Origin of the sequence: Shewanella electrodiphila (assembly GCF_023283985.1) — a bacterium.
Classification (GTDB): Bacteria; Pseudomonadota; Gammaproteobacteria; order Enterobacterales; family Shewanellaceae; genus Shewanella; species Shewanella electrodiphila.
Genome location: NZ_JAKIKU010000014.1, coordinates 57,672 through 110,788, shown reverse-complemented (window position 1 = coordinate 110,788; position 53,117 = coordinate 57,672). Strand labels below are relative to the sequence as shown.

Annotated in this window: 46 protein-coding genes (1 of these 46 only partly in view); 12 read left to right on the top strand and 34 right to left on the bottom strand. The window is 42.3% G+C overall.

What is annotated here, in order from left to right:
* Positions 1-283: 283 nt before the first annotated feature.
* Positions 284-3,004, bottom strand: coding sequence for a preprotein translocase subunit SecA (gene secA, locus L2737_RS19500; protein ID WP_229370505.1), 2,721 nt, complete (start codon positions 3,002-3,004; stop codon positions 284-286).
* Positions 3,005-3,062: 58 nt separating this feature from the next.
* The gene (locus L2737_RS19495) at positions 3,063-3,962 is read right to left on the bottom strand and encodes a M23 family metallopeptidase (RefSeq protein WP_102526858.1); all 900 of its coding nucleotides are present in this window, start codon (positions 3,960-3,962) and stop codon (positions 3,063-3,065) included.
* Positions 3,963-3,989: 27 nt separating this feature from the next.
* Between L2737_RS19495 and L2737_RS19490 the strand changes: the two genes are divergently transcribed.
* Positions 3,990-4,442 (top strand): DUF721 domain-containing protein, encoded by a 453-nt coding sequence (locus tag L2737_RS19490; RefSeq protein WP_229370494.1) that lies wholly within the window; start codon positions 3,990-3,992, stop codon positions 4,440-4,442.
* 3 nt (positions 4,443-4,445) lie between these two features.
* Here the strand turns inward: L2737_RS19490 and lpxC are convergent, their stop codons facing one another.
* The 15 genes from lpxC to mraZ form a co-directional block, all read right to left on the bottom strand.
* Positions 4,446-5,366 (bottom strand): UDP-3-O-acyl-N-acetylglucosamine deacetylase, encoded by a 921-nt coding sequence (gene lpxC / locus L2737_RS19485; RefSeq protein ID WP_102526857.1) that lies wholly within the window; start codon positions 5,364-5,366, stop codon positions 4,446-4,448.
* A 206-nt stretch (positions 5,367-5,572) separates the two neighbouring features.
* Positions 5,573-6,754 (bottom strand): cell division protein FtsZ, encoded by a 1,182-nt coding sequence (gene ftsZ / locus L2737_RS19480; protein ID WP_248956827.1) that lies wholly within the window; start codon positions 6,752-6,754, stop codon positions 5,573-5,575.
* Positions 6,755-6,780: 26 nt separating this feature from the next.
* Entirely contained in the window at positions 6,781-8,016 is a 1,236-nt protein-coding gene (ftsA, locus tag L2737_RS19475) for a cell division protein FtsA (protein WP_102526855.1), read from the bottom strand.
* Positions 8,017-8,829 (bottom strand): cell division protein FtsQ/DivIB, encoded by an 813-nt coding sequence (locus tag L2737_RS19470; protein ID WP_428848411.1) that lies wholly within the window; start codon positions 8,827-8,829, stop codon positions 8,017-8,019.
* 132 nt (positions 8,830-8,961) lie between these two features.
* Complete coding sequence (murC, locus tag L2737_RS19465) at positions 8,962-10,404, bottom strand: UDP-N-acetylmuramate--L-alanine ligase (RefSeq protein WP_229370492.1); 1,443 nt, start codon at positions 10,402-10,404, stop codon at positions 8,962-8,964.
* Between the two features lies 1 nt (position 10,405).
* Positions 10,406-11,494, bottom strand: coding sequence for an undecaprenyldiphospho-muramoylpentapeptide beta-N-acetylglucosaminyltransferase (gene murG, locus L2737_RS19460; RefSeq protein WP_229370503.1), 1,089 nt, complete (start codon positions 11,492-11,494; stop codon positions 10,406-10,408).
* Between the two features lie 8 nt (positions 11,495-11,502).
* A complete protein-coding gene (gene ftsW, locus L2737_RS19455; RefSeq protein WP_102526852.1) occupies positions 11,503-12,717 on the bottom strand; it encodes a cell division protein FtsW in 1,215 nt (404 codons plus the stop codon).
* Positions 12,704-14,029 (bottom strand): UDP-N-acetylmuramoyl-L-alanine--D-glutamate ligase, encoded by a 1,326-nt coding sequence (gene murD / locus L2737_RS19450; protein ID WP_248956826.1) that lies wholly within the window; start codon positions 14,027-14,029, stop codon positions 12,704-12,706. Before murD ends, ftsW begins: the two co-directional genes overlap by 14 nt.
* Before the next feature lie 6 nt (positions 14,030-14,035).
* Positions 14,036-15,118, bottom strand: coding sequence for a phospho-N-acetylmuramoyl-pentapeptide-transferase (gene mraY / locus L2737_RS19445; RefSeq protein WP_248956825.1), 1,083 nt, complete (start codon positions 15,116-15,118; stop codon positions 14,036-14,038).
* A complete protein-coding gene (locus tag L2737_RS19440; protein WP_102526849.1) occupies positions 15,119-16,492 on the bottom strand; it encodes a UDP-N-acetylmuramoyl-tripeptide--D-alanyl-D-alanine ligase in 1,374 nt (457 codons plus the stop codon).
* Positions 16,492-18,057, bottom strand: a complete 1,566-nt coding sequence (murE, locus tag L2737_RS19435; protein WP_248956830.1) for a UDP-N-acetylmuramoyl-L-alanyl-D-glutamate--2,6-diaminopimelate ligase — start codon at positions 18,055-18,057, stop codon at positions 16,492-16,494. Before murE ends, L2737_RS19440 begins: the two co-directional genes overlap by 1 nt.
* A complete protein-coding gene (locus L2737_RS19430) occupies positions 18,054-19,790 on the bottom strand; it encodes a peptidoglycan D,D-transpeptidase FtsI family protein (RefSeq protein WP_102526847.1) in 1,737 nt (578 codons plus the stop codon). Before L2737_RS19430 ends, murE begins: the two co-directional genes overlap by 4 nt.
* Before the next feature lie 57 nt (positions 19,791-19,847).
* On the bottom strand, positions 19,848-20,162 hold the full coding sequence (gene ftsL / locus L2737_RS19425; protein ID WP_102526846.1) for a cell division protein FtsL: 315 nt from the start codon (positions 20,160-20,162) through the stop codon (positions 19,848-19,850).
* Between the two features lie 72 nt (positions 20,163-20,234).
* A complete protein-coding gene (gene rsmH / locus L2737_RS19420; RefSeq protein WP_248956824.1) occupies positions 20,235-21,176 on the bottom strand; it encodes a 16S rRNA (cytosine(1402)-N(4))-methyltransferase RsmH in 942 nt (313 codons plus the stop codon).
* Positions 21,177-21,198: 22 nt separating this feature from the next.
* Positions 21,199-21,657, bottom strand: coding sequence for a division/cell wall cluster transcriptional repressor MraZ (gene mraZ / locus L2737_RS19415; RefSeq protein ID WP_102526873.1), 459 nt, complete (start codon positions 21,655-21,657; stop codon positions 21,199-21,201).
* Between the two features lie 542 nt (positions 21,658-22,199).
* On the opposite strand from mraZ, the gene L2737_RS19410 reads away from it, so the two are divergent.
* Positions 22,200-22,478 (top strand): hypothetical protein, encoded by a 279-nt coding sequence (locus L2737_RS19410; RefSeq protein ID WP_248956823.1) that lies wholly within the window; start codon positions 22,200-22,202, stop codon positions 22,476-22,478.
* Positions 22,479-22,507: 29 nt separating this feature from the next.
* On the opposite strand, the gene glpK is transcribed toward L2737_RS19410, so the two are convergent.
* From glpK to recQ, 7 genes are all read right to left on the bottom strand, one after another.
* Positions 22,508-23,992 (bottom strand): glycerol kinase GlpK, encoded by a 1,485-nt coding sequence (gene glpK / locus L2737_RS19405; RefSeq protein WP_248956822.1) that lies wholly within the window; start codon positions 23,990-23,992, stop codon positions 22,508-22,510.
* Positions 23,993-24,391: 399 nt separating this feature from the next.
* Positions 24,392-25,735 carry an outer membrane protein transport protein gene (locus L2737_RS19400; RefSeq protein WP_248956821.1) on the bottom strand — a complete coding sequence of 448 codons (1,344 nt, stop codon included), beginning with the start codon at positions 25,733-25,735 and terminating at the stop codon, positions 24,392-24,394.
* A 537-nt stretch (positions 25,736-26,272) separates the two neighbouring features.
* On the bottom strand, positions 26,273-26,878 hold the full coding sequence (gene leuD, locus L2737_RS19395) for a 3-isopropylmalate dehydratase small subunit (RefSeq protein ID WP_248956820.1): 606 nt from the start codon (positions 26,876-26,878) through the stop codon (positions 26,273-26,275).
* Positions 26,879-26,901: 23 nt separating this feature from the next.
* Positions 26,902-28,317, bottom strand: coding sequence for a 3-isopropylmalate dehydratase large subunit (gene leuC, locus L2737_RS19390; RefSeq protein WP_102526840.1), 1,416 nt, complete (start codon positions 28,315-28,317; stop codon positions 26,902-26,904).
* Complete coding sequence (gene leuB / locus L2737_RS19385) at positions 28,317-29,411, bottom strand: 3-isopropylmalate dehydrogenase (RefSeq protein WP_248956819.1); 1,095 nt, start codon at positions 29,409-29,411, stop codon at positions 28,317-28,319. Before leuB ends, leuC begins: the two co-directional genes overlap by 1 nt.
* Entirely contained in the window at positions 29,408-30,976 is a 1,569-nt protein-coding gene (gene leuA / locus L2737_RS19380) for a 2-isopropylmalate synthase (protein WP_102526838.1), read from the bottom strand. The genes leuB and leuA overlap by 4 nt, the downstream gene beginning before the upstream one ends.
* A 784-nt stretch (positions 30,977-31,760) precedes the next feature.
* Positions 31,761-33,641, bottom strand: coding sequence for a DNA helicase RecQ (gene recQ / locus L2737_RS19375; RefSeq protein ID WP_248956818.1), 1,881 nt, complete (start codon positions 33,639-33,641; stop codon positions 31,761-31,763).
* Between the two features lie 468 nt (positions 33,642-34,109).
* Here recQ and L2737_RS19365 point away from each other — a divergent pair, with 468 nt between their 5' ends.
* Together L2737_RS19365 and rarD are read left to right on the top strand one after the other, a co-directional pair.
* On the top strand, positions 34,110-34,574 hold the full coding sequence (locus tag L2737_RS19365) for a thioesterase family protein (RefSeq protein WP_102526836.1): 465 nt from the start codon (positions 34,110-34,112) through the stop codon (positions 34,572-34,574).
* 174 nt (positions 34,575-34,748) lie between these two features.
* The gene (gene rarD, locus L2737_RS19360; RefSeq protein WP_248956817.1) at positions 34,749-35,645 is read left to right on the top strand and encodes an EamA family transporter RarD; all 897 of its coding nucleotides are present in this window, start codon (positions 34,749-34,751) and stop codon (positions 35,643-35,645) included.
* A 2-nt stretch (positions 35,646-35,647) separates the two neighbouring features.
* Here the strand turns inward: rarD and L2737_RS19355 are convergent, their stop codons facing one another.
* The 5 genes from L2737_RS19355 to radC form a co-directional block, all read right to left on the bottom strand.
* Entirely contained in the window at positions 35,648-36,169 is a 522-nt protein-coding gene (locus L2737_RS19355; RefSeq protein WP_248956816.1) for a PH domain-containing protein, read from the bottom strand.
* 116 nt (positions 36,170-36,285) lie between these two features.
* Positions 36,286-37,605 (bottom strand): amino-acid N-acetyltransferase, encoded by a 1,320-nt coding sequence (gene argA / locus L2737_RS19350; RefSeq protein ID WP_102526872.1) that lies wholly within the window; start codon positions 37,603-37,605, stop codon positions 36,286-36,288.
* Between the two features lie 624 nt (positions 37,606-38,229).
* A complete protein-coding gene (gene rpmG / locus L2737_RS19345; protein WP_011494790.1) occupies positions 38,230-38,403 on the bottom strand; it encodes a 50S ribosomal protein L33 in 174 nt (57 codons plus the stop codon).
* A 6-nt stretch (positions 38,404-38,409) separates the two neighbouring features.
* Positions 38,410-38,646: a 50S ribosomal protein L28 gene (gene rpmB, locus L2737_RS19340; protein WP_055025225.1), complete on the bottom strand. Its 237-nt coding sequence runs from the start codon at positions 38,644-38,646 to the stop codon at positions 38,410-38,412.
* Positions 38,647-38,768: 122 nt separating this feature from the next.
* A complete protein-coding gene (gene radC / locus L2737_RS19335) occupies positions 38,769-39,446 on the bottom strand; it encodes a RadC family protein (RefSeq protein WP_248956815.1) in 678 nt (225 codons plus the stop codon).
* A 182-nt stretch (positions 39,447-39,628) separates the two neighbouring features.
* On the opposite strand from radC, the gene coaBC reads away from it, so the two are divergent.
* From coaBC to folE, 5 genes are all read left to right on the top strand, one after another.
* The gene (gene coaBC, locus L2737_RS19330; protein ID WP_229370480.1) at positions 39,629-40,822 is read left to right on the top strand and encodes a bifunctional phosphopantothenoylcysteine decarboxylase/phosphopantothenate--cysteine ligase CoaBC; all 1,194 of its coding nucleotides are present in this window, start codon (positions 39,629-39,631) and stop codon (positions 40,820-40,822) included.
* Positions 40,819-41,277 carry a dUTP diphosphatase gene (gene dut / locus L2737_RS19325; RefSeq protein WP_102526831.1) on the top strand — a complete coding sequence of 153 codons (459 nt, stop codon included), beginning with the start codon at positions 40,819-40,821 and terminating at the stop codon, positions 41,275-41,277. Before coaBC ends, dut begins: the two co-directional genes overlap by 4 nt.
* A gap of 34 nt (positions 41,278-41,311) precedes the next feature.
* The gene (gene slmA / locus L2737_RS19320) at positions 41,312-41,905 is read left to right on the top strand and encodes a nucleoid occlusion factor SlmA (protein WP_102526830.1); all 594 of its coding nucleotides are present in this window, start codon (positions 41,312-41,314) and stop codon (positions 41,903-41,905) included.
* A gap of 164 nt (positions 41,906-42,069) precedes the next feature.
* Positions 42,070-44,034, top strand: coding sequence for an alpha/beta hydrolase family protein (locus tag L2737_RS19315; protein WP_248956814.1), 1,965 nt, complete (start codon positions 42,070-42,072; stop codon positions 44,032-44,034).
* A 194-nt stretch (positions 44,035-44,228) separates the two neighbouring features.
* The gene (gene folE, locus L2737_RS19310; protein ID WP_102526827.1) at positions 44,229-44,882 is read left to right on the top strand and encodes a GTP cyclohydrolase I FolE; all 654 of its coding nucleotides are present in this window, start codon (positions 44,229-44,231) and stop codon (positions 44,880-44,882) included.
* 124 nt (positions 44,883-45,006) lie between these two features.
* Here the strand turns inward: folE and pyrE are convergent, their stop codons facing one another.
* Together pyrE and rph are read right to left on the bottom strand one after the other, a co-directional pair.
* The gene (gene pyrE, locus L2737_RS19305) at positions 45,007-45,648 is read right to left on the bottom strand and encodes an orotate phosphoribosyltransferase (RefSeq protein ID WP_102526826.1); all 642 of its coding nucleotides are present in this window, start codon (positions 45,646-45,648) and stop codon (positions 45,007-45,009) included.
* 107 nt (positions 45,649-45,755) lie between these two features.
* Positions 45,756-46,469, bottom strand: a complete 714-nt coding sequence (gene rph, locus L2737_RS19300; protein WP_055025233.1) for a ribonuclease PH — start codon at positions 46,467-46,469, stop codon at positions 45,756-45,758.
* 238 nt (positions 46,470-46,707) lie between these two features.
* Between rph and L2737_RS19295 the strand changes: the two genes are divergently transcribed.
* The gene (locus L2737_RS19295) at positions 46,708-47,703 is read left to right on the top strand and encodes a 2-dehydropantoate 2-reductase (RefSeq protein WP_248956813.1); all 996 of its coding nucleotides are present in this window, start codon (positions 46,708-46,710) and stop codon (positions 47,701-47,703) included.
* 178 nt (positions 47,704-47,881) lie between these two features.
* Here L2737_RS19295 and lgt read toward each other — a convergent pair whose 3' ends face one another.
* Complete coding sequence (gene lgt / locus L2737_RS19290) at positions 47,882-48,664, bottom strand: prolipoprotein diacylglyceryl transferase (RefSeq protein WP_102526823.1); 783 nt, start codon at positions 48,662-48,664, stop codon at positions 47,882-47,884.
* A 489-nt stretch (positions 48,665-49,153) separates the two neighbouring features.
* Between lgt and L2737_RS19285 the strand changes: the two genes are divergently transcribed.
* Both L2737_RS19285 and L2737_RS19280 read left to right on the top strand, forming a co-directional pair.
* Positions 49,154-50,017, top strand: coding sequence for a YicC/YloC family endoribonuclease (locus L2737_RS19285; protein WP_229370465.1), 864 nt, complete (start codon positions 49,154-49,156; stop codon positions 50,015-50,017).
* 200 nt (positions 50,018-50,217) lie between these two features.
* Positions 50,218-51,432: a tyrosine-type recombinase/integrase gene (locus tag L2737_RS19280; protein WP_248956812.1), complete on the top strand. Its 1,215-nt coding sequence runs from the start codon at positions 50,218-50,220 to the stop codon at positions 51,430-51,432.
* A gap of 64 nt (positions 51,433-51,496) precedes the next feature.
* On the opposite strand, the gene L2737_RS19275 is transcribed toward L2737_RS19280, so the two are convergent.
* Positions 51,497-52,663: a helix-turn-helix domain-containing protein gene (locus L2737_RS19275; RefSeq protein ID WP_248956811.1), complete on the bottom strand. Its 1,167-nt coding sequence runs from the start codon at positions 52,661-52,663 to the stop codon at positions 51,497-51,499.
* 175 nt (positions 52,664-52,838) lie between these two features.
* Positions 52,839-53,117, bottom strand: the end of a protein-coding gene (darG, locus tag L2737_RS19270) for a type II toxin-antitoxin system antitoxin DNA ADP-ribosyl glycohydrolase DarG (protein ID WP_248956810.1). It continues 786 nt past the right edge of the window; the window shows 279 of its 1,065 coding nt (coding positions 787-1,065); its start codon lies off the right edge, out of view — the gene reads right to left on this strand; the stop codon is at positions 52,839-52,841.

Genomic DNA, 53,117 nt, shown 5'->3' with positions numbered 1-53,117 from the left:
GCGTCACTTTACAGTGAACTGATTTGGCGTGTAACCCATGCTAGTGCGTGGTTTGCCGTGTCAGTGGATGCGCATTATAGGCAGATTCTGAAACACCGCAAGGGCTTTTTTGAATTAATTTCAATTATTTTAAATCTTTTGATTTAGCCACAAGCTAACCACTTATAATCCACAACGTTATCCACAAAACCAAAGATAATGATTATTTAATAGACTGATTTATAGGTATAAAAAAAGCAGCTGTTAATAGCTGCTTTTTAAAATACTGTTAAGAAAACCTTATTTAGGTCAACTTACCGTGGCATTGCTTGTACTTTTTACCTGAACCACATGGGCAAGGGTCGTTTCGACCGACTTTTTCCCCATCACGAATAACCGTTCTTGGGATTGCCGCTTCTGCTTCTGTGTTATCCGTTAAAGCTTCTGATGCTGCATGTTGATAGTCACGTTGGATCTTAGCTTCTTCATCACGACGACGCTGTTCCATTTCATCAACATCTGATTGAGCTTGTACTTGTACTTTAGACAGTACGCTAATGACATCAAGCTTCAGTGATTCCAACATTTGCTGGAATAACTCGAATGATTCACGCTTATACTCTTGCTTAGGATTCTTTTGCGCATATCCACGTAAATGAATACCCTGACGTAAATGATCCATTGCTGCGAGATGCTCTTTCCACAAACCATCTAAGGTTTGAAGCATAACCGCTTTTTCAAACTGACGTAGTACTTGTGCACCGACCATTTCTTCTTTAGCTTTGTATGCATCACTCCAACTCGTTACGATTCTTTCACGTAATGTTTCTTCGTGTAAGTCATCTTCTGTATCCAACCACTGTTGAATAGTCAGTTTCAAACCATACTCTTGCTCAAGACGTTGCTCTAAACCTGGTACATCCCATAACTCTTCAACTGATTGTTGTGGGATATATTGGTCAATGACAGTACTAACTACATCTTGTTCGATGTTTGAGATTGTGTCTTCAATACTTTCCGCATCCATCAACTCATTACGTTGTGAGTAAACAACCTGGCGTTGGTCATTAGCTACATCATCATATTCAAGTAATTGCTTACGGATATCGAAGTTACGTGCTTCAACTTTACGTTGTGCATTTTCAATAGCACGAGATACCCAAGGATGTTCGATGGCTTCGCCCTCTTCCATACCCAGTTTTTTCATCATGCCAGTGACTTTATCAGATGCGAAGATGCGCATTAAGCTATCTTCCATTGATAAGTAGAAACGTGAAGAACCTGCGTCACCTTGTCGACCAGAGCGACCACGTAATTGGTTATCAATACGGCGCGACTCATGGCGCTCTGTACCCAGAATATGTAAACCGCCAGCTGCAATTACTGCGTCATGACGTACTTGCCATTCAGCTTTAATTTTAGCGACTTGATCTTCTGTTGGGTTTTTAAGTGCTTCTACTTCAACTTTCCAGTTACCACCTAACACGATATCGGTACCACGACCGGCCATGTTAGTTGCGATGGTCACTGTGCCTGAGCTACCTGCATCAGCAACAATTTGTGCTTCTTTTTCGTGAAATTTCGCGTTCAATACTGAATGTGGGATCTTAGCTTGCTTTAATAATGTCGCTAATAATTCAGATTGTTCAATCGATACCGTACCAACAAGTACTGGTTGGCCACGTTCACGACAACCTTTAATATCGGTAATAATCGCGTTGTATTTTTCAGTTGCAGTCAAATACACCAAATCAGCCATATCATTACGAACCATTGGCTTATTCGTCGGTACTACGACTGTATCAAGTCCATAGATATGCTGAAATTCAAATGCTTCAGTATCTGCTGTACCTGTCATACCTGCTAACTTCTCGTATTGACGGAAGTAGTTCTGGAATGTGATAGACGCTAATGTTTGGTTTTCATTTTGAATATTTACACCTTCTTTAGCTTCTACAGCTTGATGTAAACCTTCAGACCAACGACGACCTGGCATTGTACGGCCAGTATGTTCATCAACAATGACGACTTCGCCATCTTGAACAATATAATCTACATCGCGTTCAAATAATGTATGCGCACGCAGTGCTGCATTCACATGGTGCAATAAAGAGATGTTTGCTGCAGAATAAAGTGAGTCGCCTTCATTTAGCACGCCAAGCTCAATAAGCAGTTGTTCTACTTTTTCTTGACCACGTTCAGTGAAGTGAACTTGTTTCGCTTTCTCATCAATACTAAAGTCACCTTCGCCAATCTCATCTTCAGTATCTTCTTTCTCTTGAACGATAAGGTTAGGGATCAGTGTGTTTACTTTAATATATAGTTCTGAACTGTTTTCAGCTGCACCAGAAATAATCAATGGTGTACGTGCTTCATCAATCAAGATTGAATCGACTTCATCGATCAATGCGTAATGAAGAGGACGTTGAACACGTTCTTGAGGAGAAAACGCCATGTTGTCACGAAGGTAATCAAAACCAAACTCGTTGTTAGTACCGTAGGTAATATCAGAGTTATACGCTTCTTTCTTCTCAACTTGGCCTAAACCCGCAACGTTAATGCCGACTGTTAAGCCTAGGAATTCAAAAAGAGGACGGTTATTCTCAGCATCACGACCTGCAAGGTAATCATTCACGGTAATAACGTGAACACCTTTGCCAGTTAAACCGTTTAAGTATGCTGGGAGTGTTGCGGTAAGTGTTTTACCTTCACCCGTTCTCATTTCAGCGATACGATTACTATCTAGTACCATACCACCCAATAATTGGACATCGAAATGGCGCATTTCAAAAACACGCTTTGATGCTTCGCGAACTGTAGCAAATGCTTCAGCCATAATCGCTTCTAATGTTTCACCATTTTCAATACGCTGACGAAACTCTTCTGTTTTTGCTTTTAGTTCTTCATCAGTCAGCTTTTCATATTCAGCTTCTAACGCATTTATCTTAGTTACAACTTTACCAAGGCCTTTCAAGGTGCGGTCGTTACGACTGCCGAATACTTTTGTCAGTAATTTGCCTAACATCTTAATCACTTATCTCTTGTAGGTTGAGCTCAATTGAGCGACTTAACCGAAAATGTTATTAACTAGCCTTGCGATAGACGAACTTTCGTGGATCGATTTGTTGTCCATTTCGCAATACTTCGTAGTGCACGTGGGGACCGGTGGACCGGCCTGTGCTACCCATACTGGCAATTTTATCGCCTTTGGCAACGACGTCACCTAGGTTTACTGACATAGATTTATTGTGTCCATAACGAGTGCGGTAACCATTTCCATGATCAATTTCCACAAGCCCGCCATAACCAAGCATATTTCCGGACCATGTAACCACTCCTGCAGCAGTTGCAATTACATCGCCGCCTTCCTTACCCGCAAAATCAATGCCTTTGTGCAATGTTCTACGACCATTAAAAGGGTCATTTCGTAAACCGTAGGGCGAAGATAACCAACCTTTAACGATTGGTCGCCCTGATATATAACGTTCTTTATCTATATGGAGATTAGTTGCCACGGTTTCAAGTAGTGACAGCTGAACATTATTATTATCAATTCTGGAGGCCAACTGCGACATGTCATCTAACAGTTGGTTGAGTTCTACACCTGCACCGATTTCACTTAGACCACCGACACCCACTTCGGTAGAAAAATCAAATTGATCTTCAAGTAAATTATTTTCGGCAACTTGCTGGCCTAACGCCTCTAAACGAGTAACGTTAGCTTGCATTCTCGCGACGTGGGCAACTAAGGTGCTTAATTGTGTTTCTGTCGCTTTTTTGAGATTCATGACTTGTTGTTTTTGCTGTTCACGCAACTTTTGATTTTCATCAACTTTTGTTTGCTGCGCAGCAAAACGATCGGCGCTCTGCTGGTAAAGACCAGTTCCTGCCGCCACTAAAAGGATAGGTAGAAGTAACCATCGTTTGCTAGGATGCCAACGTGTTACTCCATTTCGACCTTGAATAAAAACTGTTACACTCATAGCCTAACTCAGCCATCTTATTATCATATGAAAAAGCCCCCTCAAGATCTCAGTAGATTGCTACATCAATCGGGAACATTACCGGAACTCGCTGAGAAAGCAGAATTATTAAATCAACTGAATACTTACGTAAAACAGTGCTTAAATGGTCCTGTTAGTGAACAGCTAAAAGTCGCTAATCTTCGTCAGGGTGTTCTTGTTATTGAAACTACTTCGGCTGCATGGGCTGCTAGAATAAATTTCCAAAAGACCAAACTACTGCAACAACTTCAGGAAGAAACGCTTCCAATGCTTACCGCTATAGAGGTTAAAGTCAACCCAGGGATAGCAATTACGCCAAGTAAAGCACCAAGTAACTATGCAAAAATCAGCCCTGTAGCTGCAGAACACCTGCAGTCATTGGCTGATCACGTAGAAGGTTCACTTGGTGAAAAACTAAAACGGCTGGCTGCATTAGCCAGCCGTAATAGGCAATCTTAATTTTTACGCTAAAGATGTAGCGCCTGGCACCATAAAGCTCAGTGGTACATCAACTTCGTTTTCAAAGCTGACTAACTCCCAAGCTTCTTGCTGTGCAAGTAATGCCCTAACCAATTGGTTATTTAAAGCATGACCTGTTTTATATGCACAGAATTCACCAACAATCGCGTGACCTGCTACATATAAATCACCAAACGCATCAAGAATCTTATGCTTTACAAATTCGTCCTCATATCGCAGACCGTCAGGGTTAAGGACACGATATTCATCAAGCACAACAGCATTTTCCATGCTGCCACCTAGTGCTAAATTATTAGCACGTAAGTATTCGATATCTTGCATGAAGCCGAAAGTTCTAGCTCGGCTAATATCTTTAACAAAAGCAGATGTTGAAAAATCCATCACCATATGTTGTTGGCTGCGAGAAATCTCTGGATGATTAAAGTCAATTTTGAAATCAACTCTAAAACCTTTATAAGGCTTTAATTCAGCCCACTTATCACCGTCTTCAACACGAATGGTTTGATTGATTTTGATATATTTTTTCGCTACCGATTGTTCTTTAATACCTGCGCTTTGCAGTAAGAAAACAAACGGACTTGCACTGCCATCCATAATCGGGATTTCAGGAGCATCAACTTCGATAACAGCGTTATCTATGCCAAGGCCTGCAAGTGCTGCAAATAAATGTTCGATAGTTGAAATGCGAACACCTTCATCATTTACTAATGCCGTACACATAGTTGTTTCACGAACTAGATTCGCTTTTGCAGGAATTTCCACTGCAGGCGTTAAATCTGTACGTCTAAGTACGATACCAGAATTGACAGGTGCGGGCATAATGCACAGAGTTACCTTGTTGCCGGAATGCAATCCGACACCAGTACTCTTCACCATTTTTTGAACAGTTCTTTGAAAAATCATTCAGTTACCCGTTTTAATCACTTTAAAATAAACATTCTTGAGCTATATATACTGAGTTAACCCAGTAAGCTGAGGCGGTATACTAACATAAAATTGTCTTTTCACAAAAAAGTACCCTTTAGAGTCTTTTTATACGCCTCTACTTACATAAGTAACATTCTATCAACATCTTAGCTTTTACAGATTTTCATTTTTACTTTCAGCGACTAATCAGCTTGCTTACGTAAAAATGCTGGGATATCTAAGTAATCACCATCAACACGTGCAGCAGGTTGAGCTGCTGGCTGAGGAGCTGGAACAGCATTTCCTGTCGGTGCTACATAGTTAGTCGTGATAGCTGGTTCTTCAGCTGGCTCAACTTTTGGTTCAATAACTGCAGCAGATTCAGGGCGTGAAACAGGCTTAGTCACTAATTGGATATCAGGCTTCTTCTCTGCGCCAATACCAGTAGCAACAACCGTTACACGTAGCTCTTCACTCATTTCTGGGTCAATAACTGCGCCAACAACCACGGTAGCATTATCAGATGCGTATGCTTTAACGTGGTTACCCACTGTTTCTAGCTCTTCAATACTGATATCCATACCTGCTGTAATGTTAACTAATACGCCGCGCGCACCAGCTAGATCAATATCTTCAAGTAATGGACTTGCCACTGCAGCTTCTGCAGCTTCTTCTGCGCGATCATCACCCGTTGCAACACCTGTGCCCATCATGGCATTACCCATTTCTGACATAACTGTTTTAACATCAGCGAAATCCACGTTAATTAAACCTGGACGGGTAATTAACTCAGCAATACCCTGCACTGCGCCTAATAACACATTATTAGCAGCAGCAAATGCATCCAACAATGATGTACCACGACCCAATACTTTTAATAGCTTTTCATTTGGGATAGTAATCAATGAGTCAACATGCTTTGCAAGCTCAGCAATACCTTGATCAGCAAAAGTCATACGCTTTTTGCCTTCGAAAGGAAACGGCTTAGTGACGACAGCAACAGTCAAAATACCTTCTTCGCGAGCAATTTCAGCTACAACTGGTGCGGCGCCAGTACCTGTACCGCCACCCATTCCAGCAGCAATAAAGATCATGTCAGACCCCTTGATTGCAGCGCGAATGTTTTCTTTATCTTCTTCAGCAGCTTGGCGACCCACATCAGGGTTTGCTCCAGCACCTAGACCTTTAGTGACATCACGTCCTAATTGAATAGTTGAGCCTGCACCTGATTTGCGTAATGCCTGAGCATCCGTATTCGTTACGATAAACTCAACACCTTCGATGCTGTGTTTAACCATATGTTCGACAGCGTTACCGCCACCACCACCGACGCCGATGACCTTGATCACCGCTTCGTCATTATGTGTGTCCATGATCTCAAACATTGTCTGATCTCCGTTAGTCTGCGTTATTAAAATTCACCCTTAAACCAGCTTTTGACCCGATTCAAAAGACTGGTAACCCCTTGACGTTCAGGGCGTTCGAACTGACGTTCGATTACGCGTCTGGCGCCATAATGAAGCAACCCTATTCCAGTAGAATAAACAGGTTGATCCACGTATTCATTTAACCCTTTTACTGGTAGCGGCGACGCTACCCTAACTGGCATACCGAAAGTCGCTTCAGCAATATCAACAGCACCAGTAATTGACGCTGTTCCACCGGTTAATACTATGCCTGCGGCTATTTGATCTTCTAAGCCACAGTCAGTTAATTCTTTTAATACCAGTTCAAATAACTCCTGATATCTTGGTTCCACTACTTCCGCCAATGTATGACGTGACATGCTGCGTGACGGGCGGCCACCGACTGATGGTACTTCGATGCTGTCTTCGCGGCTGACCATTGAACTTCTTGCACTGGCAAATTGCACTTTGATTTGCTCAGCATGTGTCAATGGTGTTCTAAAAATTTTAGCGATATCACTGGTTACCTGATTACCTGCTACTGATATCACAGCACAATGCCTCAGTGCACCATTGGTATAAACAGCAATATCTGTTGTGCCGCCACCAATATCAACAATACAAACACCTAAATCTTTTTCATCATTCGTTAACACAGAATCTGCTGACGCAATACCTGAAAAAACTAAGTCATCAACTGTTAAGCCGCAACGCTCGACGCTTTTGGTGATATTTTTTGCCATGTCGTTGGCGCAGGTCACGATATGTGCTTTCGCTTCCATTCGCATACCCGACATACCGATAGGACTCTTAATACCATCTTGAACGTCAATTGAATATTCTTGCGGTAACACATGAAGGATCCGTCTTTCAGTTGGGATCTTCACTGAGCGCGCTGTATGAATAACGTTATCAACGTCTTCTTGCGTCACTTCTTCATCGTTAATTGACACCATGCCATTTTCGTTCTGACATGCGATGTGCTTACCTGAAATACTTAAATACACAGAAGATACTTGGCAATCAGCCATTAACTCTGCTTGATCAAGTGCGCGCTGCACACTTTTTACAATAGAATCCAAATCATTCACGCCACCTTTATCCATTCCGCGCGAAGGATGATTGCCTAAACCGACCACGCTTATCTCACCGTCAGGTAGCACTTCACCAATGATCACTGCGACCTTGGACGTGCCAATATCTAGGCCTACGATAAGATTTCTTTCCTGATTTTTGGTCATTTAGTGTCGACTCTCTGTTTTAGTATCGTCCCAGCCAACGGCGACTCCGGTGTCATAGCGTAAATCGATCGTTGCTATTGGCTTTTGATTTCGTGTTATTTCAGGGTAAACATTAATAAATCTTTGTATTCTCGACATCTTATCTTCTCGTCCTAATTCGAGAAGAATGCCGTTATCTAATCTTGCATGCCATGCATGTCGTGGACTTAAACTTAAACTTGCCAGCTTAAAACCATTAATACTCAATAAATCAGACAATTGCTGATAACTAGTTAACACTTCAGAAGACATTTCTTCTGGGCCTGAAAGTACCGGCAATGTATTAATACTCGAATGTGATTCAGCTGCAAACACTTCGCCATTCACATTTAGCCAGTCATCTCCATTCCAATGTGCAACAACATGTTGCTCTTGCAAGGTCACTTTCAATTTTGCAGGCCACTCTCGCCTTACAGACGCATGGTAGACCCAAGGTAATGCTTCTAAAGCTTGCTGTACTTCGCCAACGTCGGCACTAAAAAAACTGCGTTCCATTAACGCCTGTAGCGCAGCCTGAATTTCAGCATCCGAGGTATAAATTCGCTCGCCTTTTATCGCGACGGCATCTATCGGTAATGCATCAGCATCATTCAGTAATACATTAAGCTTAAGGCCAGCCCAAACAATGGTGAGTAATACCGTCAGTAAAAACAGTAACCCAGTGTATAAGTACCAATTGACTTCACTCAAATGGCCTTTTAACTGGCGAGCTTTATCACTCCACGCCACAGCTACTGTAACTCCAAACTGTACACTGTCACTTTCATTGGGCAATTCACCATTATATCTAGCATGCTGATTGTATTAAAGTTTATATTTACAAGCAGTTATAGTATAAAAATCAATCAAAACTCACCATTTCCCTGCGACTGACTCAAGCTACTTTTCAAAAACTATTTTTAAAACCTACTTTCTAAAACCAAGATTACTTGATGCCAGCGACTTTGACAGAGCACCAATATTACCAGCCCCTTGAGTCAGCAATAAATCGCCTTCTTGCAATACATCAGGTAATACATCAGCTAACAACTCTGGTGATGCAACAAAAATAGGGTCCACTTGGCCGCGTAGCCTTATGGAGCGGCACAATGAGCGACCATCTGCACCTGGTATCACGCTTTCACCAGCGGCATAAACATCTAACAACAATAAACCGTCTACTTGCGATAAGACTTCAACAAAGTCTTCATACAAATCACGGGTTCTACTATAGCGATGTGGTTGATACGCCATCACTAATCGTTTATCTGGCCAACCCGCTCTTGCAGCTTTAATCGTTGCAAGTACTTCACTTGGATGATGACCATAATCATCAACCAACATCACCTTGCCATTAGCAGTATCAAATTCACCAAGGTGCTGAAAACGTCTGCCAATACCTTCAAATTCTGCTAATGCGGCGACAATAGCCTCATCATCAATATCATCCTCACTGGCTACTGCTATCGCAGCTAACGCATTTAGCACGTTATGCTCACCAGGTAGATTTAATACAATATCTAAATCATCACGGTTTTTACGACGAACACTAAACTGGCTCTGGTGTCCGACTTGCTTAAAGTTAAGTGCTTGCACATCAGCAATGTCACTAAAGCCGTAAGTGACCACTTGTCTGCCCACTCTTGGCATAATTTCTTGTATCACTTCATCATCGATACACATTACCGCAACGCCATAAAAAGGCAGGTTATGTAAAAAATCGACGAAGGTAGTCTTCAACTTTTCAAAATCACCACCGTAAGTGTCCATATGGTCAGCTTCGATATTGGTGATAACACTGACCATAGGTTGTAAATGTAAAAAGCTCGCATCACTTTCATCTGCTTCTGCAATCAAATAGCGACTTGTCCCAAGACGAGCATTCGTGCCTGCACTATTAAGCAACCCACCAATAACAAATGTTGGATCTCGCTCTGCTTGGCCATAAACGCTAGCAATTAAGCTTGTCGTTGTGGTTTTACCATGAGTGCCCGCAATCGCGACCCCATGTCGGTAACGCATAAGCTCTGCTAGCATTTCTGCACGGCGTACAATCGGAATTCGACGCTCTTTTGCAGCTATGATTTCAGGGTTTTCTTGCTCAATTGCTGTCGATACCACCACAACATCTACATCAGCAACGCTTTCAGCCTGATGGCCAATAATAATCTTCGCGCCTAAGTTCGCGAGCCTTTCTGTCACGCTATTAACAGCAATATCTGAACCACTAATTTGATAACCTTCATTTACTAATACTTCGGCTATCCCGCCCATTCCAGCACCACCTATGCCGACAAAATGGATTTTCTTAATCCGTCTCATCTCAGGGATCATGCTGCGTAATTGGGCGTACTTCTCTGTTTTAGTCATTTCAATCCTTTCGTGCTAATTCAGCACAAATACTCGCTACACGTTGGGTTGCATCTAACACTGCAACACTTCTGGCTTGTTGTGCCATCTCTGAAACAACGTGTCTTTGTTCAGCAAAGAGGGTTAATTTCTCAGCTAAATTATCTGCGTTTAATATGGTCTGCGGTAATAAAAATGCCGCACCGGCTTCTACTAATACTGAAGCATTCTTTGTTTGATGATCGTCAACTGCATGGGGATAAGGCACTAAAATACTGGCTCTTCCCACCGCGGCTAATTCAGAAACCGTTAATGCTCCCGAACGACAAACAACAACATCAGCCCAGCGATAAGCGGCTTCCATGTCATCTATAAATTCTGCCACATTGACACTGGCCGCTTGACCCTTGTCTTGGTAATGGCTTTTAACGGCAGGCTGATTTCCTTTGCCTACCTGATGCCATACCGTAATTGAGTGCTGTTGGCTTAATTGCCCCACAACATCTGGCATAACATCATTAAAAATTTTGGCGCCTAAGCTGCCACCTACCACTAATACTTTAAGTGCTGAGTCATCACACACTTTCGTCGTTTGTCCTAATTCGATTAACTCTTGTCGAATTGGGTTACCGACTACCTCTGCATTCGTTGCAGGTAAAAATGTATTTGGAAATGCACACAACACTTTAGTAGCGATGCGCGATAACAACTTATTGGTCATTCCAGGTATTGCATTTTGCTCATGCAGCACTAACGGTATGCCCGACAACTTTGCCGCTACCCCGCCAGGACCACTGGCAAATCCACCCATACCAATAATCACATCAGGTTTAAATTCATTAATGAAAGCTTTTGCTTGCATAATTGAACGCAAAATCTTAAAAGGCGCAGCAAGCTTTCTAATAATGCCATTGCCACGAACGCCTTTGATGTCTATAAACTCAATATCAAATCCATGTTGAGGCACTAAGCGTGCTTCCATGCGGTCAGCGGTCCCTAACCAACGAACTTGCCAACCTTTTTTAGCCAATGCTTTTGCCACTGCTAACGCCGGGAATACATGTCCACCCGTGCCGCCAGCCATCACCAATAACTTGGGTGCATCTGTTATATTAGGGCTCATTTCTTTATTCTCCCTTGCACCGCCTGCGTCAAACTTAGCCGCCTTTCATAATCTATGCGTATCAATAACATGACCGCAGCCGTCATGACCCACAAACTACTGCCACCATAGCTAATAAAGGGTAATGTCAGACCTTTTGTCGGTAACATACCAATACTCGCGCCTACGTTTACAACGGTTTGGAAGCAAATCCAAATGCCGATGCCGTAAGCTAAGTAACTTTCAAATGGGCGTTGAATACTCAAACACAAGTTGCCCAATCTAATTGCTCTAAAAGACACAAAAAATAATACGGTTAGCACACAAACGATGCCTACAAAACCTAACTCTTCGCCGATCACAGCAAAAATAAAATCAGTGTGAGCCTCAGGCAGGTATGACAGCTTTTGAATACTGTTACCTAAACCTTGGCCAAATATATCACCGCGTCCGTATGCCATTAATGACTGAGTTAATTGATAACCACTACCAAATGGGTCTTCCCATGGGTCTAAAAATGACGTTACACGCCGCATCCGATATGGCTCAAACACCACTAAAAATACAAACATTGCGATACCAAAAAATATCAGTACCAAAAAGTCCATAATTCGCGCACCCGCCAAAAACAATAGGCTTACGGTACATACGAAAAGTACCACCACAGTACCTAAATCCGGTTGAGCAAGAATCAAAAATGCAAACAGTAAAAACACAAAAATTGGTTTATAAAACCCTTTACTGTTCTCTCTCAACTCTCCATGTCGGCGCACCAAATATCCCGACATATAAATAATAAAAACAAATTTGGCTATCTCAGCGACTTGGATCCTTACGGGCCCTATCGCCAGCCACCGTGTTGCGCCATTCACCGTGGTGCCTACAACCAGAACTGCCACCAACATCAACAACACTAGAAGTACTAAATAAGCGCTATAGCGCTCCCATAACTTCAATTCTATGTTCAGTACCGCATAAGCGATAACACCACAGCCCATCAAATATGCAACGTGGCGATATATGAAATGAAACGGGTTATCTGTTAGCTTCTGCGCTTCCGGCATAGAGGCTGACATCACCATGACAAAGCCAAATGTAATTAGTCCTAAAACGGCGACAAATAAGCTTCTATCATACAGCTGATCACCTGGCGACGTTTCAGACAGAATGTCCGGCCAAGACCTTTTCAGGACTTGTTGGAATAAGCTAAGTTGTTGCTCACCCCTCGCCATCTTCAATCTGCTCCACTAATTGCTTAAAGTGATGACCTCTTTCCATGAAGTTCTTATACATATCGGTGCTAGCACAAGCTGGAGACAATAAAACGATATCCCCTGAAAAAGTGATTTCAACCGCTTTAGTCACTGCTTCTTCAAGATTATTAACGCTAATACTGTCCGTTTTTAGTGCCGCAATTTTAGATCCGTCTTTACCGAACGTGATCACTTGAGTCACATTATTCAGTGAAGCTTCAAGTTCTTTAAAATCTGCGCCTTTGCCTTCGCCACCAGCAATCAAAATCAAGTCACCTAAGTGATCACTCAAACCATTTAATGCCGCAACGGTAGCCCCTACATTGGTCGCCTTCGAATCATTGATATAAGTGACACCTTGTTTTAGGCCAACCATTTCACAACGATGCTCTAAACCAGCAAAGTTGGATGCAATCTCAACCATGGTATTCTTATCAATGCCACACGCATCTGTTAATGCCATTGCAGCTAATAAGTTAGCCTGATTATGACTACCGATTAAGCTGACTTCATGCAGGTTCATTATTTCACTTTCGCCGTGCAATATTTTACCATCGGCAATACCCCACTCATCTCCTTCTGGCACCCCTAAACCAAAGGTATTTTGATTTGTTGGTTCGTCAGGAAAAGTCAGTGCATCGTCACGATTAAACATCACAAAACGGCTCTGCTGATATAAACGTAACTTAGCTGCGCGGTACGAATGAATATCGTGATATCTATCCATATGATCTTCACTGATGTTCAAACACGTCGCCGCGATGCAATTTAAGCTGTGAGTTGTTTCTAATTGAAAACTCGATAGTTCTAATACGAAATACTCAGCATCTGTTGCTAATAAATCCAACACTGGAATACCAATATTGCCACCTACCGCAACCTTTTTACCGGCGGCTTTAAGCATGTCGTACACTAATGTCGTTACCGTTGTTTTACCGTTTGAGCCCGTAATAGCGACAACACAAGGGCCTCTATCAGCGACAGCTTGAGCAAACAGTTCAACATCGCCAATCACTTCAATGCCCATATCAATTGCAGCGCGAATCTCTGGCGTGTCAACCGCAATGCCAGGGCTTACAATAATGTGTTTTGCTTGTACCAAATAACGACATACAAACCCACCTGTCAGTAGCTCAACATCAGGAAATTCCTGTGCTAACGTCTCTCGGCCAGGTGGCGTTCGTCTGCTATCCATCACCAATGGTGTAATACCTTGGGACATCAGATAACGCACAACAGATAAACCTGTTGCACCTAAGCCCAAAACAATATGCGAATAGCTTGATTGCATTACTAACTACCTTAACTTAAGCGTTGCCAGTCCTAGCATCACTAGGAACAACGAAATAATCCAAAAGCGAACAATCACTCTTGGTTCTGGCCAACCTTTCAATTCGTAATGATGGTGAATTGGTGCCATTCTAAAAATACGCTGGCCGCGTAATTTGTATGAACCCACTTGTAAAATCACCGATACGGTTTCCATAACGAAAACGCCGCCCATAATCACTAATAACACTTCTTGGCGCACTAATACTGCAATGGCACCGAGTCCAGCTCCAAGAGCTAACGACCCCACATCGCCCATAAATACTTGCGCAGGGTAAGTGTTAAACCACAAAAATCCTAAACCCGCACCGACTATTGCAGTACAGACAATCACCAGCTCACCTGCATCAGGTAAATGCGGAATATGTAAGTAACTGGCAAACTGTGCATGCCCTGATAAATAGGCAATCAGTGCAAATGCCGCTGCAACCATGACTGTAGGCATGATTGCTAAACCATCAAGACCGTCGGTTAGATTTACCGCATTACTCGCACCCACTATGGTGAAATAAGCCAGTACGATATAAAGCAAACCTAATTGCGGCATGACATCTTTGAAAAACGGCACAACTAACTGTGTCTCACCAGGTAATGTCGCTGTACTGTACAAGTAAAATGCCACAGCCAAAGCGGCAATGGATTGCGATGCATATTTCCAACGCGCAATCAGACCTTTTGAATCTTTCTTAACCACTTTAAGGTAGTCATCAAGAAAACCAATACCGCCAAAGGTACCTAATACAAACAGCATCACAATGACATATCGATTGGATAAATCACCCCACAATAAAACACTGACAAAAATCCCTGCGAGTATCAGCAAACCGCCCATTGTAGGGGTACCGCGTTTACTAAAATGCGATTCTGGTCCATCATTTCTGACGACTTGTCCTATTTGCAATAACTGCAATCGCTCAATCAGTTTTGGACCAAACCATAAACTAAAAATAAGACCTGTCATAAGCCCTAAAATGGCTCTTAAGGTCAGATAAGAAAATACATTAAACCCACTGTAAAACTGGGTTAAATACTCAGCTAAATAAGCCAGCATCTAAACAAACTCCCCGCGCCTATTGGCATTTAATAACTCTTCGACCACAGTTTCCATCGCTGCGCTTCGAGAACCTTTTACTAAAATAGTTACTTGATCCGGCAACTGATTTATCTTTTCCTTTAATGCTTGAGCAAGGGAATCCGAGTCACTAAAGTGCTCAGAACCAAATGCTTTACTTGTCGATTCAGTCAGTTGACCACAACAGAACAGATCGTCAATCCCAGCAAGTTTGGCTTGTTCGCCAACCTCAAAATGCAAAAGGGCGCTATTGTCACCTAATTCGCCCAAATCTCCCAGCACTAAACACTTAAAACCTCGAGTTTGTTTTAACCAGCTAATCGCGGCATCAACAGACGTCGGGTTTGCGTTATAACTATCATCAACCAATAAAATACGACCCATTTTATGCGGCACCATACGACCTTTAACAGGTGTTAACGCACTTAACCCCGTCACAATGTCTGCGACAGGGATATTGAGTGCGATACAAATGGCGCTAGCGGCTAGTGCATTACTTACTTGATGCAAGCCAGCTAATGGAAGTTGTACTGGGTAAGATTGACCTAAAACAACTAATGAAAACTGATAACAGCCGCTATCGTCAGCAACAATATCAACCGCTTTAATATCAGCATTGACGTTTTCAGAAACTGAGAAGCTAAGTTGCTTAAATGCTGCCGCTTTAGTTGCCATAAAATCTGCAAAATCATCGTCAGCATTAATAATGGCTGTACCGTCTGGACTTAGGTGATTAAATATTTCTGATTTAGCTTGGGCTACACCTTCAATTGAACCAAAACCTTCAAGGTGAGCGCGGCCAACATTATTCACTAATGCCACCTGAGGCGTCACTAAAGATGAAGTATAATTAATTTCGCCCTGATGGTTAGCACCCAACTCAAACACACCAAATTCATGCTCTTGCGCTAATCTTAATAAGGTTAACGGCACCCCGATTTCATTATTAAAATTACCAGCAGTAAACAGCACTTTGTGATGCTGAGACAAAATTGTTGCGACGATTTCTTTCACGGTAGTTTTACCGTTAGAACCTGTTAGTGCTATCGAATATGGGTTCACTTGTTGGCGCACATAAGCACCGATAGCCCCCATCGCCTTTTGGCTGTTTTTGACAATTAGTTGAGGAATGTCGACATCCAGCTTATGTTCAACCAGTAATGCTTTAGCACCGTTTTCAATGGCTGTTGCAGCAAAACTATGGCCATCAAAGCGTAAACCTTTTAACGCAACAAAAAGGCTATTAGTGTGCATTTTTCGGCTGTCACTGGTGACGTCGTCAATAATAAGGTCAGTACCCACAAGTTGAGCATCAAGCTCAACAGCTAAGGTTGATAATCTAATATCAATCATCAAAGGCCTCCAGTGCTAACAAGAGGTTCATCTGAGGCTTCATTGCCACCTGTTAATTGCATCGCTAAAGCGCGTTCATCGTAATCAATTCTGCTACCAGCAACTTCTTGATATGTTTCATGACCTTTACCCGCTAATAAGACAATGTCGCCAGCTTTAGCTAATTGCGCCACGGATTTAATCGCATTAATTCTATCGACTTCAGTCAATGCTTGCTCTGGATGCGTTAATCCTGCAACCACATCATTGATAATACTCATCGGCTCTTCACTGCGGGCATTATCACTCGTCACCATCACTTTATCAGCAAATTGTTCAGCAGCTTGAGCCATCAAGGGGCGTTTGCCCGTATCGCGATCGCCACCACAACCAAACACGCACCATAAGGTGCCTTGGCAATGGATGCGCAGCGCTTTCAAAGCATGCTCGATGGCATCAGGAGTATGAGCATAGTCAACCACTAAGGTTGGGCCATTAGCTTGATTAAATCGCTCCATGCGTCCAGCTACAGGCGTTAAATGCGGCACTAATGAGAGTAACTCGGCCATCAAACCATCTTGGGTAGCTAAAATGTTGTCAGTACCTTGCAAATACAGTGCGCCCAGCGAAGCAACAAGATTTGATAGATTAAAGTCACCTAAAAGAGGCGAAGACAACTGATCTTTCAACATTGCTGAGCTACTGTCGTGGATATCTGCAGGATAATAAAAATCGCAGGTCACACCCGCATCATTGAAATGCATATTGTCAGTATAAAAACGCGCTAAAGGATGCTTTTTAAGGCTAAAGCCGAATATGTTGGTCGATTGCAGCGCTGTAAACCATTGTTCACCAACGGCATCATCAAGGTTCAGTAACCCATTTTTGATACAAGGGAAATTAAACAAGCGTTTTTTAGCAGCGCCATAAGCGTCCATGTCACCATGATAATCAAGGTGATCGCGGCTTAAATTAGTAAATACTGCCGTGTTAAAAGGTACTGCTTCTACACGACCTTGCACTAAACCATGACTAGACACTTCTATCGCGCAGGTGTTGACGGTTTGCTGCTGAAACTCGTGTAGTTGACGCACCAAGGTAATGGCATCAGCTGTAGTATTGCCACTATCAATCAAGCTTCCCCAAACACCATTGCCTAATGTGCCCATAACAGCCGCTTTTTGCTGTTTAAGGGTCACAAGCTGCGCAATAAGCTGACTCACTGAAGTCTTACCGTTAGTGCCAGTGACACCAATAATGGCCATTTCAGCGTTTTGTAACGGATATAGCTGTGCTGCCACTGCAGACAATTGACGGCTCAGTTGAAAAAAGGACACCAATACCGCGCCCGACTCATGGTAATTAACCTGACCATGCTCATCAGGATTGTCAGTATGAATTAATGCACCTAAAGCACCTTGCGCAATTGCTTTATTAATGAACTGGCGACCATCAACTTGATGACCAGGTAATGCCACAAATAAACAACCTTCACTGACGTCTCGGCTATCTAGAGTCATCGTTGAGACCGACTCACGGCCAGCATAATGAAACCAAGGGGCTAATAAATCACTAAGTAGCATTATTCTGCCCTCCTAGCGATTGCGGCCAGTTCAACTTTTTCTTTCTCATTTAACGGCTCAACATTGAGCATTTGTAATGCTCCAGACATAATTTTTGCAAACGCAGGGCCAGCAACATCACCACCATGATAACGATCGCCTTTTGGCTCGTTCACCACAATTGAAATCGCTAAACGCGGGTTATGTACCGGTGCTACACCCGCAAACAGTGAAACATAATCATCGCCATAACCACCTGCGATAGACTTACGGCTTGTACCTGTTTTACCTGCTATAGGGTAACCATCGATATGAGCTTGAGTGGCAGTGCCACCTCTTTCGGTGACGCCTAACATCATTTCCATGACATCTTTCGCCGTCTGCTCTGAAATCACTTGTTCACCACGAGGCGCTTGCTTTAGTTTTAAAATCGATACTGGGTACAGAACCCCGCCACTGCCTAAGGTTGCATACATTCTTGCTAACTGTAGTGGCGTTGCCGTAAGGCCATAACCATAAGATAAGGTTGCGCGTTCAAAATCAGACCAACGGCGGCGATCATGTATAAGACCAGCACTTTCACCAGCAAGGTTAATACCTGAGTAATTGCCTAAGCCCATTGATTGGTAAGTGCCCAATAATTCTTGTACTGGCATTGATAGCGAGACTTTACTGATGCCAACGTTACTGGATTTCACGAGGATCTTATCTAGAGTCATATTGCCGTAATTGATCGTATCGCGGACCTGTCGTCCACCTACACGCATCCAACCAGGAGAGGTATTAATTAATTCATCACGTTCAACCGTGCCTGCTTCTAATGCTGCTGCAACCACAAATGGCTTCACAGTCGAACCCGGCTCAAACGTATCGGTTAATGCACGATTACGCATACGATATGACTGTAAATTCTCACGTGAATTAGGGTTGTAAGATGGTGTATTGACCATCGCAAGCACTTCACCAGTAAGCACATCAAGTACCACCACTGAACCTGAGGTGGCTTGGTTAATTTCTGTTGTACGTTTAAGTTCACGATAGGCTAACTGTTGAATACGCTGATCAATGCTGAGCACTAAATCATTTGAACTTTCGCCTTCTTCAACAATATCTAGTCGTTGAACCACTTTACCATCGCGAGATTTACGCACCTTCTGCTTTGACGGTGTGCCTGTTAACCAGCTGTCATACGCATTTTCAATGCCTTCAATTCCCACGTCATCAATGTTAGTCAGGCCGACAAGCTGAGCAGCAGTTTCACCTGCAGGGTAATAACGGCGCGATTCAGACTTTAAATAAATACCGGAAATTTTTAATTGCTTAATGTATTCAGCAACTGCTGGAGTGACCTGGCGCTTCAGGTAGATAAAACGACGCTTGGGATCGCGTTGTACCTTACTCACAATTTTATCGACGGGTTCATGCAACACGTCAGCCAGTGCTTGCCAGCGGCGCATGTCTTTGAACGCATCTTTATCATGGGAGATTTTAGGATCAGCCCAAACGGCACGAACTGGCACGCTTACCGCTAACATTTCGCCGTTACGATCAGTAATTAAGCCACGTTGAACCTGGTTACTACTGGTTCTTAAGGTACGCATATCACTTTCGTGACGTAATTTATCAGGTTCAATAATTTGAATATAAGCCGCGCGAGCAATCAACGCCGTAAATAGAAGCAACACAAAGCCAACCACAACGAATAATCGCCATGGAATTAGCTCTGGGTTTAACTTACGTTTGGCTTGTCTGCTCATAGTTATATTCGAGTCACTTACCCAACAATCCTTATTTAATGAAGTCTCTCACTCAATTTACTGCAACCGAATAACCACTTCTTCTTTTGGTAACGGTCGCACCATTTTTAAATCTTTAGTGGCAATCCTCGTCACACGGCTATGTTCTGACTTAGATTGCTCTTCTAACAACAAGTTACGCCATTCAATATCTAACCTATCGCGCTCTTGTAATAGATGATCCATTTGTGAGGTTAATTTGCGCGTAGCATGACTGGTATAGACCACCCCAACTGCATTACTCAGCACAACTATCGACATTAATAAAATCCACTTATGTCGCCAGATATCGGCAAGCACAATACGTGATAATTTTATCGATGATTGCCCCAAGTTAACCCCATTTTGTTCTTTATATGGCCGAGTTAAACACCGTAAAATAGTGCTTAATGTTCAATTTTAATATTAGTAATCAAGACGCTGCGCAACACGTAACACCGAACTACGTGAACGTGGATTTTGCTCAATTTCAATATCCGAAGGCTTCATGGCCTTACCGATTGCTTTCAGTTTTCTTGATTTATTGATTTCAGCTTCAGTGATAGGCAGGCCATGTGGCACGCTCGCACCTTGGCTATTCTTACGAATGAAACGTTTCACCATTCTGTCTTCTAACGAATGGAAGCTGATCACTGATAAACGTCCTTCTGGCGCTAATACAGAAACAGCACCTTCTAGTGCTTGTTCAATCTGCTCCAGCTCGCTATTGATATAAATACGAATAGCTTGGAACACTCGCGTAGCAGGATGTTTATTACGCTCTTTATTTTTAGTAATTCGCGCAATTAAATCGGCTAAATCTTTAGTTCTTAAAAACGGTGTTTCATCACGATCTGCAGCAATACAACGGGCAATATGGCGAGAGTTTTTCTCTTCACCATAGGTTCTAAAGACCCATGCCATATCTTCAATTTCTGCTTTGGCAATCCACTGCGCTGCCGTTTGACCTTGGCTATTATCCATACGCATATCTAATGGGCCATCACGTAGGAAACTAAAGCCACGCTCAGCATCATCTAATTGAGGTGATGACACACCTAAATCAAGTAACACACCATCAATTTTGCCTTTAAGGCCAAGCTCAGTAACGTAATCCGCTAACTGGCCAAATCCACCATGAACAATTTGAAAACGTGGATCGTCAGCAAACTGTTTCGCAGCTTCAATCGCTTGCGGATCGCGATCAATTGCTATTAAACGACCGTTTTCACCGAGTTGACTCAGCACATGCCTAGAATGACCACCACGTCCAAAAGTGCCATCGATATAGATGCCATCTTCATGGATATTCAAACCATCAACGGTTTCTTTCAGTAGTACAGATAAATGGGCAAATTCTTGGCTCATCAGACTCTTCTTAATTGGTTATTTATAATGAAAAATTCGCTAATCTTTCATGGCTAGCGAGATCTTCAGCTTGGATCAACTCATGGCTTTCATCCATTTGTACCTGCCAAGCTGCTTCATCCCACAATTCAAACTTATTCAATAAGCCCACCAGCATGGTTTTCTTTTGTAACCCTGCATACTGTCTTAAAGCTGGAGGAACGAGCGCACGTCCATTGCCATCTAACTCACATTCATGAGCGTGGCCTAGTAATCTTCGTTTCATGGAACGTTCAACTTTGTCGGTGTCAGATAGTTGCAGTAACTTCGCCTCTATCAACTCCCACTCGTGGATCGGATAGATCAATAAACAATGTGATTGGATATCTACCGTGATAACAACAATGCCTTCGTGCTCGGCGCGCAAGGATTCTCGGTATCGCATTGGAATAGCGATCCGACCTTTTGCATCCATATTTATCGCACTAGCACCCCGAAACACTGCCATCGATTCCTATTAATTGTTATTAAAATTCCCACAAATATCCACAATTCCCCACAACCCTTAAGTTTAGGGATACAACACAAGTATTGTCAAGGGATGAGAACATTAATTAAATCCAGTTCTGAAGCGGGTTAGCAGCAAATTATAATTAGGTTGTTTCAGGTGGAGAAAAGTGGCTTTTAGGCGGGTAAATGAACGAAACCATAGACATAACAGCATTCATATCAGTAATAAATGTGGGGAATATGATCTAAATTGTGACTATTTTCATATAAAAATAACAATAGGGATCGATCTCAGCAGATTTATTTATTAATAAATATCCATCCAATGTGTGATAGGTCACTTTTAACGTATAAATTGTGCCAGTCATTTAAGGTTGACTGCCAAATTGTTATTAACAACTAGACTGTGGCTTTTGTCGGGCTGCTACTAAGCGTACTATACTAAAATAGATTAAATAATAATCAGCAATGGCCGATATAAAGTTAACAGCCAGTCCGTGTCAGTAAAACAACTATCGCAATAAGGAGGTCAACATGAGTTTAGATAGCATATATGCCATTGTCGCTAGGCCACCTAGACAAGTTGACGGTGTGAAAAGAAAGGTAAACAAAGTTGGTAATAGTGACTCTATTGCTGCTGACAGTCATGAAGATCCACAATCACAACTGCCCGCAGATAATCCATCTGTGAAAAAACAGTCCACAAAAGCGCAATTAGCTCGAGAGCAATCTATTCAAGAGCACCCTAGTCATGAGCAATCTGCTCAAGATGCTGATTCCCCTTATATCAAGCACATTGATATCGAAGTGTAGCCATACTCCCTTAATTGATATCATTAATCTTATGCTGACATGGTTTTTTTCACTGCCTTTTTCCACCCCAAATAAAGTTGCTCTCGGGTAGAGGATGGCATTTGAGCGCTAAATTGTTTATCCGTCACAGCGATATTTTTAAGCTCATCAGTTGATTGCCAAAACCCAACCGCCAAACCCGCTAAAAATGCGGCGCCCATTGCGGTAGTTTCAGTCACTTGGGGACGGATAACATCAACATCACTGATATCAGCCTGAAACTGCATCAAAAAATCATTGGCAACAGCGCCGCCATCGACTCTGATTTGTTTCAGTGCAACACCCGAATCTTGGCTCATCGCTTCAAGTAAATCCTTACTTTGATACGCTATTGCTTCTAATGCCGCACGTATAATATGACTTCGGTTAACGCCTCGGGTTAATCCAACAATGGCCCCTCGGGCATCGGCATCCCAATATGGTGCACCTAGCCCAACAAAAGCGGGCACTAAATACACCCCATTAGTATCCGAGACTTTATTAGCAAAATACTCTGTATCTTGTGCGTCTTGAATTAAGCCCATTTCATCCCGCAACCACTGAATAACCGCGCCGCCCATAAAGACAGCACCTTCCAAAGCGTAATTCACCGATAAATCAGCACCAATACCAATCGTAGTTAATAAGCCATGGGTCGACGTAACGGCTTTATCGCCAGTATTCATCAGTAAGAAACAGCCAGTACCATAAGTATTTTTTGCCATACCAGGCTCAAAACACAGCTGACCAAATAAAGCAGATTGCTGATCGCCTGCCATACCAGCCACGGCAATCTCGCCACCCGCAATACTCGTTGTACCGTAAACCGCACACGATGGTTTCACTTCAGGTAACATTGCACGGGGAATACCAAAGGCATTTAACAGTTTTTCATCCCATTGCTGCTGATGAATATTGAATAGCATGGTACGAGATGCATTTGTTGGCTCAGTGACATGGACTTTTCCTTTGGTGAGTTTCCACACCAACCAAGTATCAATTGTGCCAAACAATAAATCTCCCGCTTCAGCCTGTTCCCGCGCGCCTTCAACATTGTCTAATAGCCACTTAATTTTACTGGCCGAAAAATAAGGATCTAACACTAGGCCTGTTGATGACTTAATATCATCTTCTAAGCCATCAGCTTTAAATTGCTGACAAATGGCTTGGCTACGACGACATTGCCACACAATGGCATTGTGAATAGGTTTACCCGTGTGCTTGTTCCACACAACTGTCGTTTCGCGCTGATTAGTAATCCCAATAGCCGCAACATCATCACCACTGATCCCTGCCCTTGCGAGTACTTCAATTAATGATGAACTTTGTGAAGACCAGATTTCCATTGGATCATGCTCAACCCAGCCTGCTTGAGGATATATTTGAGTAAACTCACGCTGAGATACTGCCACCATATTGGCTTTATGATCGAAAACAATGGCTCTTGAACTGGTGGTACCTTGATCGAGCGCGATAACATATTTCTTTGAATTCATTTTTTGCCTTTCAATACCGAAGGTGCATTGTAATTAATGCTAGCACCATGTTCACTTCATCATAATAAGTTAAGACGGATATCGACTAATCACAAGTCACTTGTAACAAGGCGATTAATAATGTGATGAATTCAACACTCCATAATAGGTAACTAACCACACAACTCAGCATAGAACTCACCATAGAATGCGGAATTTAGCGCAATAAAAAGCCCCGCAATTGCGAGGCTTTAAATGAATCTAGCGTAATGGGCTAACTCATTACATTTTGTAGCTAAGTTGAATACCCGCTAACCACACAACTCAGCATGCAACTCACCATAGAATGCGGAATCTAGCGCAATAAAAAGCCCCGCAATTGCGAGGCTTTAAATGAATCTAGCGTAATGGGCTAACTCATTACATTTTGTAGCTAAGTTGAATACCCGCTAACCATACGTCAGCTTCAACATCGCCGCTGTAGTTAACCGACGCTAAACCCAATAAATCTTGTGTTTCATTGATTGGCGCATCACCGATACCTTTAAGGTAAGTCACAGCAAAATCAACGGTTAAGTTTTTAGTCGCTTGGTAGCCTGCACCCGCACTGAACCATAAGCGGTCAGAATCAGGAATCGTTGTCGAACGGTATTCGTCTTGAGCAGCGCCTTTATCTAAAGCCATACCACCACGCACTAACCACTTGTCGTTAAGTTGATAAGTCGTGCCTAAAGCAAAGCGCCAGTTGTCTTTAAAGTTTTCTTCTTTAACTAAATCAGAATCAAGGTCGCCAGTCGGCTTGTTTTCGCCAGGGAAATAAGCCACTAACTCTTCAAAAACGCTCCACTGAGTCCAGTTAACACTGGCGTGCATTGCCCAGTTATCAGTGAACTGATGATGAGAAGCTAACTCAGCAAAAGCAGGTAGCTCAATCGGTAAGTAACCTTCGATGTAAACGTCTTGGCCGCCATCATAAAGTAAACCTGAAGCCTCGCCATCAAGTTCTAACTCAACACCGCTATGATAAGCAAAACCGACACGGTGAGTTTCGTTAATCTGCCAGCTAGTACCTAATTGCCAGCCAAACGCGATATCATCACCTTCCATGTATTTAAGGCTTGCACCAGCATCAGGCAACATTGGCGCTAAATCTGGCACAGCTTGCTTAACACCATCAATCCAACCTGGCATTGATGCGCCAACATGACCTTCGCCATATACAACACGTAAACCTGCACCGACACTGAATGCTTCATTGATTTTGTAAGCAATGTTCGGGTTGAATTCAACGGTAGTAATACCGGTTTCTGAACCAAAAATTGCTGCAGCATGGTTAGCATCTAATTCTGTTGCTAATCCATAATTAGAGTTCACAGCTAAACCCCAAGTCCACTGATCATTCAGCTGATTTGAGTAATAAAAATTTGGCACTACAGCGTTACCAGCAATATCGATAGCATCTGCTGGCACCATAACAGGAGCGTCACCTAATAATGGAGAAGAAATACTGACATCACCCATCACATCAACATTTGGCATCACGTAAATCGCACCACCAGAAAGCTGACGACCTTCAAGGTACGTTAACATTGCAGGGTTTCTTGCTTGAGCCGCAGCATTATCAGCCATAGCTGCTTCACCAGCAAAAGCACGACCTAAACCAGTCGAAGAATATTCAGCTAACTGGAATCCAGCAGCATTCACTTGAGTCGTTGCCCCGAAAAGCATGGCACTAACGGCCACAGTCAATATTGTCTTTTTCATTATTAGTCTCTGTTTATAGCAAATCTTATGTTTGCCTAATCTCTTACATCATTAGAGCAATTGCTCAATTTGAAATCGCGGCAAGTTTACTGATGCAGAATAAATTTACAACCAAAAGCCTTAAAACAGAGTAAATAACTACAATTTGATAATTAAGAAACATTTTAAGTGACGTGTATCACACAATTTTTAATGAAAATGATGCGTTTTCAAAAAATTATTCGCTAAGCTCGGTGCGATACAAAAACAAAACAATAGTTAAACTGTTATTTTTCATATGGATATAAAGTTAAAAATGTAAAACACTGGTTCGCTTAAACTGCCAGTGAATTCAGCTAAGCTTTTGACAAAAGACACCAATACAAATATTAAACCTTTAAATACAGTAAGATAAAGTACAACCATTTTATGGTGCCAATAAAAAAGCCTCAACTGATAGCAGTAGAGGCTTTGTCTAATATAATCTTGGTACACGTGTACGCTCAATATTCCATTTTATAATGGAATGACTTTTAAAAGCGTATTTAAGTCATAAAACTAACCACGCCAAGTTGGAATAGCGGCTTCATATTCAGTAATTGCTTGAGCATATTCAAGCGTTAAGCCAATCGCATCTAATCCATTTAATAGCTTATGTCTTGCTGATTCTGCAATAGTGAAACTAAACACACTGCCTGACGGTGAAGTCACAGTGAGTGATTCTAAGTTCACCGTAATTTCCGCACCTTCACTCGCCTCCACTTCAGCCATGAGCTGATTAACTTGCTCATGGGTAAGTTTGACAGGCAACAAACCATTGTTGATTGAATTACCGTAAAAAATATCCGCAAATGTCGGCGCAATAACCACTCGTAAACCGAAATCTGCTAATGCCCATGGCGCATGTTCACGACTCGAGCCACAACCAAAGTTTTCTTGTGCTAAAAGGACTGACGCACCTTTATAGCGAGGTAAATTCAGCGAAAATGTTGGGTTATCTTGCTCACCCGCTTCATCTAAATAACGCCAGTCATGAAATAAGTGCACTCCAAAACCGTCGCGAGTCACTTTCGATAAAAACTGCTTAGGAATAATTTGATCGGTATCGATGTTCGCACTATCAATAGCAACCGCTAAGCCTGTGTGTTCTGTAAAAGCTTGCATCTGTTTGTCCTTTTGCTTGACCGTTAGTAAGGCTTACGAATATCAACAAAGTGACCAGCAATAGCAGCTGCGGCTGCCATAGCTGGGCTCACTAAGTGAGTTCGACTACCACGGCCTTGTCGACCTTCGAAGTTACGATTACTGGTTGATGCGCAGCGATCGCCCGCTTCTAAACGGTCATCATTCATTGCTAAACACATTGAGCAGCCCGGTAAGCGCCATTCAAACCCTGCTTCTAGGAACACTTTATCTAAGCCTTCAGCTTCAGCTTGTAGCTTAACTTGACCAGAGCCCGGCACCACAATCGCCACAACGCCATCAGCAACCTTGCGATCTTTTGCATGATAAGCAGCAGCACGTAAATCCTCGATACGGGAGTTAGTACACGATCCGATAAACACCTTATTAATTGGAATATCGACCATTTTAGTCCCTGACGTTAGGCCAATGTACTTTAGTGCTTTTTCCATACTGCCACGTACAGTGGCATTAGACTCTGTGGCTGGGTTTGGCACTTCTGCATCAATAGGCACGACTTGGCCTGGGTTAGTACCCCAAGTTAATTGCGGGGCAATATCTGCAGCTTCTAATACCACTTCAGCATCAAACTGAGCACCTGCATCTGTTTTCAGTGCAGTCCAATCTTTTACGGCTTGTTCCCAGTCATCACCTTTAGGTGAAAATTCACGGCCTTCAAGATAATCAAACGTGGTTTGATCAGGTGCAACCATACCCGCTTTAGCGCCCATTTCGATGGCCATGTTACATAAGGTCATGCGGCCTTCCATTGATAAAGCTTCAATGGCTTCACCACAAAACTCGACAACATAGCCTGTGCCGCCATCCATGCCTAAGCGACCAATGATAGCGAGTACGATGTCTTTAGCAGTAATCCCTTCGGTTACATTGCCACGTACTTCCACTTTCATGGTTTTCGCTTTAAGTTGACGCAGGGTTTGCGTGGCTAATACATGTTCAACTTCAGAAGTACCAATACCAAATGCTAAAGCGCCAAATGCACCGTGAGTCGCAGTATGCGAGTCTCCACACACAATGACCGTGCCCGGTAAGGTGATTCCAAGTTCAGGCCCCATTACATGGACAATACCTTGGTTTGGATGGTGAATGTCGTAAAGCTTGACGCCAAACTCTTTACAGTTTTGCGCTAAGGTTTCCACTTGAATACGTGCCATTGGGCTCATGGCATCTAAGCTTGCGCTCAAGGTAGAGATGTTATGATCCATAGTGGCAAAGGTTTTTTCTGGCGCACGTAGTTTTCTACCCGCCGTTTTCAACCCACTAAAAGCTTGTGGTGACGTCACCTCATGTACCAAATGACGATCCACATAAATAATCGGCGCTTCTGCTTCTGGCGAAGCTAACACATGAGCATCCCATACTTTTTCATATAAGGTTTGCGCTGAAACTTGATTGGCCATTAGACACCTTCCTTAACAGCATTTGCGATAAAGTCGCCCATTTCTGAGGTCGATTTCGCATTGTGACGCTCATCGCTACTTAATAACTCACCGGTCAAATACCCTGCCGACAATGCTTTACTCACCGCACGTTCAATTGCACTAGCTGCATCTTCAAGTTTTAAACTGTGACGAAGTAACAATGCCGCCGATAAAATTTGCGCCACAGGATTTGCAATACCTTGTCCTGCAATATCAGGTGCACTGCCACCAGCAGGCTCATACATACCAAAACCTGAACTGTTTAAACTGGCTGATGACAATAAACCCATCGAGCCGGTCAACATGGCAATTTCATCTGAAATGATGTCGCCAAATAAGTTTGAACATAACATCACGTCAAATTCATTCGGACGACGTAATAACTGCATCGTCGCGTTATCAATGTAGATATGCTCAAGCTCAACATCAGGAAAATCTTGCGCCACGCCTTCAACCACTTCACGCCATAGCACTGAACACGCAAGTACATTGGCTTTATCTACCGAAGTGACTTTTTTACTGCGACCTTGGGCGGCTTCAAATGCAATACGTGCAATACGTTCGATTTCACGGCGGCTGTAACGCATAGTATCGAAGGCTTCTTCATCAGCGCCTTCACCTTGGCGCCCTTTTGGCTTACCAAAATAAATACCGCCAGTTAATTCACGTACACAAAGCACATCAAACCCACGAGATGAAATATCGCTGCGCAGCGGAGACATATGCTCAAGGCCTGCATGCAGTTTGGCTGGGCGTAAATTACAGAATAAATCAAAGTGACCACGTAATGGTAAAAGTGCGCCACGTTCAGGCTGATCGTTTGGTGCTAAATGCTCCCACTTAGGACCACCGACACTACCAAACAATACTGCGTCAGAAGCTTCACACCCCTTAAGGGTCGAATCAGGCAGCGGACAACCATGGTTATCAATGGCGATACCACCGACATCGTACTCAGCATATTCAATGTCTAGTTCAAATCTGGCTTCAACTTCTTTTAACACCTTACGTGCTTCAGCCATAACTTCTGGACCAATACCATCACCTGCTAATACTGCTACTTGATAACTCATACTCCACCTAACTCCCTATCTTTATGAATCTGTTGTTTATAATTGGCGACCTTATCTGCGCGGTATGTCAAATTCATCACATGCACTAACGCTTGTGCTGAAGACTCAACCACATCTGTCGCTAGACCAACACCGTGGAATGTCTGCTTATTGTACTCAGCAGTTATATCCACTTGACCTAATGCATTTTGGCCTTCGCCTTTTGCACCTAATTTGTAATTAGTAATATTGATGGTGCGGCCAGTAGCGCGAGCTATCGCGTTATACGCCGCATCAACTGGACCGTTACCGGTCGCAGCCTCTGTAATTTCTTTACCATCCACGATGATGCGAACCGTTGCCGTTGCGACACCTTCTGTCGAATCTGAATGCACCATTAGGTGCTCTAATGAATAGTTATCATCGTCTTGAGATTGCGCTTCCATAAACACCAATGCTTCAAGATCGTAATCAAACACTTGGCCTTTTTTATCTGCCAAGTTTAAAAACTGTTCGTACAAGGTATCCATATCGTAATCAGTTGCCTTGTAGCCCATTTCTTCCATACGGTGCTTAATCACGTGACGGCCTGAACGAGAGGTCATGTTTAAGTTATTACGATTTAAACCAATGCTTTCTGGCGTCATAATCTCGTAGGTATTTTTCGCTTTAAGCATGCCATCTTGGTGAATACCTGAAGAATGAGAGAATGCATTGGTGCCCACCACCGCTTTATTAGCTTGGATTGGCATATTACATAACTGACTGACAAGCGATGAGGTGCGGTGGATTTCTTTTGCATTGATATTGCTTTCAAGCCCTAGCAAATTCTTGCGCGTAGCAAGGATCATCGCGATTTCTTCTAATGAACAGTTACCTGCACGCTCACCAATACCGTTAACCGTACATTCAATTTGACGTGCGCCGTGTTCAACGGCAGTAATCGAGTTAGCAACCGATAAACCTAAGTCATCATGACAATGCACTGAGATAACCGCTTGGTCGATATTTGGGACACGGTTGAATAAAGTTTGAATGATGCCACCAAACTCACTTGGTACTGTGTAGCCCACAGTGTCAGGAATATTAATCGTGCGCGCGCCTGCTTTAATTGCTTGCTCTACCATGCGGCACAAGTTATCAATTGGTGTACGTCCAGCATCTTCACAAGAAAACTCAACATCATCAGTAAAACGGCGCGCATATTTAACCGCGCTCACGGCCATTTCTAGTACATCATCAAAAGAGCGCTTTAATTTGCTCTCTACGTGAATCGTTGAAGTTGAAATAAAGGTGTGAATACGGAACTGATCTGCAACAGACATTGCTTGCGCTGCAGCATCGATATCTTTTTCTAATGCACGGGACAAAGCACACACGCGGCTATTTTTAATTGTCTTCGCAATAGTTTGTACCGACTGGAAATCACCAGGTGATGAAACAGGAAAACCGACTTCCATAACATCAACACCTAAACGTTCAAGCGCCAGTGCGATTTGCAGTTTTTCTTTGACCGTTAAACTCGCTGCTAACGCCTGCTCGCCGTCTCTCAATGTAGTATCAAATATTATGACTCTATTGGACATCAGTTTTCTCCATCGAACCTATTGTTCAAGTAAAAGTTTGTTCGCTTAGCTAACGATTTAATCCCATCTTTCTGGTCGTACTTAAATCCAATTCGTTAGCTGTATTTGTTCGTTCAATTTGTTGCTTTAATTGGTCTGTTTTTAAAATCAATCGGTTCTAGAAACAAAAAACCCCGCGGCTGTTAGCGCGGGGTTTGTGAATGCCAGTAAACTTATTTAGCAAGTAACACAAAGGACTCCGCGCAAATATTGCGTAAGAGAAGAAGGAGACCTAGGAGAATGTTACCACTATAAATATTCATTAAAGTTAACTAATTATTCTTAAATTAAATTTTTCTATACCCACTTTTTAACGTGACCAGCCTGCTGTGTCAACCCCAATTTATTCATCTTTTTACCATTGGTTAAGAGAATACCTTAGGTTTGCTTAGCATAAATGGAGTTAAACCAATCTTTTTGAACACAACAACTAAGCGTAAAGCTTGATATACAGTGATTTAAGCATTTATTTTCACTCAGTTTTACATTGAAAAACAACCAAGTTAGCAACGGATAAAACTTGCATAAAAAAATTGAACAAGCATCCATCATTTTGATTATATAAAATATGAAATAAACTTAATCTGATTGCTATTACTGTAAGTCACAAGAAAGAATTTTTAGAAGTGAGTATCGTTCGAGAATTAAAACATTGGTTCAGGAGTGACAACGAGGCCTTTAGTGTTCATTAAAGGGTTCATTTTATGGAAGGACATTAGCAAAGGCACCATAAAAGGCGAAAGGACTAGTTCTCAATCAGGTATTGACTGATTTCATCTAAAAACGCATTACCGAAACGGCTTAATTTACGTTCACCGACACCATTGACCGCCAACATCTCGCCAGCACTGGTCGGCACCATGGCCGACATTTCGGCTAAGGTTGCGTCATTAAATACCAAGTAAGGTGGCACATCATGTTCTTCAGCTAACTCACGACGCAGTAACTTAAGACGAGCAAACAATTTGCGATCATATTGTTGTGGTGCACGTGATGAACTCGAACGGCGCTTGGTGGTCACTAACTGAATACGTGGCTCAGCTAGCTGCAAAGTCACATCGCCTCTTAATACTGGTCTTGCTGACTCGTTTAACTTAACCGATGAACCTCGAGTGATATCTTGGCTAGCCAGCCCACGATGAATGAGCTGACGAGTTACCGATAACCAATATTCATGACTATGCTCTTTGCCAATGCCCCAAGTCGATAACTTATTATGACCTCGGTCCATCACATTAGCGGCTTTTGAGCCGCGCAGTACATCAATCACCTGATTAACACCAAAGTGTTGATTAAGCCTAAAGATACAAGAAAGGACTTTCTTTGCATCTTCAGTACCGTCATAGCGCTTTGGCGGATCAATACAAACGTCACAGTTACCACAAGGCTTATCTGCGCTTTCGTCAAAGTAATGCAGTAACACTTGGCGACGACAAGTTTGCGCTTCAGCAAAAGCCGCCATGGTATTCATTTTATGAAACTCAACATCTTGCTGTGGCCCTGGCTCTGATTGCTCAATCAGATGTTTTACTCGGCCAATATCTGCCGGATCAAACAACATATACGCTTCAGCATCTAAGCCATCACGCCCCGCACGGCCGGTTTCTTGATAGTAAGATTCAACACTTTTGGGAATATCGTAATGCACCACAAAGCGAACATTGGACTTGTTAATCCCCATACCAAACGCAACCGTTGCGACCACTATGTCAATTTTGTCTTTTAAAAACTTATCCTGAATATCAATGCGCTCTTCTTGAGTCATGCCCGCATGATATGCCGCAGCACTGAAACCTTGCAGTTTTAGCCTGTCAGCGACTTCGTCGACTCGGCGACGACTACTGCAGTAAATAATGCCATTACTGCCTTTTTGCAATTGTAAAAATTGCTTAAGTTGATTGGCAGCATTGAGTTTTTCAACCACGGTATATCGAATATTCGGTCTATCAAAGCTCGATAAAAGACAAAACGGCTGAATTTGTAGGCGCTGACAAATGCTGTCTCGGGTCGCTTGATCTGCGGTGGCCGTTAGTGCCATCAAAGGAATATAAGGAAATATCTGTTTTAACTGCCCAAGTGCGGCGTACTCAGGTCTAAAGTCATGTCCCCACTGGCTGATACAATGCGCTTCATCAATAGCAAATAATGACACATTGAGTTCATGTAAGCGCTCGATAAAGTCAGGTCTTAATAAACGCTCTGGAGAGACATAGAGTAATTTAATTTCGCCTTGATGCAGCCGACGTAAAATAGCCACGGTTTCATCGCGCGGAAGAGAAGAGTTCAAATAAGCGGCTGCAACGCCCGATTGCGTTAAGCTATCAACTTGATCTTTCATCAAGGAAATCAAAGGAGAAACAACAACAGTTAAACCCGGAAGAATTAATGCTGGCAGCTGGTAGCACATACTCTTGCCGCCACCCGTAGGCATAATCACCAAGGTGTCTTGCCCACTTAATGTCTGCTCAATAATCTCCCGTTGCCCTTCGCGAAAATCACGGTAACCAAAAATTTGTTGTAACTGATGCCCAAGCACATCCTGCGACTCTTGTTGAGAATCGGCGGGGGCAATGTCGATTTGATCTATCGCTTGGCTTGAGCTTGAACTGGAAATAGGGCTATCCATCTATTGGGCTGCAGATAAGAAGCATCATTTTAAAGCACTGCAGTGCAGATGTCTCGACTCAATATGATTAAGCCAGCTTTAACTGCTCAAATATGCATCATTGATTTTATAAAGCTAATTAAGTTAGATTAAATACTCTAGGGTCTATTGATCTTTCAAGGTTGTTTTTACAGCGAGTTGTTGGCCATTCTATGCATCAAGGTCGCAAGGCAGAGACTTTGTAGTGTAGTTATTCTACATAATAAGTCGATACCGCAGTAAAAATAACCAACAAACGCTGCCCGAAGGGTTCGACTAAAAGCGTTTTACTCTTTGTTGGATAAATTTTGCTTAGATGACTAGGCATCAATTCATCCGCCTCGATTAAAACGCTTTTATTTCGAACAAAATTCAACCAGAAAAGTTCAATAGACCCTAGCTAATTAAAAGCATGTTTTTACAGATAAAATAACAATAAAAAGGCTATCTATGACCACGGAAGTTCAATTAAATGCCCTAAAACAAGTGGCTGAAATTTTTGATAAGCATGTGCCATTTCATAATCTTTTAGGATTAGACATTAAACGCTACGACACTGAAGGTGTTGAGGTTGTCATTCGAATGAAGCCTGAACTCATCGGCAATATACATCAAAATATTCTCCATGGCGGTGTCACAGCCACCTTGCTCGATGTGGTTGGCGGGTTAACCGCATTTGCTGGGTTAGTTTCAAGTCGAGAAGATTGGACAATAGAGCAATTAGAAAAACGCTTAACCACCTTAGGTACCATCGATATGCGTGTAGATTTTTTACGCCCTGGTCGCGGTGAAGTATTCACAGGCACAGGTTGTGTTATTCGCTCAGGAAACCGCGTTTCAGTATGCCGTATGGAGCTGCATAACGAAGAAGGCACCCATTTAGCATTTGGCACGGGCACTTATATGGTCGGCTAATGTGATGGTTTAATATAAGGAACTAGGCGCTAATATGATGAACTTGGGTAATATTGCACTAGTTCATCACGTACCTGAGAGACATCATGAAATAAATGATTACGCTAATAACTTGAGTGATCATCCCGAGCAACCTACAATCGCCCTTTCTTTATTTCCGCGCAGTTGGTTTCCATGCAAGATCTTGAACACCGTAAAGGCATTGCCCTTGCCATTTGTGCCTATTTCCTTTGGGGAATTGCGCCGCTTTATTTTAAATTATTAAGCGATGTGTCTGCATTTGAAACTTTGGCTCACCGAGTGGTGTGGTCATTTTTCTTTATCATTATCTTAATGCAGTTTATCGGTGGATTCTCGCGCCTGAAACTCGTTCTGAAACAGCCCAAACAACTGCTGGTGTTAACCGTAACCTCGGTACTGATTGCTGTTAACTGGCTGATTTTCATTTGGGCGATAAATAATGACCACATGCTAGATGCCAGTTTAGGCTATTTTATTAACCCATTATTCAATGTGTTACTTGGCATGGTGTTCTTATCTGAGCGACTTAGAAAACTGCAATGGGTGGCAGTGGCACTTGCCAGTATTGGAGTGCTGATCCAACTTATTTCGTTTGGTTCAATTCCGCTGGTATCACTGGCTTTAGCCTGTTCTTTTGGTTTTTATGGCTTATTGCGTAAAAAGGTCAACATTGATGCAAAAACCGGTTTGCTGGTTGAAACTGCGATTTTGTTGCCTGTGGCGTTCGGCTATTTAATGCTGACATTAGATACGGCAACAGCAAACATCTTTACCAATGATCTGACGATGAACTTAACCCTTATCGCAGCCGGTATTGTCACCACAGTGCCACTCCTGTGTTTTGCAGGGGCTGCGATGCGTATTCCATTATCCATGCTGGGCTTCTTCCAATATATCGGCCCAAGTATCATGTTTGTGCTGGCGATATTTTTATACAACGAACCCTTTGATATTGAAAAAGGCATTACCTTCGGCTTTATTTGGAGTGCACTGCTGATCTTTACCACTGACATGGCACTGCAACGCAGACGACGTTTAAAGCAGACTTAATCTTAATCTAGCAACGCAGTGATGCTAGCCATTGCTGCTTGCGAATTTTCCACTGACAATAATAGCGAATAACCTTTGTCAGTTGGCACAAGCAGCACACCTTCATTAGTTGTTACCGACACTAAGGCTTTATCGCCGTTTTTAAGCGTAAACCAACCCAAAGAATACCCTGTTAAGCCTAGCCCGTTAGTTCGTCTACTAGGGGTGAATTGAGGCGCTTGTGATAGGTTTATTAACTGCGCTTGCTGCCAATCCACCTCGTCCGCCTCAAAGTGTTGACCATATAATGGAATATTCACCTCAACAGCACCCGACTGACTTACCGATACCCTTGCCTGGCTCGATTGATACATGGTGACCGAAAACAAAGCGAAAACTGCAATAATAATCCCTAAGCTTGAATAAAATGCCGCACTCGGCAATTTTTTTACTTTGAGCAGTATCGTTAACAGCACTAAGCCAATTAACAAGCCAATAAAATTCGCCATGGCATTACTAGAGAGTCCTGCAAGTTCAATATTCATTATTCTTCCAAAGGCTTATAAGTGCTAATAGCGAGCTGATAGTTTTGCCCAGCATAACAAAAATGCCACCCATGTATGACCATGAAGTGGCATTTATTACGTCAAATTTGTTAGGTTTATAAATCTAACGCTAAAATTTTTGATTTACGCTGAAAGTTATAAAGCTGTTTTTTCACATTCGGCAAAGCATCAACTTCAACGATATTAAAGCCATGTTCTAAGAACCAATGAATACTACGCGTGGTTAATGCAAATAAGCGTGAATAACCGCGCACTCTCGCCTGACCAATAATGTTATTCAATAACACGCTGCCACGATCCGCATCACGATAATCAGGATGCACCACTAAACATGCAAACTCACCGGCATTGTCTTCTTCAAAAGGATACAAAGCCGCACAACCAATCACTAAACTGTCACGCTCAATCAGCATGAACTGTTCAATTTCCATTTCAAGTTGCTCACGTGAACGACGTACTAAAATGCCTTGTTCTTCTAATGGGCGGATTAAATCCAGCACCCCACCGATATCGCCAATGTTGGCCCGTCTTAAACGTTCAGCACTTTCAGTAACAATCTGGGTACCAATACCTTCACGAGAGAACAGCTCTTGCAGTAAGGTACCATCTTCAAGATAACTGACTAAGTGGCAACGCGGGACGCCGTTTCTGCAAGCATCAATACTGGCTTTTAAAAATGCCATAGTCCCCACACAAGCTTGTCCAGCTTGGTTCATCTCATCCCAAATGGTTTGCGCACCATTTGGCATCAGCTCAGCAATCACTTCACCTGCTTGATCTAAAATACCGTGAGTGCTACTAAAGCCGATAATCTTGTCTGCTTTCAATTTTATCGCAACTTTGGTGGCAACCTCTTCCGCTGTTAAGTTAAAGCACTCACCAGTCACTGAGACCGCCATAGGGCCCATCAACACAATACAGTTGTTATTCAACTGACGCTCAAGTCCTTGAGTATCAATACGACGGACTTTACCCGTTAGGCAAAAATCAACACCATCATCGATACCTAGAGGCTGTGCGATAACAAAATTGCCACTGACTAAGTTAATTTGCGCATTTTGCATCGGCGTATTGCCAAGGCTCATTGATAACCTTGCAGTAATATCAAACTGCACCGCACCTGCGACTTGTTTAATGACCTTTAGCGAGTCTTCATCAGTAATACGAACGCCGTTGTGATAACTAGGTTCAATGTTTGCATCATGAAGCGCTGCATCAATCTGCGGCCTAGCGCCATACACCAGTACCACTTTAATGCCTAATGAATGCAGCAGCGCAACATCGTTTAAAATACTGCGGAACTGGTTATGTAATAGCGCTTCACCGCCTAACATGACAACAAAGGTTTTACCCCTATGTACGTTGACATACGGCGCAGAATGACGGAAGCCATCAACAAGTTCTGTGGTTCTCAAAGGCACATTAACCCCTAACAAGTAAACTAATCGGTTTCATTAGCGAATTCGCCAACAATATAATTAATCAATAATATTGCATTTAAATTCACTTTAAAAGCATTATATTGGTCTAGCTAAGACTTTTTATTCTTTTATGAGTGAATACTTATTGATTACGGCTAACAATTTACTGCTCAATCATCTCCACTCTATTCAAACAAGTCGCATTTGCTTTGTTTAAACACATCAACAATAGCAACAGAATAAGGCGACCATTCGTCAGTGTTAACACATTTTTGCACACACTATTCAAACGAAGGACACACAGTATGATTTATGACTCTACTTCAACCTGTACGCTGCTAGGTCATTTTAATCAGGCTATTGTGGTGAAACAGAAGACATCAGCCACTAAATCGGCAGCCTAGTCCCATAAGATGACAGAATGACTACCAAACTTGGATTAGTAAATTCAACGGCTGTAAAGATATCTTGCTAGTTTTAAAGGTGAGTTTCAGTGACGCTGACTAAAGTTTTGATAAAGCGAGAGCGTACTTATACAAATAAAAGCTAGGGCTGGTTAACTGAAAAAAGGCCAAAAAAAAGCCCCAATAAAGGGGCTTTTTAAAAGATGCGAATCAATTACTTGATTTTAGCTTCTTTGTACATAACGTGCTGACGAATAACTGGATCAAATTTCTTGATTTCCATTTTTTCAGGCATGTTACGCTTATTTTTTTCAGTAGTGTAGAAGTGACCAGTTTTAGCACTAGATACTAATTTGATCTTCTCACGATTACCTTTAGATTTAGCCATTTTCTATTATACCTTCTCGCCGCGGGCACGAAGTTCTTTAACTACAACTTCAATACCTTTTTTGTCGATGATACGGATACCTTTAGTAGATACACGTAGTTGCACGAAGCGTTTTTCTTCTTCTAACCAAAAACGGTGGTTTTGTAGGTTAGGTAAAAAACGACGACGAGTCGAATTTTTAGCGTGCGAACGGTTGTTACCAACCATAGGCTTCTTGCCAGTAACTTGGCATACTCTTGACATGTCAATCTTCTCCAAAAACAATTTTAAAACGCTCGAGCATTTATGTGCCTCGTGTGGCCGTCGCCCGAGGCACAAAGAGGGCGCATTTTATACACGATAACAAAACTAAGATCAAGCATTGTTTATAATATCCACCCGCGTTCAGCGAAGGATACTATCTCTTGATCGCCTACAACCATATGATCTAATAGAGAAACATCGATAGTTGAGAGGGCTTTTTTTAATCTGTCAGTAATTTGCCGATCTGCCTGACTTGGCTCTGCAATGCCAGACGGGTGATTGTGACACACTATGACTGCCGCAGCCTTTTTCTCCAGCACTAAGCTCACCACTTCACGTGGATAAACTGATGCCGAATTAATCGTTCCGCGGAATAATTCTACGAACTGAATCACTCTATGTTGGCTATCCAACAATAATAATGCGAACACTTCATAGGATCGGTCTGCTAATTGTCTCATTAAATAGTCCCGAGTTAAATCAGGATTTATTAAAATTTGCCCTCGATGCATATTTTCTTCAAAAATTCGCTTCGAAATCTCGGATGCAGCCTGTAATTGAGCATATTTTACTGGCCCAATACCCGCCAATTTGCACACTTGTGATTTTGGCGCTGCAAATAATGGCCTTAATCCACCAAACTGGCTGATCATCCCTCGGGCCAAATCAACCGCATTATGTCCCGCTAACCCATTACGCAGTAATACCGCCAATAACTCTGCATCAGATAAATGCCCCGCGCCGTGCTTTAATAGTTTATCTCTCGGTCCTTCTCCCTCTGGCCAATCTTTAATTGCCATAAACACTCCCTTGTTTATTGCTTCTATAATCTAGGTTAACGAGTTAACTCTTTTCTTTACGACCTTTTATGGCCACTTGCGACTAAAGAGTATGGTCTAAATTTTTAAATTCGGATCATCCCCCATTAATCGGATTGTGATATCGTAGCGGCAATAAAGTGAATAGCAGGATTAAGCACAACATGCTGACAAATAAAAATGTCCTATTAGGAATTGGTGGCGGTATTGCAGCGTACAAAAGCGCTGATTTAATTCGTCGTCTTAAAGAGCGCGGCGCTGATGTCCGTGTGGTCATGAGCCAAAGCGCAATGGAGTTTATTACTCCACTGACGATTCAAGCCTTGTCAGGCCATCCTGTAGCCTCTGATTTACTTGATCCAGCAGCTGAAGCAGCAATGGGGCACATTGAGCTAGCACGTTGGGCTGACGTCGTAATTGTCGCACCAGCAACCGCCAACCTCATTGCCCGCATTAATGCAGGCATGGCAGATGAGCTGTTAACCACAACCTGCTTAGCCACTGAAGCACCTGTAATTGTATGCCCTGCGATGAATCAACAGATGTATCGCAATCAAGCCACTCAAGAAAACCTTGCTAATGTCGCTCGCAAAGGCATCACAGTTTGGGGCCCTGCAAGTGGCGATCAAGCTTGTGGTGAAGTCGGCCCTGGCCGTATGCAAGAACCACTAGCGATTGCCGAACAATTAGTGCAGTTCTTTGGCCCTAAACCGTTAACCGGACATAAACTCTTGTTAACAGCTGGCCCAACCCGCGAGCCTATTGACCCTGTGCGTTATATTTCAAACCATAGTTCTGGAAAAATGGGCTTCGCATTAGCCACTGCAGCCACCCAAATGGGCGCTGAAGTCACTTTAGTGACAGGACCGGTTAACTTAGCCACCCCGCTAGGTGTGACAAGAATTAATGTTGAATCAGCACAAGATATGCTTGATGCCGTGATGGATAATGTCGATAACCAAGATATTTTTATCGGTTGCGCTGCAGTCGCAGATTATCGAATCGCAGAAGTGGCCGAGTCAAAAATTAAAAAGTCATCAGAGAATATGCAGCTTGCGCTTGTGCGCAACCCTGATATCTTAGCCAGCGTTTCTGCGCTGACTAAACGACCTTTTACTGTAGGTTTCGCAGCAGAGACCGATAACGTAGAAGAATATGCCCGCGGAAAGCTTGAACGTAAAAAGTTGGACTTAATTGCCGCTAACGACGTATCAATAGCAGGTCTTGGATTTAATGCCGACGCCAATGCATTACATGTTTTTTGGCAAGACGGTAGTCAACAACTGCCTGCAACCGATAAACTGACGTTGGCAAAACAATTACTTACTCTGATAGCGACAAAAATAAAAACATCATGAAAACACCTGTAGAACTCAAATTACTCGACTCACGTATCGGCAGTGAGTTCCCATTACCAAGCTATGCCACACCGGGCAGCGCTGGCATGGACCTACGCGCCATGATTGATACCACCATGGTGATTGAGCCTGGTAAGACAGTATTAATCCCTACAGGGGTTGCAGTGCATGTGGCAGATCCAAGCTTAGCGGCTGTCATTTTACCGCGCTCAGGGTTAGGCCATAAGCACGGCATCGTGTTAGGTAACTTAGTCGGCTTAATTGATTCAGATTACCAAGGCCCCTTAATGGTTTCTTGCTGGAACCGCAGTGATAAGCCATTTACCTTAGAAATCGGAGACCGATTAGCACAGCTCGTTTTTGTCCCCGTAGTACAAGCACAATTTACCTTAGTCGATGAGTTTGATACCTCAGATCGTGGTGAAGGCGGATTTGGTCACTCAGGTACCAAGTAACCTTTACAAGTAGTCACAAGCCTAGGAATAACAAATGGCGGCTAGCCCAAAAATAAATCGTCGTGAGCACATTTTACAATGTCTTGCGCACATGCTGGAAACCAGCCCTGGCCAACGGATAACCACAGCTAAATTAGCCGCGGAAGTTGGTGTTTCTGAAGCGGCGCTTTATCGCCACTTCCCAAGTAAAGCAAGAATGTTTGAAGGTCTAATAGAATTCATCGAAGATGCAATTTTGTCTCGACTTAATATCATCATGGATGAAGAAAAGGACACCATGAAACGCTGTGAGTTAGTCTTGCAGTTACTGTTGGTTTTTTCAGAACGTAACCCGGGTATTTCACGGGTACTGAATGGCGATGCGCTATTAGGTGAAAATGAACGTTTACGTAGCCGTGTCAGCGGGTTATTTGCCAAAATTGAAACACAAATCAAGCAAATATTACGTGAGAAAACACTACGCGAAGGCCATGGTTTTAACTTAGACGAAGCCATTTTAGCCAATCTACTTTTAGCTATCGCAGAAGGCAGAATCGCTCAGTTCGTGCGCAGTGAGTTTAAGCAAAAGCCGACAGAACACTTCGATGAACAGTGGCAGTTTGTGCAGCAGCAATTGTTACGTAGCTAAGCTAGTACTCTCAATAAATACTTCTCCATTTTTACGCACTTCGGTGCGTTTTTCATGTCTGAATAATTGTATTCACTGTTCGAGTATCGTACTTTATGATGACAAAATATAACTGATCGATAGAAGTCGATAAATTCTTCATATAAAAATACACAAGGATGTTTATGAAATACACTGCTGTTCTTGCCAGTTGTTTACTGGCTTTAGCTCCCTCATTTGTTAATGCTGCTTCGTTATCCCACTCTGCTCTCTTTAGTCGAGGCGCAGAATATGCAAACGTAAAAATCTCTCCAGAGGGGGATTACCTCAGCGCCTTAACCACCCATGACGGTAAAAAAACATTAATTATTTTAGAAACTGAAACTAAGAAAATGATTAATGCGATTAACTTTCCTGGTAATGCTGAAGTCGGGAATTATGAATGGGTTAACGAAGAAAGAATCGTATTACAAAAAGTTTACCTAAAAGGCTGGAGTGATGTTCCCCAGTATTATGGTGAGCTCATGGCTGTTAATGCTGACGGCTCAAAAGGAAAATATTTATTTGGCTTTAATAGCGGTGAACAGCAAACTGGTTCTCATATTAAAAAAAATACAGCCATTAGAGCCACAGCATACATTTTAGACCCCTTACCTGAAAATGATAAGTTTATGCTCGTCAATGCTATCCCTTGGGGCAGTGCGGCCACATTGGGGCGTGATAGCTTACAACATGTTTACAAAGTGAACGTAAAATCTGGCGTAAGAAGAAAAGTCACTACATCACCCATTGGTAACGCTAACTTTCTAACAGACAATGAAGGCGAGGTTAAATTCGTCGCAGGCTTGAACAACAAAAACCAGTTACAAACTTTCTATAGAAAAGATGGCGATTGGATTAATACTAATGATCTTAATATTGGTTTAACAGACTTTAATCCCATTTCATTTGCCGATAAAGCAAATACCATTTATGCCGCTGCGCGGGAAAATAATCAAACTGCAAGTATTTATAAAATTGACTTAGTCACTGGCCAGAAAGAAAAAGTCATTAATGATGAAAATGTTGATCCAAGTAACTTTTGGATCAACAAGCAGTCTAAACAGCTGTATGCAGTAGAGTATGAAAATGGCTATCCAACATACGCCTTCGTTGATCAACAAGATGAACATACCAAATTACTGAAGCAACTTATTGCATCACTCCCAGGGCATCAAGTTCAAATTATCAGTGAAACAACTAATGCTAAATTATTCGTAATCAAAGCTTTTAACGATAGAAATCCTGGTGATTACTACCTCTTTGATGCTGAAAAAGTCACATTGGACTATCTCGCGTCTGAAAAAAGCTGGTTAGACCCTGATGCCATGGCTGAAGTAAAACCAATAAGCTTCACTAGCCGTGATGGAAAAATTATTTCTGGTTATCTCACTTTACCTGAAGGCAAAGAGGCTAAGAATTTACCGCTTGTTGTTAATCCACATGGCGGACCACATTACATTCGTGACTGGTGGTCTTTCAATCCACAAAATCAATTACTTGCCAGTCAAGGAATAGCAGTATTACAAGTCAACTTTCGTGGTTCTGGTGGTTATGGCGAACAGTTCCAACAAGACGGTTATCAAAAATGGGGCGCTGATATTCAATACGACATCATTGATGGAACCAAGTATGTCATTGAGCAAGGTTTTGCTGATAAGGATAGAGTTTGTATTGTGGGCGGCAGTTTTGGCGGCTACAGCGCCCTTCAAAGTGCCATAATTGAGCCTGATTTATTCAAATGTGCCATCGGCTTTGCTGGTGTATACGATTTAGAAATGATGTTTAACGAAGGTGATATAAAGCAAACAAGAAGCGGCACCAGTTATTTAAAACAAGTGCTTGGTGAAAACCCACAGCAACTCAAAGCGATGTCCCCTGCTTTCAATACCGATAAGCTCAAAGCCAGCTTATTACTTGTGCATGGTGGTAATGATGAACGAGCGCCGATTGAGCAATTAGAATCGTTAGAAAAAGGCTTAAAGCAGCACCAATACCCTTATGAAAAGCTCATTATGGATGATGAGGGTCATGGCTTTTATAACGATGAACATAGAGCAAAATATTACGATAAAATGTTGAGTTTCTTGAAAGATAATTTAAAACTATAAATCTTAACCATTTCACCAAAGCCGATACTTGACTAAAAAGGTCGGCTTTTTTTATTTCAATAATATTAATTTGACTCAAATCACGTTATTATCCCCGTCCCTTATGCTCCTGGGCTATTTGCTCAAACTCAGCACTAAGGCGATTTATAACATACACTCAGTAATAAGTTTGACCATTGTGGTTGGAGGATAAGATGGCATTAAGTGACGCAGCAATAAAAGTTAAAGCAGCACTAACTGAGCAAGGGCTTGAAACCCCGATGCTGCCGCAAACTCATACTCCTGAAGTGCGTAAAGAGAAAATTGAGCATCACATGAAAGAAGTGCTAACCCTAATGGCGTTAGACTTATCAGATGACAGCTTAATGGACACACCACGTCGAATCGCAAAGATGTATGTTGATGAGATATTCTCTGGTCTTGATTATCAAAACTTCCCTAAAATCACCGTCATCGATAACAAGATGGGCGTTGATGAAATGGTGCGAGTACAAGATATTAGCCTCACCAGCACCTGTGAACACCATTTAGTAACCATTGATGGTTACGCTACTGTCGCTTATTTGCCACGTACCAAAATTATTGGCCTGTCGAAGATTAACCGCATTGTGCGCTTCTTTGCCCAGCGCCCACAAGTACAAGAAAGACTGACTCAGCAAGTGCTGGTTGCCCTGCAAACCTTGCTTGAAACCAAAGATGTGGCGGTAAAAATGGATGCTGTACATTACTGCGTTAAATCTCGCGGTGTGATGGACTCCACCAGCTCAACGACCACAACTGCATTAGGCGGGATTTTTAAATCAAACCCTGCTACCCGCGCTGAGTTTTTACACCAATCTAAGTGCTAATTTACTCGGTATAAATGGGCAGCATTGCCAAACGACAGAATCAAAAAAGCCAGTCATATGACTGGCTTTTTGCTTTTTGCTTTTAGCTTTTAGCTTTTAGCTTTTAGCTTTTAACGAAGAGAGATTAAATACCGTATTGCTCGCGGTAAGCACTCACTGACGCTAGCTCTTTTTCCATACCTGGTTTTTCAGATAAGTAGCTAATCAAGTCAGACAGCTTAACGATAGATACGATGTCACAGCCAAAGTCACGCTCAACTTCTTGAATCGCTGACAACTCGCCTTTACCTTTTTCTTGTCTATCAAGCGCAATTAACACACCCGCTAAGCTTGCATCATGTGCAGCAATGATTTCCATCGACTCACGGATAGCAGTACCTGCAGTGATCACATCATCCACTAGCATGATTTTACCCGCAAGCTCGCTACCCACTAATGAGCCGCCTTCGCCATGGGTTTTCGCTTCTTTACGGTTAAAGCAGTAAGGCACATCCACATCATGATGATCACATAAAGCCACAACTGTAGTTGTCGCAATCGGGATACCTTTATAAGCAGGACCAAACACTAAATCGTAGTCGATACCAGAATCAACCAATGCAGCAGCATAAAAACGACCTAAACGCGCTAAATCACGACCCGTGTTAAATAAACCCGCATTGAAAAAGTAAGGGCTAGTACGGCCTGATTTTAAGGTGAACTCACCAAAGCGTAATACCTGACGCTCAAGAGCGAATTCAATAAACTCACGTTGATATGCTTTCACATTATCTCCTTAACACTGTTATCTATTTTTTATTTAATGATGACTAAGTCTAAATAAAGCTTAAAAAAAGGGGCTCTTATTAACAGAGCCCCTTAATCAAATACGTTTTAGCTTAATGCCGCTTTTTGCGTATCGACAATTTCGCGAATGCCGTGCTTCGCAAGCTCAAGCAAGCTTAATAACTCTTCATGGCTGAATGGCTCACCTTCGGCAGTGCCTTGGATTTCAATCATCTTGCCAGTTTCAGTCATCACAACGTTCATGTCAGTTTCAGCAGCGCTATCTTCGATGTATTCTAAATCGCAGATTGGCTCACCTTTGTAAATACCCACACTTACAGCAGCAATTAAGAACTTAAGCGGGTTAGTTTTTAAAATGCCTTTACCACGCGCCCAGTTTAATGCATCTACTAATGCAACACAGGCACCAGTAATCGCAGCAGTACGAGTACCGCCATCAGCTTGAATCACATCACAATCGATAACGATAGTGTTTTCACCTAAGGCTTTCATGTCTACAGCAGCACGTAATGAACGGCCGATTAAGCGTTGGATTTCTTGAGTACGACCAGACTGTTTGCCACGAGCCGCCTCACGTTGCATACGACTATGAGTAGAACGAGGAAGCATACCGTACTCAGCAGTCACCCAACCTTGACCTTGGCCTTTAAGAAAACGCGGTACGCCTTCTTCAAAGCTTGCAGTACATAACACTTTAGTGTCACCAAACTCGACCAACACCGAACCTTCAGCGTGAGCTGTAAATTGACGAGTAATCGTAACTGGACGAGATTGTGCAGGTGTTCTGTCGCTTGGACGCATATGCATTTCCTATTGTGTGGGATCAGTGACTAAATTGGGTTTTAAGCTGAAATTGGCTGTAAATTATCGTTCAATCGACGTCTCAATCAAAACAAAACCAGCAATCAACGCTCATAATTGAACAGCATTATAGTGACTTGTTAGCCTTGATGCCACGTCAAACAAAACCCTTATTGGATTTTTATTAACAAAACGGCACACTGGTAGGCGGAATGCGACTAATGCTTTAAGGGAAATGATGAAAATAGCCATCTTTGGTGCAGGTTCAACAGGATGTTACTTAGCCGGCGAATTACTCATGGCAAAGCTTGATGTCAGCTTAATTTGTCGCGAGCGCATTAAACGCAGCATTACCGACAATCAAGGCATCACGCTCACAAGCTACCAAGGCTTACATCAAAAAGTCATGCCGAACGCACTGTTTACCGAAGTTGAAGCAGACACACCCAAATTCGATTTGATTTTTGTCACCTTAAAATGTCATCAAGTTAGTGAGATTAGTGAGCAACTACTGCAGTTATCCCACCAGAAAAGCACCATAGTGTTAATGCAAAACGGCTTAGGCAGTTTAGATGAAGTTAAGCAAGCACTCGCTAACATCTCAGCGCAGCCAAGACTGCTGATACAAGGTATAACCCCGTTTAATGTCCTGCAAAAAGAGCATGCGACATTTCATAAAGGCACTGAAGGCGAATTCATTTTTGCCAACACGCCCCATACGCAAACTGTTCAACAAGCAATGCTTTCTGCGGGCTTAAGTTGCACCTTGGCAGAGGACATGGCGCCAATCATTTACGGCAAATTATTGCTTAACCTCAATAATGCACTCAATGCCATCACTGATGTACCTATTAAGCAGCAACTGAGTCAAAAACAAACTCGTAAACTATTAAGCCTCGCGATGAAAGAATGGTTAGCAGTGTGTCAAAAAGCACGTTTACCGCTAGCGCAATTTACCAAAGTAAAACCCCAATGGTTGCCACTGATATTATCGCTGCCTGATGGTTTATTTACTTTACTGGCAAAGCAGATGCTCGATATCGATCCTCAAGCGCGTTCATCCATGTGGGAAGATATTCAAGCTAAACGTAAAACCGAAATAGACTACCTCAACCAAGCAGTTGTTGAATTAGGTAAGCAATATCAAGTCAACACGCCTATTAACGCCGCTATTTGTGCCGGTATCAAAAAACTTGAACAAGGTATACCAGTCGATATCGCAGAGCTTTTATAACACCCCTATAGCGAGCTTTTTTAATGAGCTTTCTCTGAAAGCATTTATAAAAATGCTATTTGATGAACCCTCAGCATCAAAACTTAATAGCAGAATAATAAAAAGGCCGATACTCACTAAGAGCATCGGCCTTTTTATCTATTAGCCCAATAAAGCGCTAACTCAAACTAATTAGCATTTACTTGTTCTTTTTAAGCATAGGTAAAATCAGCAGCGCAATACCCACAACTAAAAATGGAATACTCAGTAACTGCCCTGCACTCATGGTCCACTCAGTGGCATAAGCTGCTTGCTTCACTTTGACCATTTCAATGGCCCAACGCGCACTGAATACGCTACATAAGAACAAGCCGAAAATAACCCCGTGCTTTTCTTTTAAATTAGTAAACTTATAAACCGCATATAAACTAATGAAAATAACCAAGTAGCTGATGGCTTCATAAAGCTGCGCAGGATGGCGCGGTAGTAAGTCCACACGCTCAAAAATAATGCCCCAAGGTTTAGTGGTCGGCAGACCTAAAATCTCAGAGTTGGCAAAGTTGGCCATACGCACAAAGAAGCCAAATATCGCCGTCGCAATCGCCAACCTATCCAATAAGAATAAAAACGGCATATCGGTTTTACGCTTGTAATAATACAGCGCTAATATCGCCCCTAACCCGCCGCCATGACTGGCTAAGCCGCCTTCCCATATGGCTAAAATTTTCATCGGATTGGCAAAGTAATAACTCGGATCATAAAAGAAACAATGGGCTAAACGCGCACCAACAATAATCCCCACCACACAATACATGAGTAGGTTATCTAACGACTCAACATCCAAGCCTTCTTTTTTGTACATGCGCTTCATTACCTGAAAACCACTGGCAATTGCCAACGCAAATAACGCACCATACCAATGCACTTTTAGACCCATAAAAGAAATCAATACTGGGTCGAGGTTCCACACAAAATGGTCCACTTGCCTACTCCAAAATTTGAAAACATCTAAACCACAAGGCCTAAACGTGAATGTGCCATACTATAAACAATTCATCAGCTTAATTCGATGACAAAGCCTTGATAAGCGAAATTAACCCGCAACATCTCACGCCCCCCCACTATAGCCATCACTCACCAGCACTAAACTAGCACTAAACTAATACTAAAAAAGCAAACGGTTAAAACGGCGCGATTAAACAAAAACAAACAGCTTAAAGATAACGCCCTACGTTCAGACTCAGTTAACTCCTTTTAGTTTCATGCCGCACAGCACAATTAGCTAAGTACGATTAGCTAAGTACGATCAGCACTGTGCAATCTGCGAAGTACAATCAATAAACCCTAAAAGCGCATAAGCCTGTAAACAACCGCCCTCAACTCACACATAAGTTTTTGTAAGCTTTGACCTTAGCCCTCAGCAGACTATAATCGACACACTATATTGCTGCTAACTAATCAGGGTTCAACCATGATCCAAAGTATGACCGCCTACGCTCGCATTGAGCACAAAGCCGAATGGGGCACCGCCTCTTGGGAACTTCGCTCAGTCAATCAACGCTACTTAGAAACTTACCTGCGTTTACCAGAGCAAATGCGCAGCCTTGAGCCAGTATTACGTGATCGCCTACGTAAACGCTTAAATCGCGGTAAAGTTGAGGTCAACTTACGTTACGAACTCTCTGATTCAGGCAGCAGTGAAATGCGCCTAAACCAAGATTTAGCCAAGCAATTACTCAATGCCGCTGAATGGTTAAAAAAAGAAGCCAATCAAGGCGAGCTTAACTTAGTCGACATCCTGCGCTGGCCTGGTGTGATGGCGGGTGAAGAAAAAGACATGGGCGCAATCAACAAAGAATTATTGGTTGCATTTGACGGCGCAGTAGAGCAATTCATTGAAGCCCGTGGCCGTGAAGGCGAAGCGATTAACGCTATGCTTCAAACCCGTTTAGACCAAATCGTTGAGCAAGTAGCGATTGTACGTGGTCACATGCCTGCAGTAATGCAATGGCAACGTGACAAGCTAACCAACCGTTTAGCCGAAATCACCGGCGAACTTGATCCAGCACGTATGGAACAAGAAATGGTATTACTTGCACAAAAAATGGATGTCGCCGAAGAAATGGATCGCCTTGATGCACACGTTGCTGAAACGCGTTTAATCCTTAAAAAAGGTGGCGCACAAGGTCGCCGTTTAGACTTCATGATGCAAGAATTTAACCGTGAATCTAACACCCTAGCGTCCAAATCAATCAGTGCAGAAGTCACCGCTGCAGCGGTAGAGCTGAAAGTATTGATTGAGCAAATGAGAGAACAAATTCAAAACGTTGAATGATATCCAATAGAGTCCAAACAAAACCTTTTACCACTGATTTTAAACGATTTAATTAAATCTCGGTCCAAAGAGGTCCACTTACACCCACCACTTTCCAACACTAAATGGTGGGTGATATGGTGAGTAACTTAGTATATAGTCAATGCATGGTGGTGGGTAAAATACCCACCCTTATATTCTGACTGGAGACTAAGGGGCTTATGGGAAAGTTAACCGCAAAGGAAGTTGCAGCAAAATCCAAAGGAGAACCTGGCCGATTCGCTGATGGTGAAGGTTTATATTTTGTCGTGCCTAAATCCGGCAAACCATTTTGGATGCTCCGCTACACCGCCAACAAGAAACGCAAAGAGATGACACTGGCTAAATACAGTGATCTTTCGTTAGCAGATGCACGCGCTGAAGCCGCAATTAAAATGAAGCAGTTTCGTGATGGTCTAGATCCTCTCGTTGCCAAGAAACGCGCCGAACAAGCCGAAATTAAATCCGTGGATGATCTCTTTGCCGATTGGCATTTAGGTAATATCAAAAGACTCAAACATCACGAAATCCCCGAACGCATCTACCGTAAAGACATTGCCCCCCATATAGGTAGCTTCAACGTCGATAGCGTCACAGCCAGAGACATAAGAGCAGTATTACAAGCCATTGCAGCCACTAACCGCCCAGCAATCGCTAACGATGCTCTGATGTACAGCAAACAACTTTTCAATCACGGCATAAAACTGGATCTGCTTAGCGCAAACCCAGCGAGTGCATTTTCTGTTTCTGATGCTGGTGGAGTAGAAAAGAGTAAAGACAGAGCCCTAACCATCGAAGAACTATCTAAATTTTTTAAAGTTGCACGCGAAAATAGCGACAGCTTTAGCCGTGACAATTATCTCGCTTGTTCATTACTGGTGACATTGGGTATTAGGAAATCTGAATTGGCAGAAGCACCATGGAAGGAGTTTGATCTTGAGCAGAAGGTTTGGAACTTATCGAAAGAGCGAAGTAAATCAGGTGTTGGCATAGCAATCCCATTACCTGAAATAGTTATGGGCTGGATACAAGAGCTAAAGATAAGGGCTTGTGGCTCTGAATATGTGTTCCCTAGTAGACGCTCAAGCAAGAATCCACACATGGGCAAAGATACCCTAAATCGAGCGATCACTAAGCTTTTTGGTCATGAAGCTGGTAAGAAAAAACAACCACCTAACTTAATGGGCGATATGGCCCATTTTACCGTCCACGACTTGCGACGCACTTGTCGTACTTTATTAGCCAAGCAAGGCACACTTGGACATGTAGCAGAGCGTTGCTTGAATCATAAGCTTAAAGGTGTAGAAGGGATTTATAACCAACATGATTATTTTGAAGAGCGAAAAGAAGCAGTCACTAAGCTATCAGAGGTAATTTCTCCAATGTTATCCAGATAATTTAAGTTCTCAGATTGTAGCCCCGTATACCGAAAACAGTGATATGCAGGGCTTAATTATCAAATCAGAGTAGCACTCTGGCTCCTGGAACATAGCCTCCTGCTTTGGCAATCTCTTGCTTTAATTCAAAAAGTGAGTCATCTGGTAAACCGAACCATTTTCGTATTTCTTCAATTTTTTGATACAAACTCAATGAATTAACATTACGAATAATAATTAGCCTATCATCAGGACCCACATCACCACGCCATTTTAAAGGGTTTCCAGAATCATCATCAATATCAGCCGACTCTCCAATATAGGTAGGGGATAAGTGTATTAGAAAGTGGTAATTCATATTATCGCTTAAGTACAATTCACAACGTACTTCTTGCCAATAGTCAGGCATATATTGCTCAGATTTTAACTTTAATCCCCGATATTCACTAAGTTGTATCCCGCTTTTTTTCTTACCAATTAAATCAAAAAAAGCAGAGTTAATGATAGTGCTTTCTAATGACCCTCTTTTCATTATCAAAATGCACTTACCTGTTAAAATTACAGGTTCGCTCGGCACTTCAGGCTGAAGATTTAAAGGGGTGTCATTGCAAAACTTAAACCCTAAATTAGCACTAAATAGTTTTGAAAAGAGATACAGTAGCCTGAAAGAGTCAAAATCTTTGATTATTAAACCTGCAATACTTAAAATCCGACATCCAGCCTCATCAATATTACACCATTGAAAGTCTTCAATAGGTCGTTCGTCATAACCTACTGTAGTTAGGAGTACTTTTGAATACTTCTCGCATTTATCCAGAAACTCTTCAGATATAAAAAGCTCATTTAGCATGGCTTCAATCGTTTCTTTATCTGCTTTATAGTGCAGTTCATGAGGTGATACGGCATCTAACAACTGACTATAAATATCATCATTTTTAATAAGCTTTTGTAATTTCCTATAGAATCGATTAACCGAAATAGATTTAAAATTATCAAAAAAATGTTGAAGATCATTGTATAACTCAACTTCTTCATACCGACCAGGATTTCTTCTAGGGGCTCCACAATACTCGACTATTTTAGCCATTAAATTTTGTGAAATGAGCCCACTCCCGCCTTTCATCTCACTTAATCTAGACTCTTCTATACCTAATAATTTGGCCATATCCTTTTGAGTTTTTCCGATACTTTTAAAATAAGTAATCGCATGATTTACCCAAAGGGTAGTGTCATGTTTAGTTAATTGTTCCATCTTCAACCTCTGTAGTTACTAAGGTTAATAATCTAAAACAACAACAATTGATTGTAATTACATTTTATACGTAATTTATTGTAATTAATTACAACATTGGGCATGTTGAATTTATTGAAGCATAAAAAACCTTCAGAAAGAAGGTTTTAAGTGGGTTGATTATAACTTTATCAATTTAAACTTGAGCTTTTAACTGCAGCCACCCCTGCTCACTTAATCGGTTCCACGCAGCCAAAATATGAGCGGGTTTCATTTGAGCTTTTCTAGAGCTCCAGCTATGCACCCCTTTTACTAACTCTTCACTGGTAATCGTCTCAGCATTTGACTCTTGCGTTGCGATCCAATGCACAGTCGAAAGTAATTCCATTCCATTTTGAGATTCATAACCTTTTATTAACTCTGCTACTTTATCAAAACGTTGTTTAGTTAAAGAATGCTTTTCAAGATAATTAAG

Coding starts and splice junctions, on each gene's coding strand:
- L2737_RS19275 (WP_248956811.1), bottom strand. CDS start 52,663: ATGGAACAATTAACTAAACATGACACTACCCTTTGGGTAAATCATGCG.
- L2737_RS19285 (WP_229370465.1), top strand. CDS start 49,154: ATGATCCAAAGTATGACCGCCTACGCTCGCATTGAGCACAAAGCCGAA.
- rsmH (WP_248956824.1), bottom strand. CDS start 21,176: ATGAGCCAAGAATTTGCCCATTTATCTGTACTACTGAAAGAAACCGTT.
- radC (WP_248956815.1), bottom strand. CDS start 39,446: ATGGCAATTAAAGATTGGCCAGAGGGAGAAGGACCGAGAGATAAACTA.
- glpK (WP_248956822.1), bottom strand. CDS start 23,992: ATGAATTCAAAGAAATATGTTATCGCGCTCGATCAAGGTACCACCAGT.
- dut (WP_102526831.1), top strand. CDS start 40,819: ATGAAAACACCTGTAGAACTCAAATTACTCGACTCACGTATCGGCAGT.
- L2737_RS19315 (WP_248956814.1), top strand. CDS start 42,070: ATGAAATACACTGCTGTTCTTGCCAGTTGTTTACTGGCTTTAGCTCCC.
- L2737_RS19410 (WP_248956823.1), top strand. CDS start 22,200: ATGAGTTTAGATAGCATATATGCCATTGTCGCTAGGCCACCTAGACAA.
- lpxC (WP_102526857.1), bottom strand. CDS start 5,366: ATGATTTTTCAAAGAACTGTTCAAAAAATGGTGAAGAGTACTGGTGTC.
- coaBC (WP_229370480.1), top strand. CDS start 39,629: ATGCTGACAAATAAAAATGTCCTATTAGGAATTGGTGGCGGTATTGCA.
- rpmG (WP_011494790.1), bottom strand. CDS start 38,403: ATGGCTAAATCTAAAGGTAATCGTGAGAAGATCAAATTAGTATCTAGT.
- ftsA (WP_102526855.1), bottom strand. CDS start 8,016: ATGACCAAAAATCAGGAAAGAAATCTTATCGTAGGCCTAGATATTGGC.
- L2737_RS19295 (WP_248956813.1), top strand. CDS start 46,708: ATGAAAATAGCCATCTTTGGTGCAGGTTCAACAGGATGTTACTTAGCC.
- L2737_RS19430 (WP_102526847.1), bottom strand. CDS start 19,790: ATGAGCAGACAAGCCAAACGTAAGTTAAACCCAGAGCTAATTCCATGG.
- rarD (WP_248956817.1), top strand. CDS start 34,749: ATGCAAGATCTTGAACACCGTAAAGGCATTGCCCTTGCCATTTGTGCC.
- leuA (WP_102526838.1), bottom strand. CDS start 30,976: ATGTCCAATAGAGTCATAATATTTGATACTACATTGAGAGACGGCGAG.
- leuC (WP_102526840.1), bottom strand. CDS start 28,317: ATGGCCAATCAAGTTTCAGCGCAAACCTTATATGAAAAAGTATGGGAT.
- folE (WP_102526827.1), top strand. CDS start 44,229: ATGGCATTAAGTGACGCAGCAATAAAAGTTAAAGCAGCACTAACTGAG.
- murC (WP_229370492.1), bottom strand. CDS start 10,404: ATGACTAAAACAGAGAAGTACGCCCAATTACGCAGCATGATCCCTGAG.
- L2737_RS19280 (WP_248956812.1), top strand. CDS start 50,218: ATGGGAAAGTTAACCGCAAAGGAAGTTGCAGCAAAATCCAAAGGAGAA.
- L2737_RS19365 (WP_102526836.1), top strand. CDS start 34,110: ATGACCACGGAAGTTCAATTAAATGCCCTAAAACAAGTGGCTGAAATT.
- L2737_RS19495 (WP_102526858.1), bottom strand. CDS start 3,962: ATGAGTGTAACAGTTTTTATTCAAGGTCGAAATGGAGTAACACGTTGG.
- L2737_RS19490 (WP_229370494.1), top strand. CDS start 3,990: ATGAAAAAGCCCCCTCAAGATCTCAGTAGATTGCTACATCAATCGGGA.
- L2737_RS19400 (WP_248956821.1), bottom strand. CDS start 25,735: ATGAAAAAGACAATATTGACTGTGGCCGTTAGTGCCATGCTTTTCGGG.
- rpmB (WP_055025225.1), bottom strand. CDS start 38,646: ATGTCAAGAGTATGCCAAGTTACTGGCAAGAAGCCTATGGTTGGTAAC.
- secA (WP_229370505.1), bottom strand. CDS start 3,004: ATGTTAGGCAAATTACTGACAAAAGTATTCGGCAGTCGTAACGACCGC.
- L2737_RS19440 (WP_102526849.1), bottom strand. CDS start 16,492: ATGATTGATATTAGATTATCAACCTTAGCTGTTGAGCTTGATGCTCAA.
- L2737_RS19355 (WP_248956816.1), bottom strand. CDS start 36,169: ATGAATATTGAACTTGCAGGACTCTCTAGTAATGCCATGGCGAATTTT.
- slmA (WP_102526830.1), top strand. CDS start 41,312: ATGGCGGCTAGCCCAAAAATAAATCGTCGTGAGCACATTTTACAATGT.
- leuD (WP_248956820.1), bottom strand. CDS start 26,878: ATGCAAGCTTTTACAGAACACACAGGCTTAGCGGTTGCTATTGATAGT.
- ftsW (WP_102526852.1), bottom strand. CDS start 12,717: ATGGCGAGGGGTGAGCAACAACTTAGCTTATTCCAACAAGTCCTGAAA.
- mraY (WP_248956825.1), bottom strand. CDS start 15,118: ATGCTGGCTTATTTAGCTGAGTATTTAACCCAGTTTTACAGTGGGTTT.
- murD (WP_248956826.1), bottom strand. CDS start 14,029: ATGCAATCAAGCTATTCGCATATTGTTTTGGGCTTAGGTGCAACAGGT.
- recQ (WP_248956818.1), bottom strand. CDS start 33,641: ATGGATAGCCCTATTTCCAGTTCAAGCTCAAGCCAAGCGATAGATCAA.
- rph (WP_055025233.1), bottom strand. CDS start 46,469: ATGCGTCCAAGCGACAGAACACCTGCACAATCTCGTCCAGTTACGATT.
- leuB (WP_248956819.1), bottom strand. CDS start 29,411: ATGAGTTATCAAGTAGCAGTATTAGCAGGTGATGGTATTGGTCCAGAA.
- ftsZ (WP_248956827.1), bottom strand. CDS start 6,754: ATGTTTGAGATCATGGACACACATAATGACGAAGCGGTGATCAAGGTC.